The sequence below is a fragment of the Hymenobacter pini genome (assembly GCF_020421205.1).
GTDB classification, from domain to species: domain Bacteria; phylum Bacteroidota; class Bacteroidia; order Cytophagales; family Hymenobacteraceae; genus Hymenobacter; species Hymenobacter pini.
In genome coordinates, this window is record NZ_JAIZZH010000008.1 from 1 (window position 1) to 57,671 (window position 57,671).

Sequence of the window (57,671 nt, forward strand, 5' to 3'; positions counted from 1 at the left end):
GCCGGCCGGTGATAAAGCCCCTACGACCTTGTTACCCGATGAGCAGCCAAGCAAGGCCCCGGAGGCGCAGGCCACACCGGTAGGGGTGGGGCAGGAAACTCCCACCGCCGACCTTGCTACCGATGCAGTGGCTGCGGCGCCCGTGGGCGAATTGCGCATCACCTGGCAGCAGAAGGGCGACGAGGTGGCCCCGCTGTTGGAAATGCGCGCTTACCTCGACCAGTTGCGGGAGGCCGGCGTGGCCGTGGGCGCGCTGCAGTTCGAGCGTAACCCGGCGGGCAAGCTCATGGGGAGCTTTGCGGTCAGTTATGACCCCGAATCCAATAAGCTGGGCCAGCTGGAGGCTACGTTACAGGGCTTCCGGCAGGTGGGCCACGGCGTGGCCGTGGTAGAAAAGCCGGAGCAGGCGGCCGCCCGCCGGCAGGAAGCGGGCTACGATGACGGTTACGAGCCCCCGCGCAGCAAGCAAGTGCGGCAGGCATTCGGCACCGGGCAGTGGGACGCGCTGAGCGCTCAGCTCGCGGCCGTACCCCGGCACGCGCTGACCGTGCCGGAGCAGGGGCAGCAGGCTGCGGCCGAGCAGCGCGTGCAGCAGCTGGCCCAGCGGCAGGGAAAGACCACCGAGCAGGTGCTGCGCGACGGGAAAAGCATTTTCGACATCGACACCAGCGGCAACCCGGCGTCGGCTTTTCTCAAGAACTTCTACGCCCACCTGAACGGCGGCCCGAAAACTAGGCAGCACCTGGAAGTGGACTACGAGCAAACCCGCCAGGATTTGCAGGCGCGCCTGCTTCGCAAGGCGGGTACTGCCCAGGCGGAAGCGGTGCCCGACCAGGCGCCAGCTACCCCAACGGCCCGCACGGTAGCCGTCGCCGACCCCATTAAGCCGGCCCCGGCCGAGGTAGTAGCCCCGCCGGCCCCCGTCGCCCCGCCGTTTCAGGCCAGCGAAGTGCCGCAGCAGGTGCTGGCTTCGCTGGGCCTGACCCTGCAGACGCTGGAGCAGAGCGGACAGTTGGAAAAGCTGCTGAGCGGGCGGCAAACCGACCTGCTGGCCATGCAGGTAACGGGCCGGCCGGATCAGGACCCCGTTCAGTTTGCGGGCAAGATGGTACTGCGCCGCGAAGCCGACGGCACGACCACCCTGAAAATAGAGTTGCCCCAGGCCCGGCTGGTGATTCCCAACGAGATTGGCGGGCTGCCATTCACGCCCGAGCAGCGGCAGCGACTGGAAGCCGAGGGCAATGCCGGCCTGCTGCGCGGCCTCAAGGACGAGCAGGGCCGCGCCTACAACGGCTACGTGGCCGTGGACAAGGCCATGAACAAGGTGGTGATTCTGCCTGAGGATAAGGTGACGCTGCACGACACCATTGCCGGCGTCAAGCTCACGCCCGAGCAGAGCCACGACCTGCGCGAGGGCAAAGTCGTGGCCCTGGCCGGGATGGCCAGCGGCGACGGCGGCCGGCAGTTCGACGGCACCGTGCAGGTAAACGCCGCCAAGGCCTGCATCGAGGTGCGCCCCGCCGCACACGAGCTAACCCAGCGCCTAGCGCCGCAGGTGCAGCAAACGGCACCGGCCGTTACCAGGACGGTGGTAGCCGCGCCGGCCAAGGAGCAAACGACGCCGGTGAAAACCCGGGTTCCGCGCCACTAAGCGGGCCAACTGCTTCCACGCCATTACCTACCTAACCCAAGCCCGGAAGCTCTTTTCCGGGCTTCTTTTTTCTGGGCTTTTCCCGGTCTAACCCATACCCAAGTCATGGAACACGAGCTGACTTTTCAGAAAATCAAGGAGCAGGTGGAGTTGCCCGAGCTGCTGAGCCATTTCGGCTACACTCTCAAAAAAGGCGAGCACCTGGGCCGGGGCAAGTGGCATGTATTCGAGGGCGATGATACCCTGGTCGTGTTCAAGGGCCGGGGTGGCGACTGGATGTACTTCAACGCCCAGGATGACCGAGACAAGGGTAGCGTCATCGACTGGATGAAGAACCGGGTAAGCTCGGGCCGTATTGCCGGCATTGCCCAGGCGCCGGGCCGCAATCTGTGGCAGGCCGTCAACGACCACTTCCGCGTCTACCTGAACCTGCCCGAGGCGCAGCGGCCCCGGCTCGATTTGCCGCCCATTGCCGAAACCGCGCCCGGCGAGAAGTTCCACAGCATCTTCACCAAGGACTGCCGGCCGCTGGAAGACACCTCGTACCTCGAAGGGCGGGGCATCAGCCCGGCTACGCTGCGTCACCCGCAGTTCGTCGGGCGCATTCTCACCCATCGACACACCGTGCAGCGGGCCGGCCTGCCGCCCAAAACTTTCGTCAACACGGCCTTCCCGGCCTACCACGAGGGGCGGGTGGTAGGGCTGGAGCTGAAAGGCGAAGGCTTCAAAGGGCAGGCGCCGGAAAGCCAGTTTTCCCGCTCCTTGTGGCTGAGCCGGCTGCCCGAGGGGCGGCCCGCAACGGTGCTCGTGGTCAGCGAGTCAGCCCTCGATACGCTGTCCTACGCGCAGCTGCATTCCCAGGAAAGCGCCCTCTACGCTTCCACCGCCGGCACGCTCACCCAGAACAAGATTTTCGAGCTGAAGCGGTTGCTGCGCGAGGAGCAGATTCCGACCATCCGGGCCGCCTTCGACAATGACACCCAGGGCCACCACTTCGATACGCGGCTGCTGGCGGGCCTGGCCAGTGACCAAAACCCGATGAAAGTGGTGCGGGAGCATGAGCACCAGCTGACCGTCGAAATCGTAGCGCCCCAGCCGGCCGGGGTGCAGGCGTTGAGCCGGCAGCTGCAGGCCTACAATGAGCAAACCAGTCAGCAATTCAGCCAGGCCAACGGAGCCCCCGGTACGCCGGCCATGAGCCCGACCCTACGCGATGCGCTGATACACTCCCAGAAGCTGGGCGCCCACACCTACCAGTTCCATCTGCCCATGACGCCGGAGGCGCTGCGCGCTTTCAACCAGGCGGCCAGTCAGACGCTGGCTTTTGAGCACCGGATGGAGATGGTGAAAAGCCAGGGCAAGGACTGGAACCAGGACCTAAAGCAGGACCAGCTGCAGCAGGTGGTGCGGCGCGAGTTGGGCGACGTGGACGAGGACCAGTACGGCTTCGGCCAGCAACACTGGGACAACCCGGAAATAAGCGGCAGCGGAAAGATTGCCCAGCTGCACCAAGCCCAGGCCGAGGCCCGGACCCAGGGAGAGCGGCTGCTGGTGGTAGAGTTGCGCGAAAACCGGGACGAAGCGGCGCTGCTGCCCGCCCTGCGCGAAAATCTGGAGCGCATCGGCCTGCACATCGACCACGCCATCCGGGAGCCATCCGGCGCAGCCCGCGAAATCCTGACGGAGTTGACCTTGCGCTACCCCATTCAGTCGCCCCAGTTGCCGACCATCAGCGACGCACTGGATGCGTTGCTGCAGAATCCCCAGATAACGGTGGTGGAATCCGGACCGGATGCGGTGGAGCGCCGGCAGCTGGCGGCCGTCCGGGAGCAGGAGCGCCAGGCCCGCCCGCCGTTGCGGCCAAGTGACTCACCCACCCGCGACCAGGCACGCCACGCTTTTATTGAGGCGTCGCGGCAGGTGGTTCGCGAGTTGCGCGCGTGCGCCGCCGGCTTGGAGGCGGCCCGGTTGCAGGAGGTCAGCAAGCAGCTGCTGACCAAGCCGGCCCTGAATGGCATCAACCAAGAGAATGTGGGGAAGGTCTTAGCAGTGGTGGATACGTTGGATGCTTTAAAGACCAGCCCCGCGGTAACGCAACTGCGCCAAGCGGTGCAGTTGCTACAAACGCCCGCGCCTCCGGCCCAGGAAAACCGCCCCCGCGCCAGCCCACGGTTGTAGGTGCTGCGGGTTGGGGCTCATTTCCCCTTGGCTATTTTCGTTTGCGGCGATTCGCTTCTACCGTAAAAAGGACAACAAATGCCTTGCAAAAACTCAGGAGTAGTCTGAGTTGGTTCGCACCGCTCGGCAGTAATATCCTTCTTATTTATTCATCATGGCCATCCTGAACAGCGTTGCCGAATGCTTGGCGTACATCGAGAAATCCAAGATAGAGTTTCCCGTGCTGCACGAATTAATCAGTGCCCACGACCTGCTTGCGTGGGAGAGAAAGCTCGCGGATGTACCCAGCTTGGATGATTTTCTGCTGGGCCCGGTGGGCGAAGAAGAAAACGCGGAAGATGACCCCAACTTGGATGACGGTTGGGAAGGTGCAGCCCCGGTAGAACAAGCCGAGGTAACCAAGTGGAATCTGCTGAGCGTGACCTTCACGGCCGGATTCTGCGGGGCTAACGGCCACGAGACAGACATTTGCCGGCATGCTCAGCGGCTGCTAACGAAGCTGAGCTTATACCTGGAGACGTTTCCCGAATTGAAATTGGATAAGCGGTTTTTGGGGAAGATTAGGAACCTGGTAGGGGTGAACTTTCTGGCAACCCTCAGTGAGCTTTCCCTGGCTTATCAGCTGCACATGAGCAAGCTGAATGTCACGTTTGAAACGCCCTTCAAGCTGCCTGGGGCCACCGGCAACAAAGACGTGGACCTGACCGCTACCCACCCCGACGGGTACACCTTTCACCTGGAAGTGTACACGCCCAGTAACTCAATAACTGGTCGCGGATTCTTCAACCTAAAAGAAGACGACCAGCTTTTCAAGAGCAAAATTCGACAGAAGCTGTTTGCTAAATTCGGTCGCGAGGAGATTCAAGAGTTAAACGGCCGGGTATTCTTAGCGGTGAACATAGCCTTGATGGACATGCTGCGCATCAAGCGTGGTCTGTTTGGTTTAAACAGCAACTACCAGGAGCTGGCGCGTGTAATTCCACGCCATATCGATGGGCTGCTTCTATTCGATGATGACTTCGGAACTGACAACTCTTTTCACTTCCAAAGACTGCTGTTAAAAGAGTAACCCCTTTCAAGGCAGCGTGGTGCTCACGATATGGCTACGAGCTTCTGGCTCGCCCCGCTGGGTTTCGTGCTGCACATAATACTCCAACTGAGTACCCGGTGCAAATACATCGGTATCCAGGTAAGGCGAGCGGGTGTTGACCGCCACGCGCTGCCACGGACCGGCCGCGCCGCCCACCCGGCGGAACACGTGAGCGACTTCCAGCACTTCTTTCGAGAAAGCCAGGTGGCGGCCTTCCTCGGTCAAGGTTAACTCTACTTTGGCGGTATGCATGCGAATAACGGAGAGGGAAGTTGTTAGGCGACCATGCCCAGCAGCAGAAAGAGCAGGAAGCCGACGAAAAAAGACAGGGTAAGCAGCGGGGTTTCGGTTTCCTCGTGCGCTTCAGTGAGCAGTTCCTCTGTGACCAGGAACAGCAATGCGGCCAGACCAAAGGAAAGCACGATTTCCAGCAGGTTGCCGGTGGCTCCGCGTAGCACCGTGGTGCCGATGCCGGCCCCCACCAGCAGCATGAGCGAGGTGCCGGCCACGATGGCCACGGCGCGGGCCCGCCCGTGCCCGTCCTGGCGCAGCTCCACGGCCGTGGCCAGGCCCAGCGAGAGCAGTTCGATGGTTAAAGCAATGGCCAGCAGGGTGCCTTCCTTGGCGCCGGCCGCAAAGCCGATGCCCAGCAGCAGGCCATCAATGAGAATGTCGATGCCGATGGCCACCAGCAGGCCCCAGGGCAAGGGACGCACCGTGGCCTCAGCCGCCGGGTTGTTGGGCTCAGCCAGCGGGTCTGCGGGCTCTGGCAGGGCAGGGGCTTGCTTTTCCAAGCGTTGCGTGAGGTAGCGCAGCCCGAGCATGGCGGCCACGCCCAGGCCGAAGCCTAGGGCTACCTCGTAGGGGGCATGATGCGCCACGATGTCGGGCAACAACTCCACGGCCACTACCGAAAAGATGACGCCGGCGGCGAAGTGCAGGATGGCACTGCGCAGCTTTGCCCCTGGCGTACGCCACACGGCCAGGGCTGCACCGGCAACCATGATGGCCGCCGGCAGCAGCGAAAAGCCCAGCATGGTGGTCCAGGGCGGGGCAACGGCGGTAGGAACGACGAGCAGCATCACAGCAGCGGATTAGGTGGAAGGGAAGTGGGATAGGCCTGCAGCCAGCGCTGGTATTGCCGGACGTGCGCCGCTCAGCCTGGTAGGGCGGCCGTAGGCGGACGGGCAGCAGCGTGCGCATGGCTTAGAATTTCATGCGCTGGATGCGTACCGCGTTGAGAATGGCCAGCAGGGCCACGCCCACATCGGCAAATACCGCCTCCCACATGGTGGCCAGCCCGCCGGCGCCCAGCGCCAGCACGATGCCCTTCACGATAAATGCCAGCCAGATGTTCTGCCATACCACGGTGTGCGTGGCGCGGGCAATGCGGCGGGCGGTGGCAATCTTGCTGGGGTGGTCCGTTTGGATGACCACATCGGCGGTTTCAATGGTGGCGTCCGAACCCAGGCCGCCCATGGCAATGCCCACGTCGGCCAGGGCCACCACCGGCGCGTCGTTCACTCCGTCGCCCACAAACGCCAGCTTGCGGCCCGCGTCGAGGTACTGCTGCACGTAGCGGGCCTTGTCTTCGGGCAGCAGCCCGCCGTGGGCCTCGTCGATGCCGAGCTCAGCGGCCACGCGCTGGGTGATGCTGTCTTTGTCACCGGAGAGCATGACCAGTTTGGTGATGCCGTCGGCTCGCAGCTCCTGCACCGTCTGCTTAGCGTCGGCCTTGGGGGCATCGGCCACGGTCAGGAAGCCGGCGTACTGGCCGTCCACCGCGGCCACCACGATGCTGTCCACCACTTGGTCCACTTCGGCCGGGTAGGCCACGCCGAACTTGCTGAGTAGCTTGGTGTTGCCCGCCAGCACGTCCTGGCCGTCCACCCGACCGCGCAAGCCATGGCCGGAAATCTCCTCTACGTTTTCTACGGCCACGCCCGCGGCGGCCACGCCCGCGGCGGCCGCGCCTACGTGCTGCACAACGGCCTTGGCAATGGGGTGGGTGGACTTGGTTTCCAGCGCGCCCACCAGCCGCAGCAGCTGGGCCTGGTCGAGGCCCGGAGCCGCCTGCACCTGCTGCACGGCAAACACGCCCTGGGTGAGCGTGCCGGTTTTGTCCATCACCACGGTATCAATCTCGCGCATCACGTCCAGGAAGTTGGAGCCCTTGAACAGGATGCCCGCTTTGGAGGCCGCGCCGATGCCGCCGAAGTAGCCCAGCGGGATGCTGATGACCAGCGCGCAGGGACAAGAAATGACCAGAAACACCAACGCCCGGTAGAGCCAGTCGCGAAACACGTAGTCGTCGACCACAAAGTAGGGCACCAGCACCAGCAGCGCGGCCAGCCCCACCACGATGGGCGTGTAGATTTTGGCGAACCTGGTGATGAACTGCTGGGTTTTGGCCTTGCGGCCCACCGCGTCCTGCACCATGGTCAGAATCTTGGCCAGCTTGGTGTCCTGGTAGGTGGCCGTCACCTGCACCTGGGCCAGCGAGGCCTCGTTAATCATGCCGGCCAGCACCGGCTCGCCGGTTTGCTTGGTCTGCGGGGCCGATTCGCCGGTCAGCGCGGCCGTATTAAAGGCCGCCGGGCCCTGCACCAGCGTGCCGTCCAGGGCCACTTTCTCGCCGGGCTTCACCTCGATGGTATCGCCCAGCTGCACCTGCTTGGGGTCCAGCACCAGCGACTGCCCGGCGCGCAATACCGTGACCTCGGTGGCCTGAATCTCCAGCAGGGCCCGGATGCTGCGCTTGGCCCGGTTGACGGCCGCGTCCTGAAACAGCTCGCCCACGGTGTAGAACAGCATCACGGCCACGCCTTCCGGATACTCACCAATGGCAAACGCCCCGAGGGTGGCAATGCTCATGAGCAGAAACTCGTTGAACACGTTGCCCGAGGGAATGCTTTGCACGGCCGCGCGAATGACCTTCCAACCCACCAGCAAAAAGGCCACCCCGTACCACGCCAGGCGCACATAGTCGGTGAAAAAGCCCACATGGTAGTAGTCCAGGGCAATGCCGGCGAGCAGCAGGACTAAGCTGACGCCGGGCCAGAGGTAAGGGTTGCTGCCGGCTGGGCCGTGGTCGTGGTCTTCCCCGTCGCCGTGGGAGTGGCCCGCGTGCTCATCGGCGGGCCGCCCGGCTAGGTCCACTACCTGCTTGCCGGCCGGGTGGTGGTGGCCGCGGTGGTCGTGGCCGGGCACGTCGTGGCCTTCGGGCGCGGCGGCGGCGTCGGGCGTGAGCTGCTCGCGGGTGAGGGCGCCCACGTTTTCGGGCTGCACCTGCTTGGCGGTGTTCAGCTCCTCGTTCAGGTTGTCAGATGTCGGTTCAGGCATGGAAGTCAGGAGGATAAGTCAAGAGAAAAGGAGAAAACGGGCCGGCTGCTTACCAGTCCACGAAAAAGCCGGCAAGGCCGACCAGCACCAGCACGGCGCCGGTAAGGCGCCGCTCGTGGTGGGCCAGCCCGTCCAGGGAGAGGCGGCCCAGGCCCCGGTGCGCCAGGGCCACCAGCGCGCACATGGCCCCTACACTGGCCAGCAGGTACAGGCCCATGAGCAAGGCCAGGGCGGCCGGCCCGTGGGTGCCCGCCGCCAGAAAGAACGTCTGGATTTCCAGGCAGGGTGCCAGAAACATCGTGGCCGCCAACCCCAGCACCACCCGCCGGCGCGGCCCGCGCGGACGACCGGGCTGCGGGTCAGGGTGGGTGTGGCCCGGTCCCGAGCAGGCGTAGAGCAGGCCGATGCCGATGAGCAGGGCCGGCGCCAGCCACGCGGCCAGTTGCGCGAACCGCTCGGACAGGTGCCAGCCCAGCAGGCCCAGCCCTAGCCCGATGCCCACCGTGCTCAGCACGTGGGCCAGCCCGGCCACCGCCGTCACGCCCACGGTCCGCCGCAGCGGCCACCGCTCGGCGCGCGCCACGGCCAGCACCGGCGCCCAGTGGTTGGGAATCGCGGCGTGGAGCAGACTTAGCAACAAGGCACCGGTAAGCAGTTCCAGCATTGCAGATTGGGGGTTGAAGGAGAGGCTATCTATTCTTCCTCTTCCGCGTTCTTGAGTTTGGCCAGGAGCGAATACGCCCCGTCGGTGACGAAGGTGGTCGAGGCCGACACGGTTTCGGGCAGGGTGACTTCGGTGAAGTTGTCTTCGCTGCGGCCCGGCTTGACGGGCACCATGCGGTAGCGACCGGGCTGCTCCACGGCAAAGGCGTAGTACTGACCCTCGAAGCGCACCAGCGCCGTGTTGGGCAGGCTGGGCGCGTCGGTGCGGCCGGTTTCAATCAGGGCCCGCACGTAGAGGCCCGGCAGTAGTGCCGGGTCGTTTTCTTTATCCAGGTGGCCGTGTACGCGCACGGTGCGGTCCGTGCCGATGGCCTTACCAACCAGGTACACGTGCGCCGTGCGGGTGTGGGGCTTGCCGGTGGAGTCGCTGGCCAGGGTGAAGCGAATCAGCTGCCCTTTCTGCACCCGCGCCACGTCCTTTTCAAATACGACCAACTCGACGTGCAGGTGTTCCGGGTCCACAATTTCAAACAGGGGTTCCGTGGCCGTTACGCTCTGGCCTACCGTTACGTTGACGGCCCGCACGAACCCGGCACGCGGGGCGCGCAGGGCGGCCGTGGTGACGATGCCGCCGCCCACGGGCAGGCCGGCAATGCGCAGGCGGGCGGCCTGGGCATTGGTCTGTACCTGCAGCGCTTCGACTTCGGCCTGGGCGCGCTGGTAATTCTTCAGGGGGGCCACTTCCTGCTGGTAGAGTTCTTTTTGCCGGGCCAGCTCGGCCTGGGCGAACTTCAGGCGGCTGCGCGTTTCCAAGTAATCCTGCTGCAGCGTCACAAACTCGGGGTTGCGGATGACGGCCAGCACCTCGCCCTTGCGCACGCGGGTGCCCTGCAGCAACTCGGTGCTTTGCACGTAGCCGCCGAGCGGGGCCGTGATGGACAAGGCGCTTTCCGGGGGCACGTCCAGCGTGCCGTTCACGGCCAGGCCCGCGCCCATGGGGCGGTCGGCCACCCGGCCGGTTTTGATTCCGCCGGCCTGTTGCTCGGCCGGGGACAGCGTGACGACGTCGGACGTTGCTTCGGCTTGCTCGGTTTCGCCTGCTTTACCGGCGGCAGATGCTTCCGTTGGGTTGTGTTCGGTTTCGGCAGGCTGGTCTTTGCCACAGCTGGCCAACAAGGTCAGGCTCAGCAGCGCCAGGGAAATAAGCTTATTCATGGGATGATGACAAAGGAAGGAGGCTACTGCGCGGCCGTGCCGAGCAGGTAGTCCAGGTCGATGACGGTGTAGTTGTGCTGCAGCAGAGCGTCGAGGTAGGCGGTGCGCACGGCCAGGGCCCGCTCCAGGTTGAGCAGCAGTTCAGCGTAGTTGGTTTCGCCGGCTTTGTAGGCCCGCTGGCTCAGCTGCACGATGACGGCCGCTTGGGGCAGCGCCGTTTGCTCGTAGAACTGCACCCGGCGCTGCAGTTCCTGCAGGCGCGTGCGCAGCTCGTCCAGTTGCGCCGCGGCCTCCACCCGGTAGCGCTGGTAGGTGGCCGAGGCGGCCTGCTCCTGCAGCTTGGCGGCCTGGACCCGGGCCTTGTGCGGCCCGCGCAGCAGGGGCAAGGCCACGCCGGCCTGCACGCTCTGGAACCGGTCACCGGTGCCGTACGTCTGCGGGCGCCCGTCGACCTCGTAGGTGCCGCGCAACGACTGGTTGGTGTAGCCCACCGTCACCTGGGGCAAGCCCTGCGCCTGCTCCAGGCGGGCTTCGGCTTGCCGCTCGGCAATCTGCTGGCGCAGCACCCGCGCCTGGGGCGTAGCGGCCAGCAGCGCGGTATCGCTGCCCGCCGGCGCCGGCAGCCGCTGCAGGGCGCTGTCGGCCACGGCTACCGGCTGCGCAGCTTGCAGCAGGGCTTGCAGCTGCCTCTGGGCAATTACGTAGTCGGCCCGGGCCTGGGCCAGCAGGTTTTGGGTTTCGCCCTGCTGGATGATGGCGTTGGCCGGCTCTAGGCGGGCGACTTCGCCGGTTTTGAAGCGCAGCTGGGCCGAGCGTAAAAACTCAGAGTAGATGCTGTCCTGGCCACGCAGGGTGCGCAGCCGGTGCCGGGCAAACACGGCCTGCTCGTAGCTGCGGCGCACCTGCCGACGCAACTCGGCCTGCACCTGGGCCAGCTGCTGCTCGCGGCCGGCGATGAGCGCTTGGCTCAGGCCCGCTTGGGCTTTGTAGTAGCCCGGCAGGGCCAGCGACTGACCGATGCTCACCACGTTGTCGGAGAGGGGCGAGTTGACCTGCCCGTAGGTGCCCAGAATCGTGGTGCGACCCACGTCGTAGGCCGTGCGGCGCAGCGCCTGCTGGGCTTCCAGGGCCCGCTGGGCGGCCTGCACCGTGCCGTTGGCCTGCAGGGCCTGGCTAACCGCCTGCGTGGCAGTCAACGACCCTTGCGCCCGGGCAGTGCTTGGGCGAAGCAGACTGCCCACCGCCAGGGCCACGAGCAGCAACAAAGCTGCCGGAACGGGCGTCGTGGGTTTCGGCGCCGCCGCTTGCTGGCGCTCGGAAAGCGCGTAGAGCACCGGCAGCACCAGCAGCGTCAGCAGCGTGGCCGTGACGAGGCCGCCGATGACCACCGTGGCCAGCGGGCGCTGCACTTCGGCACCCGCCGAGTTGCTCAGCGCCATGGGCAGGAAGCCCAGCGAGGCCACGGTGGCCGTCATCAGCACCGGGCGCAGGCGTACTTGCGTGCCGGTGAGGATGCGGTGGTAGAGGTTGCTCATGCCTTCGGCTTTGAGCTGGTTGAAATAGCCGATGAGCACGATGCCGTTGAGCACGGCCACCCCGAACAGGGCAATGAAGCCCACGCCGGCCGAGATGCTGAACGGCATGCCCCGCAGCCACAGGGCCACCACCCCGCCGATGGCCGAGAGCGGAATGGCCGTGAAAATCATCACCGACTGCTTCAGGGAGCGGAAGGTGAAGAACAGCAGCACAAAAATCAGCAGCAGGGCCACGGGCACGGCCACGCTCAGGCGCTCGGTGGCCTGCCGCAGGTTTTCGAACTGCCCGCCGTAGGTGGTGTAGTAGCCGGGGGCCAACTTCAGCTGCCGGTCCACCTTGCCCTGCAGCTCCTCGACGATGCTTTCCACGTCGCGCCCGCGCACGTTGAAGGCTACCGAAATGCGGCGCTTGGCGTCGTCGCGCTGAATCTGGTTGGGGCCCTCTACCAGGTCCACAGTAGCCACTTGCTCCAAGGGCACCTGCTCCCCGGTGGGCGTGGCGATGAGCAGCTGGCGCACGTTCTCGATGTTCTGGCGCAGCTCGGGGGCCAGGCGCAGCACCACGTCGAAGCGGCGCTCCTGCTCGAAGAGCTGCCCGGCGCTCTGCCCGGCAAAGGCCGTTTGCACGGTGCGGTTCACGTCGTCGGCGTTCAGCCCGAAGCGGGCCAAGCGGTTGCGGTCCAGCTTGACCACAATTTGCGGCAGGCCGGTGACCTGCTCCACGTACACGTCCTCCGCCCCTTCCACCTGGCGCACCAGGGCCGCCGCCTGGCTGGCGTAGCGGCCCAGCAGCTGCAAGTCTTCGCCGTAAATCTTGAGCACCACGTCCTGCTTGGCGCCCGAAATCAGCTCGTTAAAGCGCATCTGAATGGGCTGTTGAAAGCCGAAGGTGACGCCGGGAATTACGCGCAGCGCTTCGGCCATTTTCTCGGCCAACTCCTGCTGGCTGCCGGCTGAGGTCCACTTGCGTTGGTCTTTTTCCAGCACCACCATCACGTCGGCCGCCTCCACCGGCATGGGGTCGGTGGGGATTTCCGCCGCGCCGATGCGGGCCACCACCTCTTTGACTTCGGGAAACTGCTTTTTCAGAATACCGCCAGCTTGCAGCCCTTTGTCGACGGTGTAGCTCAGCGAGGAGCCCGTGAGCGTGCGCATTTCGATGGCGAAGTCCCCTTCCGCGAGCTGGGGAATAAACTCCCCACCCAGGGTGCGAAACAGCAGCAGCGAACCCGCAAACAGGGCCAGGGCCGAACCCAGCACGAGCGCCCGGCGGCGCAGCGCCCAGTCCAGCACCGGCCGGTAGCGGGCTTCGAGCCAACTCATCATGCGGTCAGAGAAGTTGCGCTTATGCTCCGTGTCGCGGCTCAGGGCCAGCGCCGACATCATCGGCACGTAGGTCAGCGACAGAATGAAGGCGCCGATGATGGCAAACGCCACCGTTTCGGCCATGGGCCGGAACATCTTGCCCTCGATGCCGGCCAGGGCCAGCAGCGGCAGGTACACAATCAGGATGATGATTTCGCCGAAGGCCGCCGAGGCGCGTATTTTGGAAGCGGCCTCGTAGGTGGCTTCGTTCATCTGGTCAGTGGTTAGGCGGCCCTGCGCTCCGTTGGGGTGGGCCGCGACACCCTCGTGGTGGTGCAGGCGGTGCACGATGGCCTCGACGATGATGACTGCTCCGTCCACCACCAGGCCAAAGTCGATGGCACCCAGGGAAAGGAGGTTGCCCGACACGCCGAACAGGCGCATCAGGCTGATGGCAAACAGCATAGCCAGCGGAATGACGGAAGCCACCACCAAGCCGGCGCGCAGGTTGCCCAGAAACAGCACCAGTACAAAAATTACGATGAGCGCGCCCTCAATCAAGTTTTTGCTCACGGTGTGAATGGCCCGGCCCACTAAGTCGGAGCGGTCCAGGTACACGTCGATGGTCACGCCCTCGGGCAGGGACTTGCGCACGGTTTCCATGCGCTCTTTCACGGCCTGGATAACCTCGTTGGCGTTGGCCCCCTTAAGCATGAGCACGATGCCGCCGGTGACTTCGCCCTCGTTGTTGCGCGTCATGGCCCCGTAGCGCACGGCCGAGCCCAGGCGCACCGTGGCCACGTCGCGCACCAGCACGGGCAGCCCGCCCTGGGTGTTGCGCACCACGATGTTGCCCAAGTCGGCGGCGTTTTCCGCCAAGCCTTCGGTGCGGATGTAGTAGGCCGTGGGCTTCTGGTCGATATAGGCGCCGCCGGCGTTCTGGTTGTTGCGCGCCACGGCCTGGTACACCTGGTCCACGGTCACGTTCAGGGAGCGGAGCCGGGCCGGGTCGAGGGCAATTTCGTACTGCTTCAGCAGCCCACCGAAGGAGCTCACGTCGGCCACCCCGGGCGTGCCCAGCAGTTGCCGCCGCACTATCCAGTCCTGAATGGTGCGCAGCTCGCGGGCGTTGTACTTTTTCTCGTAGCCGGGCTTGGCGCGCACCAGGTACTGGTACACTTCGCCCAGGCCGGTGCTGACGGGCGCCAGCTCGGGGCGGCCCACGCCCTGCGGTATTTGGCTTTCCGCCTCCCGCAGGCGCTCGGCTACCTGCTGGCGGGCCCAGTAGATGTCAACCTTGTCCTGAAAGACGATGGTCACCACCGAGAGGCCGAAGCGCGAGAAGGAGCGCACTTCTTCGCGGCCGGGGATGGTGGCCACGCTCTGCTCGACGGGGAAGGACACCAGCCGCTCGATGTCGCCGGCGGCCAGCGACGGAGCTACCGTGTAGACGACAACCTGATTGGTGGTGATGTCGGGCACCGCGTCGATGGGCAGCCGACTCAGCGAGTAGCCGCCCCAGGCCACCAGCGCCAGGGTCAGCAGCCCGATGATGAGCTTGTTGTGAATGGAAAAATGAATCAGCCGGTCAAACATCCGGGAGTGGGGATTAGGTCTAACGCTTCGGTTACGACCTGCTGGCCCGCGGCCCCGGGCCCGGATGGGGCGGCAGCAGCGGCACTACTCGCTGGGATGCTGCTACCAACAGCATAGGCCAGCAGCCCGGACGCACAGCGACGCCGTGGGCTACCCAAAGGGGAGTCAGCAGGAGAAAGGAAGGGTTAGGCCTGGGGCGGCTGCCATACGGCCCCGGAGCCGCGCGTGGGGGCGGCCACCACCAGGTAGGCGTGGCGCTGGGTAGTGGCCCATTCCGGCAGTGGGGCAGTGGCCAGGGCAGGCGTGGGCACCAACGGCATCACGGCGCCGCCACAGCAGTGGCATTGGCAGAAGGGGGAACACCAGTCGCCCAGCGCGTCGGCGCCGCAATCCGAGTGCGAGGCTGCGGCGACGGTGGTTTGCGTCGGGTCTTTGCACACCGAAGCCTCATCCGAGCAGCTCATGCCGGAGAGGAGGGCAAAGTAGAAGGCAAAAAACAGAGCCAGCAGACGCATCGAGGGCAAAGGTAGCCGAAAACCGATAGGGAGGCGCTGCTTGTACTGGTAATGCGGAAGAATGGTTCCTTTCGCTGAGTTGCCAGCGGCCCGCTCATGGGTTGGCCCAAGGCATTCGTGAACCATCTACAGAAGGCCACTCAATACTACTCACCTGAAGGTGAACAAAAGGGGAAAACAATTGTCGTGTCAATAAATAAGCTAAAAAAGCAATAATAAATAAGCTAAAAAAGCAACTATACGAGAGGGTTTTGCGTTTAATAAGTATAAGCAACGCACCTAAAAACAGCTTGGTAATCATGGTGTTAACGCCCATTTCTCCTGCTTGTGCGCTCCTGATCTCGTCGGCCCGCCGGAACCTGCGCGAAGTGCTCAACCATCCCGCTTTCAGTGCCGAGCGCCGCCAAAAGGCCGAGCCGCTGCTCAGCGCCTGCACCGATGCAGCCCAGCTGCTACGCTGGAAGTTGCTGGCCCTGCAAGAAAGCGAGGCTTGGGAAGATGCCCAGCTAGCCCACGAGGCCCAGGAGCTAGGCCCGGCCGCCCATCCCGATTACCTGTACTAACGCTTTTCTCACCACTTACCCGCCTTTGGTTTATGAAAAATGCCCCCGCTGCCGCCCCCCGCGCCGATGTGTATGACATCATCACCAACCGGATTATTCTGGCCCTGGAAAGCGGCGTAGCCCCGTGGAAACTGTCGTGGGACGCGGCCCACGGCGCGCCCCGCAACTACCGTAGCAAGCACGTGTATCAGGGCATCAATGCCTTGCTGCTGGCCATGCTCCAGCACGAGCAGCCTTATTACCTGACCTACAACCAGGCCCGCGAGTTGGGTGGCCAGGTGCGCAAGGGCGAGAAGGGCATGCCTGTGGTGTTCTTCAAGGTGTCGAAGAAAGAGGATACCCAGGGCAAGGAAAAGAAGGTGGCCATTTTGCAGTATTCCACCGTCTTCAATATCGCCCAGATTGACGGCGTAGCGTGGAAGCTACCCGAGCCGGTGCAGCGCGAGCACACGCCCCAGCAGGCGGCCGAGCAGATTGTGGCCGGCTACGCCGGTGGCCCCCGCATCCGCTACGCCGGCAGCGAGCCCCACTACCGCACCAGCACCGACACCGTGACCGTGCCCGAGCCGGCGAATTTTCACACGCCCGAGGATTTTTATACCACCCTGTTTCACGAGTTGGCCCATTCCACCGGCCACACCAAGCGCCTTGACCGGGCCACGCTCACGGAAAAGGCCGCCTTTGGCAGCGAAACCTACGCCAAGGAAGAGCTGGTGGCCGAGTTGGGCGCTGCTTTCCTGAGCAACGCCGCCGGCCTGAATATGGCCGTGACCGAGCCCAGCACCGCCGCCTACCTGGCCAACTGGCTGCAGGCCCTGCGCAACGATAAGCGCCTGATTATTTCCGCCGCTAGTCAGGCACAGAAGGCGGCCAATCATATCCTGGGCATCGTGCCCAGCTACGAGGCCGACAGCGCCGAAGCCCTGCCCGAAGCGGCCTAGCAGGGGAGAGGGTACCAGCTGGCAACCGTCAGCCGGTACCCCGGCGCGCCAACAAAAGGAAAATTTCCGACCCCAAAGCCAGCCGCGACGGGCTCTGCCGTTTCATTAGTCACCACTTACTGCCCCATTATGTCAAATTCTTCCGCTTCCGCCGCCTGTCAGCCTACCCTTAGCCCCACTGCCTGGGCAGGGGAGCCGCAAGCCTGCCCGGCATGGGTGGGGTTTCCCAGCCTAACGGAATTCCCAGCTGGGCTGCTATGGTCTGGCCGCGGCGAGGTGCCGGCCATCGGTGACCGTGTGCACATCTACCTGAACGGCTTCGGGGCGGCCGAGGTGAAAGCATACTTTCATGCCGAGGGCTTTCTGGGCGTGGTGTGCGCCCCCGAGGTACTGCCCGCGTGGTTTCAACGACAGTGCCCCGGCGTCACGCTGGGCCACTGCTTCGGCCGGGAGTTGGAGCCCTACCAGCCCGCGCCGGCGCTGGTCGTTGGTAGCCCGGATGACTGGATACCAGACTATCCGCCGCAGGATGAGTAAGCTGAGATTAGGCGCCGCCCCCGGGCGGCGCTGACCAGACGTTTCGCTCCCTATGTATAGCTTTTTCCCTTTTGTAGCTATTGCGGCGAAACTAAGCCCCGTCCTGGCTTAGCGCAGGCCCACCATCTTGAGAAATAGTCCGCCCGGGTTCTTGTCGGCCTTCACTTTACCGGTTTTGTGCTTGTAGCAGAAGGAGAAGAGGGCATTGAGCTTCTTGGCATCCCCCAGAATCTGGCTTACCAGCTTGGGGTCCCGGATTTCCAGCTCCTCCAGATTCTGCAGGGCCCGGCGCTGCTTTTCTTCCTCGGCCCCGTCCTCGAAGGGAATCGGCAGCTGCTGGGGCACCTGGCCGTTGACGAAGAAGCGGATGCTATGGAAGGAGCGGCCCTTTTTAATCAGCTCGTAGTTGATGCGCAGGTCGGTGTGCTCGTTGATTTGGGTGGTGGCCACGTCGAGCACATACTTCTGCAGGGCTGAAATCTTCTCGTACTGCTCCGGCTCGTGGCCCTTGGGGTCCTTGAGCGAGAGCATGATTTTGAACTCGTCCAGCGTGAAGGTTTTCGTTTCCCCGATGTCCTTCCACTGCGAGGCAATCTGGTAGATGCGCTTGGCGTACTTGCTCGACAAGCTGAACACCGACTGCAGGCGGTAGGACGTGAAGTTGTTTTTCAGGTCAATCAGGTAGCGCCGCATGCGCTCGGAGATTTCCAGCTCGATGATGCCTTCCCCTTTCACGTACAGCGCCGAGGCCAGCAAACCCACCTGCAGCACGTGCTTGTTGTCCTCAATCACGTACTCGCGGCTGCGCAGATTGGAGGTAGCTTCCAGCAGCCGCTGGTAGTTCCAGGAGCGTCCGGTCATCTGCTCCAACTCCTTCACCCGGATGCGGTAGATGGTGCCCGGCTTGTCCTCCTTGCGCAGCACCGAGAGCAGGGAAAAGACAATGTCCATCTCGACGGCGCTCATCTCGTAGCGCGCGGTGGTAATGGCATTGTGCTGCCGGATTTCCACCCCCGTGGTGGGGGCGCTGGCGGTAACGGGGGTACTCATGCTAGTGGAAATAGGTAGGGCGTATAGCCAAAGATAAGGGAGTTCCAGACATTAAGGTAAGCCTTCCCTAAATCTCTATCCTTTGGCTTACAGAATCTATCCTTGCGGCTTACCATTCCTATCCTTTCGCTTACCGTCCCTATCCTTTGGCTTACAGAATCTATCCTTGCGGCTTACCATTCCTATCCTTTCGCTTACCATTCCTATCCTTGTGGTGGTATAAAAATCGGTAAGTCAATGACTTATGGCGCCTGCAAATAGAGTAAATACTTGACAAATAAAAAAAACTCACAAATTTGTTGATGACGTCCGAGGAAAAGGCTTTTAAGAGGTACAAAACGCTGAAACGGGGCAAAAAAGCAACAAAAAAGGAAGTCCAAATTGGCATATAATGCGTTGCACTATTTTAAGAAATTTTATACTTTTATTTACTTTATAGGTCTTCCCAGGATAACGCTCCAATTTACAAGACTACAACTCTGTTTTCTTTTAAACTGCACTTATTCCTAAAACCCTGCTGCACTGAGTGGGGCATTGCCAAGTTCGCAAGCTATTGCTCTCGCTACTGATAAATCACCAAAGGCCGCTCCGGACCCGAAAGGATAGAAATGATAAGCGGGCATGACCGATGCGGCCGAAAGGATAGAAATGGTAAGTCAGCGGGTGCTGACCGATAGCTAAAGGATAGAAATGGTAAGCATTTCCAGCGCCTGAAGGCTGATTTCATCTTTTAGGGCTGCAACCTACGACGCCTGCTCCTTCAGAGTTGACTTACAAAACCTATCCTTTCCCCTGTTGGCCATATCAGCTTGGTCTGAGTTCCTGATCCGTAGCTCGTAAGCAGGACAACGCCAAGCGATTATCCTTTACATCTTGCCCAGCGGGTAACAGCTAAAAAGATTTTGCCCCTGCTCAGCAGCCTGCGGAGAGAGCTACTCAGTGACTTACCATTTCTATCCTTTTCACTAACCGACAACTAATCAGCCGCTACTTCCATTAGTGCCAGCCGTGCCCGTAAAGCCAGTTCACCCGGTGCTAAGCGACTGCCTGCGGTGGCCACTGTAGTAAGCCTGGCTGAGCCATACTCAAGGATGAAGCCACTGGAAAAACCACTTTTGATAAGCGAATGACGAAGGGGAAAAATCGGGAGTCAACCACTTTTAAGATGCTGAAAAAGCGCTTGTAAATAGGCTAAAAAAGCAACTTTATTGGTTGTGCTACTGTTTATTAATCATACGCCACCCCGTTCATAAATACCTGTCAGCCATGGATAAATCCGCTCCCAATAGCTCCGTAATCGTGGAGGAAGCCTACATCATCCTGTTGCAGCTAGGAGGGCGACGGTTCCTGGGCATATCCGGGGCCGACCAACTGCTGGCTGCCGGCCGCACGCCCACCAATCCCAACCCCTGGCTGCGCATGAACCTGCGCCGCAACGAGGCCGGCGTGAATCGGCTAAAGATTACCCTTATGCCCACTGACACTTACACGGTCGAGTTCTACCACCAGCAGCTCGTCGACTGCGAGGCCGTTATCACCCGCAAGCAAACCTTCGACCTCGTGTACGGCGAAGACCTGCCGGGCCTGTTCACGTCGGTGACCGGCTATGCTACCCACCTGTAACGGCCGACATTATGAGAGCCTCTGAAGCCCCTACCATCTGCCACCCGGACTGGAACCGGTTTCGCAGCCGGGTAATTGCCGCCGTGACCGACGTGGAAGCGCAGATGCAACAGCTGGGCAAGAGCCTGAACTGCGAGGGCTTGGCCTGCGAAGTCGCCCCGCGACTTGGGCTTGAGATTGACACGCCGGACGATTTTGCCGTGCTCGAAAAGCTGGTGCGGGCCATCCGTCCCATTGTTCTGGAAGCCCTGCGCTACACCCGCGAGGACCAGGGCGGGCAGTTTGCCTTGCTATTGTTGTAGAGGGGCCAGCCGAAGTTGGCGGGTGAAATAATATGCCGCTGCCGAATTGGTCATCAATTGCGTTGGGCCGTAATAATGCCAATTTAGCAACGTTTTTTTACGGCATGAAAACTCCGAAGTCATCCCCGCCCAGCGTGCACGTGCAGCCGTTGGAGCGCGAGCCGCTGCCCGTCGCCCCCGTTGCCTGTAGCTCACTGGCCGAGCTGATTCACTCGCTGGGTACCCGCAAAGAGGTAGCCGAAGCCTGGAAAGTGGTGCCGCGCACCCTGGCCCTGCGGATGCAAAAGCCCGAAACCGCCACTCTGGAGGAGTTGCAGCGTCTGGCCGTGCTCGCCCGCCTCGACCTGCCCACGGTATTCGAGCTGGCCTACTACCAGATGCAGCACCCCGTGGCCGTGCCGGCGCCCCAGCTGGGGCGCCCTAAGCAGCAGCACTAGGGCGCGGCCTGGCCTATGACGGCATGTGCGGCGGGTGCGCGCGGAACCGTTCGCGTAGTCGTGGTGCATTTCGCGGCTAACTTTTTACCATTCGTCCTTTTTTCGCCCCGGGCCTGCCCGCAGCTGGTAGCTTCGCAGTGTCCACCTGGTTGCCAAAGCATCAGAAATTGTCGACCGTCGGTTGGGTTTGGGTGCTGGGCGAACCGCCGTGGCGCCTACCTTGACCCGCTTAATCCTGAACCCGCATGGAAGCAGAATGCCCGGTAGTAGCCCCGCTGCCCTTTCCCGACTTACAGCTGACCGTGTCCTACGCCGAGGCACTTAGCTACGCGCAGGGGCGGCTGAAAATGCTGGGCAACGGGGGCTTGAAACCCTTTTGCGCGGCGCATCAACTCACGTACCCCAACATCATCAATCTAAAAAACGGCAAGCTTAAACGCGAGGAGCCGCGCCTGCTCCAGCGGCTGCTGGGTTGCTTGGCAGTGCCCACCGAACTGCTGCACTATCCGCTGGCCAGCAAGACGCCGTGCTTTCTGCTGCCGGATGCTGGGGCCCTGGCCACGTTCCGCGACCAGCTCCATTTTATGACCGCTCAGCAGTAGAGCTAGCGGCTGGTTTCTTTCCCTTTTGTGGTTAATCACTCAATTCAAAAAGTGCTTCCTGCCAATCCCAGGAGCCTTTTTGTGGGTAATTACGTTGTCTTACTGAACCATTAGCCTGAACCGATGAATCATCCCATCACCTTTTCCGAGCGGGAGGCTACCCCCGCCCAGCGGCAGGAACTCATCGACAAAGCCCGCGCTTGGAGCGTTGCGCAGGGAGCCGTACCCGGCCCGACCGCCGAGGCGGTGTACGCGCGGTACGTGGCCGGCGAGCTGACGCTGCAGGGCGTCACCGACGAGTTGAAAAGCTTCTACGCCAGCCAGGCGGAAGTACCGAAAGATGCACCCGCCGCCCAGTCGCCTGCGGCCATGCGCCCGGAGCAGCCGCTGCTGGACTAACGCTCCCGCCCTTTACAGCCCGTTTGGCCATCGGCCGGACGGGTTTTTTATCACGCAACCTTCTTGCCGTGGCTATTCAGGATGGATTTTACGACCCCACCCACCAGGTCATCTACAACCGGTTGGGAATAACCAATCAGGACCAGTTGCGCGAAGCGGAAGGGGCCTTGTCTATTCCGGCGCTGCTGCGCATCGTGGTAGGCGCCGTTGACCTGCCGGGCCAGTTCGACGCCGCGCACCTTAAGCGCATCCACCGGGAGCTATTCCAGGACGTGTACCAGTGGGCGGGCCAGACCCGGGCCCAGGGTCCAGACGGCCCGTTCCAGGGCCAGAAGCCGGCCTACGTGCTCAACCCCCGGGGGGACACGATGCGCTATGCCCCATACCAGCAGCTCGACCAGCGCCTGGATGCCATCGGCGCCCAGCTGCAGCTGGAAAACAACCTGCGAGGCCTGGCCCCGGAGCAATTTGCCCGGCGGGCGGCCTACTATTTCGACCAGTACAACTATGCGCACGCTTTTCGGGAAGGCAACGGGCGCACTATCCAGAGCGTGATGACCTTGCTGGGCCGGCAGGCAGGCTATCAGGTCGAATTGAGTCCGGCTGCTGCTGCCCAACTCAATAATGCCCGCGACCTGGCCATCATCCGACCCTATGGCCCAGCCCAGCCGGATAAAAATCTGGAGCCGTTGGGGCTACTGCTGCGTGCGGCCATCACGCCCCTCACTGGCGCCGAGGCTGCCCAGCTGCGCGATGTTAGCCAGGCCCGAGCCTTAGCTGGCCCTACGCCCGACATGCAGCGCATGGAAGCACAGCGGGTGATGCAGAACAGCGCCTATGTCATCGGCGAGGCCTTGCGGGATATTGACCGGGGCGATACAACCAGGGGGAACCAGTTGTTGCAGCATATGACGCTGGTGTTGCATGAGCCGACTACGGCCAGTCAGCACAGTCACGGTATTCAGCAAGCTGCGCTGGAGGTGTCCAGTCACCCGGTACTGCAGCATGAAGCACCGCTAATGCAACAGGCCATAGCCCTGGCGCAAAGCGTGCAGCAGTTGGTGCAGCTCGAACAGCTCACGCAAGCAAAATCCCACAAACAGACTATTCAGGTAATAGCTAAACGTCGGGCGCCGAAGCTGTAGAGGGGCGCTAACTATTTGACAAGCATACTCCGTTCGTGGCGGAACAGTTTGCTGAGTACAGGGCTGTGCGCTACTCCCAGTCCCAGCGTTTACGGTTGATAACGGGCAAATCTTCTTTGAAAGCGCAGCGCTTGCAGTAAGTGGCCGTATGCTTCAGGGAGCGGTAGGCAATGCTCTGACGCAGACTTCTGAGCGTTGCTTCGTGCTGAATTGCATCGTCGTGCAGGCGCAGCTCGGCCAGCATGGCCACGCTGGTCAGATATTCCCGGGCCGTAGCCAAGGCTTCTGTCCGGTCGGTGGTTTTCTGCTTTGGATAGTAGCGCACCTGAACCGGCGTTTCAAACCATGGAGTTGGGTGGCGGTACTTTTCGCACTTCTGGCAGATGTAGGGCGGATACATTGTCTTCCGCTCCCGGATGGTGAGCGAACCGCAAGTAGGGCATGCTTGGCGCTTGTCGCCGGGCCCGAGGTGGGCGGCTACCTGCTCGTCGGTTACCCGTTGCGCCACTGCTGGCCACAGTCGGTTCCGGAATTCGGCCTTGACTTGCTGGCACAGTTCCTTGTACGTGTCGCAATGGGTCAGGTGCTGCAGCACGAACGGCCCGTCGGTGGAAGCACACACGGCGCAGGTATCCCCGATGAGGGCCTCGCGCTGCTGCTTCCACTCGGCCGTGGTCCAAGCGGTGGGCAGGGCGGTTACCTGGGTCAGTGCCTGTTCCCAGGTTATACTACCAGCTTCCAGTTGGGCTAATAGAGAAGTAATTATGTCAACGTGCATAGTGGCTAGTATAGAGGATAGATAAATCAGATGCCCTTCACCAGGTTCAGGAAGTCATCCAGCTTGTAGGCCCCGTCCACCACGCGGCGCTCGTACACCATGAAATAACGGAATTCGTTGCCGGCTTTCTGCACCCAGTACTCGCCCAGCTTGATTTTCTGCTCGGCGTCGAGGTGGTCGCCTTTGGTTTCCACCAGTAGGGTCTTGCCGCTCTTGGTTTGGATGATGAAATCGGGGTAGTGGTTGAGGAAACCGTTAATCCGGAAGCCTTTGCGTTCCAGGTTGCGCGTCCAGAAGGCAATGTTGGGCAGGTTGGCCAATTCGTTAATGACCCGCTCCTCAAAGCCGTTGATCTTGCCTTCCTTTTCGTAGAGCGACTTAGTAATGTCCTTGCCCGTGTCGCCAGGCGTAATCTGGGCCGGCAGCGCATAGGCCGGCTGCATCGAGACTTTGTCCTGGTCGAGGAAGTTGCGGAACTGCTTCAGCGCGTAGGCTTCCGAAAGCTGCCGGATTTTGTCCTTGATCTTCTGGGTGTAGGTGTGCTCGTGGTTAGCGAAATCCGTGAACTGCTCGTCGGTGAAGTCTTCGAGGATGCGGCGCACGTAGCGCTCAATTTCCTTATCGGCAATGGGGTAGAGGTTGCCGATCAGACCCATGATGCGGCTGGTGAAGTTCTTGACGCGACTGTCCTTGCGGGTCGGGTCGAGGATGAACGTCATGATGCGCTCCTTCGCGTCGCCGTCGATGCGGGTGAAGGTGGGCGTGGCTTCCTTCTTGGTGTCGTCGAGGTCTACGCGGTAGAGCTCCGACGACACGCCGTCGAACTTGATGTCGGTGTTTTCCTTGCCGAGCTGAAAGCCTTCGAGCAGGTAATCCTTCTCCAGCAGCACGCTGGTACTGCCGGCGTCGCCGTCGAAGAGCGTGGCGGCGGGTTTCTTCCAGAAGAACTGGGGCAGCCGCAGGGCCGTGGCCTGGTCCCGGAAAATCTCTTTAATTGGATAGGTTTTCACGAGGGATTGGAGGGCGCTAGGAGGGGGCGTGGTGCCGCTGGCCGTGCTGGCGGCCACGGCTTGCTCGAACTCGGCCTGCTGGGCCAGGGCGGCCTGGGCAATGGCCTGCACGGAGCCCGCTGCCGGGGCCGTGGGGGCCACCTGTGGTTGCGTTACCGACACGGCCGCCGCGGCCTCGTCGGTGACGGGCTCCACTGGGGCAATGCGGCCGAAGTCAATGTCGGCCAGGTCATCGGTGGCCGGCGTCGGGGCCGGGGCGTCGAAATTAAGCGGAGCCTGCACGAAGCTGGCCAGCGGGTCGGGCTTGGGCGCGAGGGTCGTGGCGTCGGCCACTTTGTAGTCGCGGGCGCTGAAGCCGGCTTTGTTCAGGCCGGCCACAATCTTGTCCAGTGTTTCCAGAAACTTGCTGGAGGCCGTCAGCACGTAGCTCATGTTGAGCATGGGTGCCTGGTGCGGGGCCACATAGGGCTGGCGCAGCACGCGGCCCAGAATCTGCTCCACGTCCACGGCCGACGACTTATCCGCCAGCGAAGCCAAGATGTAGGCAAAAGGCGCATCCCAGCCTTCTTTCAGGGCGTTTACGGTGATGATGTAGCGCACTGGGCACTTCGGCGACGACAGGTCCTCGTTCTTCAACTCGTTCAGGCCCGCCGTCTTGATGCGGATATGCTCGGCCGGAATCTTGCGGTCAATGAGCTTCTGCTTGAGCAGCTCGAAGGTGGTGTTGTCGTCGGCGGTTTTGGGCTGGGCCTGAAACAGCACGATGGGGCGGATGTAGCGGCCGCCTTCCTTCTGCTCTTTCTTGGCCTGCAGCTCCAGGTTGCGCTGCAGCTGCAGGGCCGAGTTGATGACTTCCGTCCGGTCGTTGTGGTTGTAGACGATGACGGGCAGCTTCACCATGTGCTCCTTTTTCAGGGCCAGGGCATCCACGAAGCTGATGATGTTGCTGTTTTTGCGCGGGGTAGCTGTCAGGTCGAGGATGAACGAGGGGCTCAGGTTTTTGAGCATGTCCACGCTCAGTTCGCTCTCCGCGTTGTGACTTTCGTCGACGACCACCACCGGGTTGAGAGCCTGAATCACCCGCATGAGGGTAATGTCTTCGTCATCGCCCAGTAGGCTGCCGAAGGACTGCAGGTTGCCGTTTTCCTGGTACACCTTGCGGTCCTCCTTGTTGCGAGCGCGCAGTGAGTCGAAGCTGAGCACCACCAGGCTCAGCTGCTCCTGCACGGAGCTGGCCGAAAAGCTGCTGCCCTGCAGCAGAGCGGCTTTGTCGTACACTTCCACGCGGCCGGCGAAGTGGGTGTTGATTTTCTGCCGGTAGGGGTGGCCGGGGTCTTTCAGGTTGCGCAGCGTCTGCTCCAGAATGGTGACGGAGGGCACCAGCCACACCACGGCCTTGGGGCGGTCGGGCGGAAACGCGGCGAAGATGGTGCGCAGTGCGTTGGCAGCCAGAAAGGTTTTGCCGCCGGCGGTGGGCACCTTCACGCAGACGTGCGGCACGCCGGGTACGGTGTTTTTGTAGGGCTCCACGGCCGCGCCGGGAAAGGGCTGCAGGGGCGTGCGCGGGTGCGTGGCCCAGAAGTCGTGGAATGCGTCGGGCAGGTTCTTGGTGGCCTGCACGCAGTCGAGGAAGCGGGTCAGGTCCGTAATGACTTCCTGCTGGTAGGGTTTCAGCTCCATATCGGCCGGGGGTTAGAAGCGCGAAATGTCGCGGGGAATTTTCTTGAAAATAATGCCGTGCCGGGTCATGAACTCGGCCGGGAGCAGGCAGTTATCGGCGTAGATGATGTACTGGCCGGCGCGGGTGCGCATGGTAGCTAGAAATTCGTGCCCCAGCGTGGTTACGGCGTCGGGCTGGTAATGGAAATAGTAGGCCGTATCGTCGTGCAGGCCCAGAAAGGCTGCGTTGTCATCGGCCGAGGGAGCGGGCAGAGGCTGCTTGGTTTCGGCGTAGTAGATGTACTGGCGCAGGCCCACCAAGCCGGCCTGCTCGTTCAGTTCGCCGGCCTCGGTGAAGATGGGCGCGCCCAGGGTGTAGTAGTCAAAGCTGCCGCCGGTGCCGGGCTGGCTGGCGTAGCCCTGCATCACGCGCTTTACCCGCTCCGCAGTGATACGCTCGGCGTAGTCTTCCATTTCCGTGAGGATGAAGCGGCGGTTGCCACCGTCCTGCTGGTTTAGTTTTAGTACTGCGTGGGCCGTGGTACCGCTGCCGGCGAAGCTGTCAAGGACGATGGAATCTTTGTTGGTGGCGAGTTGAATAACTCGCTCCACTAACCTAGTCGGTTTAGGAGTTGAAAAGAAGCTATCTGCTTCGGGCAGAATGGTTAAGACCTCCTTCTTTGCATCTTGAGTGTGCCCAACCTCCTCATATGACCAGAAGGTTTGGGGTACTACCCCCTGTTTTACTTCGCTGAGAAAAATCTTTGGAGCCGGAACATTGCTCCCATCTTTTCCCCACCAGATTCGACCTTCTCGGTCCATCTCCCAGAATTTTTCCTCTGAGACTCGCCAATAAGAGCCTGATGGTGGTCCTTCGATTATTCGACCACTCGGGGTTTTGATGGCGTAGGTACCCTTGCTGTAATAATTGCGGGCAGCCAGGTTATTTGGTCGCCAAGCGCCACGCGGATCATTATCAGGATTCTTATACGCTTTATCCTGCTTTTCTGTCCGTGGCATGAGGTTTACACGCCATTTGACAGGATTCTTGGCGTAGACTAATAAGTACTCATGGTCACCCGAGAAGTGCATAGCACTTGATTTCGGGGCATAATTTTTACGCCAAACGATGGTGGTTATAAAATTACCCCCCCCCCATTATTTCGTCACATATTTGCTTTGTATTATACAATTCATTGTCGTCGATAGAAATGAATATAGCACCATCCTCAGACAGCAACTTGTGCAACAACTTGAGGCGCGGGTACATCATGCACAGCCACTTATCGTGGCGGGAAAGGTCTTCGCCTTCCTTGCCCACAACCTGGCTGAGCCACTTCTTGATTTTAGGGTCGTTGACGTTGTCATTATACACCCACCCCTCGTTGCCTGTGTTATAGGGCGGGTCGATGTAGATGCATTTCACTCGGCCCTCGTACTCGGGCAGCAGGGCTTTCAGGGCTTCGAGGTTGTCGCCGTGGATGATGCGGTTGCCGCTACCGGTGGGCTCGGTGGTTTGGGTACCGTCGGCGAGGGTGCCGTACTGGTGGTCGAGAAGTCGGAACGGAACGTCCTGGTGGTGGTTGATGACTTTGTCTTTACCAATCCAGTGGAGCGTGGGCATGCGGACGTAGCAATAGGTGTAAAGACGAAGATACGGGAAGGGCAGGAGGGCTCCGAATCTGCGGGCAGCAAGTTTGCAGTGGTCTGGCCTGCGACGTTCAGGCTAAACTAGTTAGCACGGCGCCTTGTGCCCTGCCCCCGGTGGCGTATCTTCGTTTCTACCCGGCCGGCGGCTCTTGCTGGTCATCAAATTCCCCTCTACCAGCAGAGCGCAGGCGGGGAGCACTGCTCATCCGAGCCAACTCTGTAACCGTGTCGCTGTATGTCCATCCACGATTCCATTCCTGACTACGGTAAGCTGTTCGGGAGTTACAACAATCTTAGCAATCTGGTGAAAGCAGCCCAGCCGCTGCATGACCTGATAACCGCCAACAGCATGAGCGGAATTTTGGACAATGCCCGGCTGGCTTCGTTGGTTGCGTCGCCTTGGGCTGATGTGCTCGGTTCGGCTAAGTGGCAACAGACGATCAAAGCGGCGGGGCTGCTGAATGTGCCGCTGGTGCCGGGGCTACAGTCGCTGGGGGCACTGGCGCAGCCGTTGGCCGATTTTCAACTGAAGTTTCCGGCTCATACACTGGCCAATTTGAGCAGCATCGGCAGCGTATCACGGATGCTGGCTGATGCGTTCCAGACATCCGATCTACTAAAGCAGGCGGCATCTGTGCAAGGCGTGCAGCAGCAACTCCTGACCGATTGGGCGGTGGCCAGTAAGCTGGCAAATCCCATGGCGGCGTGGACTACTCAGTTTCAAAGTCTGGGCGCTTTAGTAGCGCAGACGCAGGACTTCATCCAACGCCTGCACGAAGAAGTCGATGCGGAAGACGCAGCGAATACCGACGCCGACTTCGATGAAACATTTGAAGACTTTAGGGCCCAGTTTGTTAACTTCCGGGTAGAGTCGGCCGCCGATGTAGCCTTGCTGCGCAGCGAGATGAATGGCTTCTTCGCATCCATTTCCGCTCAGGTAGCCACGGGGGTGCAGCAACTGGAGCAGGCGGGCAACAGCCCGCTGGCCCGGTTCAACCTGAAGCTGGGTATCATCAGCGGACTGCTGGGCATCATCAGCTTTATCACGTTTATCGATTGGTGCTACAGTAAGGTAGAGGCGCAGGTACATCCGCTGGAGCAGCCAGCCACGAAAGCTGATTTGCGGCAACTTAAAGCCGAACTCATCGACTCGGTAAAGCAAATTGCCGCCGGACAGGGCAAGTTGCGAGCCGTCAGGCGGGTGTTGCGCCTGCGTATCAAACCCAACCCGAAAAGCCTCCGGGTAGGTGTGGTTGGGGTAGGCCAACAGGTGATGGTGCTGGATAGCCTGGGCAAATACGCCTACATCTCTTTCCAGGACGCCGACCGACTACCCATGAATGGGTGGGTGCTGAAGAAGTACCTCAAGCGCACGAAGAGCCGGTAGCGAGGCTACAAAGGTTCTATTGGCTTTCGTGTTCAGCGCAATTACAAAGGCAAACGGGTATGGTTACTCTTAACGAACGGCAGCGACACTACCTGCTGGCGGCCTATGCTCTTGACCAGGAAACCGAGCATGACCGCAAGCGGCTGTTTGCGCGCGGGCAGCTGGATGCGGCGCGAGTGCCAGCTTCGGTATGGCGCTGGATGCCCTACGGTCGGTGGCAGCACCTGCCCGGCCGCCCGGCCACGCCCCTGCGCCAGGCGTTGGATGCGGCCTTGGTAAGTGCCGGTACCGGCAGCACATGGAAGGCACTAGCTAGCCGCGGACTGGTGGAAGTAGAAGACAGGGTGATTGAGCTGCCGGGCTCCCCCGACCTATATCCGTTACCGCACGTGCGTATGACCCCAGCGGGCCGCAAGCTGGCGCGGCAGCTCACCGGCGAAGCGCGCCCCATTGTCAAGCCGGCACTGGTGCTGAGCGAAGCCACCTGGCGGGCCCTAGTGACGCTGTGGCAACTGGACCAGCGTCAGAAGCAATGGGTGGGCTTCAATACCGCAACGGCCAGGGCGGTAGGTATCAGCTGGGAAGTATGGGACCGGCTGGAACGCCAGCGGCCCAAAATGGTGCTCGGACGCGTGAACCATGAACGCCTGGTTGACACGAGTTACTACCGGCTCACGGCCGTAGGTCGGATCTACTATCTGGAGCGGTGGACTGCTAACCAGCAGGCCTATCCTCACCTGGCCGCCCCCGACCCTAACCCCACGCCCGAGTTGGCCCAGCAGGTGCGCCAACTGGCTGCCGAAGCCGATACGCAGCTGACCACGCCGCCCGCCGGCGTATACGCCGAGTGGCAAGCCAACCTGCAGGTGCCCTACTACCCGGCCAAGCTGAGCCAACAGCAGCGGCAGCAGGAACTAACCCGTGGTATTCCAACTACTCCAGCTGCGCTGTACGACCGGCCCCATTTACTGGCCAGCTGGCGCTACTATCTGCAAGGTCACTGGCTGCGCCAGCACCTGACGCCGGCCGAGTGGAACTGCTGCCAGCTGTGGATGGATGTGAAGCGAGAAAATGGCCAACTGGCGTGGCGTACGGCCGCATCTGCCGTGCAAGTGCGCTACGAGCCCGCCACGGAGCTGGTACACCTGCTGTTGGGGGAGGCGCCAAAGGCATCCGATATCAGCGCGGGACTGTCGCAGCTGCGAGACCAAGCTGTAGAGCACGGTTGTCGGCGGTTGCTGCTGAATCTGCGCACGTTCAGCCAGCCGCTGTCGGAGTTTACTCAGCGTAGCTTGCTCGCGGCATTCCGGTACGTGGGCGAGCAGCTGTCGGCTACTTCTGCACTTCGCGTAGCCCTGGTGGGCGTGCAGCCAACTCTTACGGAGTGGCCCAATCCAGAGCCGGTAGCGCCCGGCTTCGAGTGGGCAGCCTTCACGGGTGAGCTGGATGCCCGAAAGTGGTTGGCACAGGTCGGGCCGGCTGCCTGATTCATTTTCCCTTTGGTTGTAACGTTGCGTTCTGGGCGGCTGCTTTTTCGGCTTGCCAGGCCTGCCAGTCTTCAGCCGACAGCACCGACTGAATATAGGCTTCATAGCCCACGTCCCGCCGTTCCAGCGCGTGCCGGCGCAGGGCCAGCGTCGACTTACACTTCGCGAAACCATCTCGCTCCATTGCCTGGCGAAAACCAGCGGGCAGGCCCTCCAGCCAATCCTGGTAGTCGGCCTCAGTGACTTCCCCGGCGGCTTGCATTTGGTAGCGGTAGGCTGCATTGCCGAAGCGAAACAACTGGGCCATTTCGTGGCGTTGCTCGTCGGCGAGTTGGGCCAGGGCCTGCAGCTGCGCCTGGTGCTGGGCATCAACCGGATGACGAGGGTGTAGCAACTCTTCCATCAGGATTCGGGTTGTGGGCGGTTGCGCTTCAGCTCGTCCGTAAATGCCTGCAGCGTGCGGTGCAGCACTTCAGGAGCATCGTAGAGCATACCACGGGTAGTCGTGAAGTTCGGACTGTTGCCGTGCTGCACACCGTAGATGTGGTCGTAAGGAATGCTGATGCGGAACCGGTGCTCCGGTGCTGAGCGGTCCAGTAACACGTCACACTGCACGTTCTCGTCACCCAGCTCAATGTCCCACACCGCATCCTGTTGCCAAAACAGCAGGTTGGTCATGTACGTCTGGCCGTCGTAGTCGTAGCGGGTGGTGTAGATGCTGTAATAGTTGTCCGGGTCCCGCAGCCCGTCGATGGCCTGGGCCAGCACCTGACGAAGCTCAGGATAAGCATTGTCCATGGATGGAAGGTAGGATTTATAGTTTGAGAAGGAAACCGGCGCGGGCCAGTGCCATAGAAGTCATCAACTAATAGGGCAGCTTAACTCAGCAGCATTGCGTCGGGCATGAAATGTTGCCGCCACTGCTGCCATAGTTCTGCATCTGCTTCGCTACGGTGCATGTTGTCGGTTGTGGCGTGTTGCATGAGCTGGTCGATGGTGCGTTCGGTCCAGGCCCCAGATTCCAGATTAGATTTGTAGTAAGCGCGCACTTTGGACCTGCTACGCTCCACGATGCACAGCCAGTCATCGGCGCGAAAATACCCCACTCGAATGCTGAAACGGTAGCTGGCCAGTACATCCGACTTATCCAGGAACGGGCGCTCATTGTCCCGGAAGGGATTTTCCAGCACTCCTTCAGTTGGGCCGCCCACGAGTTGCTGCGCATGGTCGTATTCGCGGGCCCATACCTCAATCAGCTCGTCGGCCTGGCGTGCTACATATGGGCTGTAATGCTCTGCTGCCCATTGCTTGATTTCAGGCAGGAGCTTGCGCCACATCTGAAACCGCAGGCAATGGGCGGCGTGAAGCGCCCCCAGCCAGTTCACCAGCTGCGCCCTGATGGCGTCCCAGGAGTGGTTTGCCAACCATTGCTGCAAAGCTGGCGGTATCTCCACAACGAACGGAACCCAGCTCGGGCTTAACTGGAAAGCATCAAAGCTGTGCGGCCATTGGTTTTCTCGAACGATAGTGTGCAGCGCTTGCAGCCGGGCAAATTGGTCTTTGTCGCCAATAAGCAGACTGACGTTGAGCGGGCCTGTGGTACGAATGGCCTCCACCTGAGCGACGCGCTGCCACAGCTCGGCGTTGCTCAGCTTGGCCAACTGAGGCAATTGTCGGTTAATCAGTATCCCAGTAGCATTCATAGCGTATTCGATTAGATGGGGAGCCTTAAGTTATACTACTGCTGCCTGTATTACCCGGCTTTCCATTTCCTGTACCAGCTCACCGATATAATCAGCCCAGCTGGGGCCGCGGAAAAACCAGGAAACCTCATGCCGGGCCAGCGTTTCATTGCGTGAGGCCGATAGCCAGTTGAAGGAGCCTTCGAGCAGCACTTGGTCATCCACACAGATGGTTTTGTTGTGAATCTGAGCGGCAATCCTGACGTCAGCGCCAGCCTGCGCCAGCGCAGCGCGGCCGGCCTGGGTATAGGTATGCAGGCGACCATCGGGGGCGTCGAGGTAGGCATCGGTATACACGGTTACGCGCAAACTGGGGCGCTGCAGCTTCGCGGCCTTGATGAGGTCGGGCAGCTTATCGGCTTGCAGGGCGCGCACCGAGATAAAGGGCGACACAATCACCAAATGACGCTCAGCCGTATTGATGGCCCAAATCAGCGCGTCGCAGTGCTGGCGTAGCGTGCTGAGGCGGTTCACTTTGCCGGCGGCCACGGCGGCCAGCTGCTCGCGCGGCACGGGCAAGTGTCGTCGATTCTCATCACCGTAGAAAAAGCTATTATCCAGCTCGGGGCTGGGCTGTTTAGTGTCGGCGGGCTCTGCCAGCAACAGCTTAGCCAGGTTGCCCGAAGGCGTGTTGAGCGACGGATTAAACAAACACCGGTTGCCTATGACAATAAAGGCTTCTTTGGCCCGCGATACAGCCACATTTAGCAGATTGTAGCCCCGGTCGAAGAAATAGCTTCCCTGATGACGGGCATCGTACACGGGCGAGAACAGTATAATGGGCCGCTCAGCGCCTTGTAGGGCGTGTACAGTGCCAACCGTAATATTTTCATTACCAAGGCCCACGGTTTGCAGCGCCCGTGAGATGGTGCTGCGCTGGGCACTAAATGGAGTAACAACAGCCACAATGTCCTGCAGCCGCGCCGCCGGGGACCCGGTCGCCACCTGACGTTGCGCTGCAGCTAGTAGCTCAGGCTTTTTCAAGGCCAGCCAGCGGGCAATGGCCTCGGCTTCCTCCGGGTTGGAGCGGCTGCCCGCGCCAATGCATTCACCGGCAATGTGCACATAGCCCAAGGGCGGCAACCCCAGGCTGGCAAAAGCAGTGGGGTTGCCCAGACGTTCAAGCTGCCCGCCGTACACAAACTCGTCGCAGTAGCGAATGATTTCGGGCTTGCAGCGGCGGTGCTGGCGCAACAAGAGCCCACGGGCCTGTGGGTAGTGCCGCAACTGAATCGACGTGGCCGCCTGGGCCAGCCGCATCAGGCTGCCCGCTGAAACTCGGTATGCTTCCGGGCAGTTATCCAGTGCAATGCCCATCCGCCGCTGGTTCTGAGCGTCCAATGCCGGGCTGATGCCCCACACCGGCTCAATCTGGTGAATATCACCCACGACCACGGCCCGGCGGGCCAGCGAAAAAACGGCCGCCCCTACTTCAGGCGACACCTGACCCGCTTCGTCCACCAGCAGCAAGTCGAAATACTCTAGGGCGTAGCCGTCTTCACCCGTCCGCTCTTTCACACGCAGGAAGCGAGGCACCGAGTGACAGGTAGAAATAAAGCACGGCGTGAGCATGGCCCAGCGGGCATATTGCAGCGTGCGCCGCTCGTGCGGCGAGCGAGGTGGCTGCGCGGGGAATATCTTGTCGCGCAGGGCCACTACGTAGCGGGATTCCCAGTAGTGCAGGGCCAGCAAGAAGGCTTGGTGCCGCAAGGTCACATCCAGCGCATTGTGCACGCTGCTGGTGTCGGCTGCGGAAAGTTCTGCCAGAAATTTGGATGCGCTAGGCTGCTGGTTGAACTCCTGCCGGAGCCGGGCCGCCAGCTGGTCGAAAGTAGCCAGGCTGGTAAGGGCCGTTTGCAGGCGCCGTAAAGCGGCTTGGGCCGCCGCTAACCGCTGCGCGGCCACCAGCTGCAGCTGTCCAGGGTCATATTCTGTTACCGTGTCGCGGTACGGGCAATGTTCGCGCACCAGCAGTAAGTAGCGGGCCTGCCGGCGTTGACGAACCGCGGTAATGAAACGTGATAGGAATACGGTCAGGCCGGACTCCGAGGCCTGCAGGCGCGCCAACTCCACTTGGTAGGCTTCAAGCTCCGCTATGTGCGTCCGCGTGGCTGCCGCCTCATGGTGCAGCTGCGCGGCTTGCCAGGGCTGGCCACGCTCGTCGCGCAGCTTCGGCAGCAAATCAAGCCAGCTATCAATCCGCGCAACCTGCTGCTTCAGGGCCTGGTGCAACTCGTCGCGCAGGGCGGCAGGAGTAGTAAATGATTTTCCGAAAAAAGTGGACCCATGCCGTAATAGCTCCGCCTGAGCGGTTTGCAGATATTGCCCGTCTGCGGCTTCCTTGGTCTGGAAAAAGCTGCTTCTTCTGCCGTGCAGCTGGTAAGCTGCCGTAGAGGTATCGGCGGGACGATTCGTCAGGTATAACCCCAGCGACGTAACCGCCGGTACCCAGCGCACGACGCTGGCTTCGCGGCCAAAGCTGTCCAGGATGTTCGTAATTGCCTGATTGTTGGTGGAGCTGGCCAGAATGCGCGGTGCGTCTTCTCCCAGCAATGCTTTTTCCACAATCAAATTGGCCACGATGCTTTGTAGCAGCGTTGTTTTGCCAGTACCGGGAGGTCCGTTTACCGGTAGTACTTCTCCTTGCTTCGTAGCTAGCCAGGTTTGTAGCGTCCCTCGCTGCGAGGTGGACAACGGGAACAGGCTGCTCAACTGGCCGTAGTGTCCCTTCAGGTATAATTGCGCGGCGGACTCAGGGTCGAAAGGAGAGCTGATGGACTGCCCCCGCAGCAGGGCTGTGAGCAAGGGGGGCAGTGTGGCCCGCTTTTCCAGATACCCATACAGGTCAATAAGGCTGGCCGCTGTACCCTGGGTCGGAGGTAGGGCCAACGTAATGGCTTGCTGTACCCACCAGTCGCCGATAACCGTTTCATGTTTGGGCCAGCCCGGCGTGCCGGTGGCTTGCGCATAATAAGCCTGGGCGTTGGCCCAGTAGGCCGACCAACTGAGTGTAACGGGCTGGCGCCACTGTAACAGGGCTGCGTCGGTAGCTTCCAGCGTGCTTAGAACCGGAAATTGGTAAGCTGCCGGCTCCAGTACGTCACGCACCAACCACGGAACCAAGCCGTCATCGGCGGCCGGTGGTAGCAATTCACCCGCCGGCGTCAGGCGAGCGGGCACCCAGAACGGGTACACCCGCCGGCTGCGATTTGTGCGGTGATTCTCGCTTGCCAGCGCCAGGTGAAACGGCGCCAGCACGATATCGAGCGGCTCGTCATCCACAAGTGGTGTTGAGCAGTGCTGGGTGTAGAATTTCCGGAGAACTTCCGTCTCTATGGTAGGCTGATAAGCTGCGTGCGGGTCCGTCACTTCCGGCTGCCGCCGGTCGATGTCCAGTAAAGAGTTGCGCCAGTAACGCAGCCAATTCGATAACTCCATGAATAGTGGTAATCAGACTTCGTAGGCCGTAAGCGGGATAACGTGACAATCCGTAAGCCCTTCAAAAGATTGGCCAGCTACAATCACCTGCAACGGAACTGGTGAGGCGTTGCACAGATCGATGAATGGTTGAACCAGGTAGTTTTCTGCTCCTTTGAGCTGTTCGCCGTCCGGCAAGGTAGCCGGAAAATCCATGATGAGCAGGCCCGGGTAATGGTAGTCTTTTTTGCCCGTGAGGCTCAGCAACCCGTAGTGGTAAGCAAAGAGAAAATAGAGCTTAGTGGTACCGCCGATGGAAGACCATTTGGTACGGCCAATATTAAAATCAAACCCCTTCTCGCTGATGTTGAGGTTGATGCGTCCCGTTAGGTTCCAGCGGTTACGGTTGTCCTTGGCAATGGCATTGATGTAATCGGCCATGCCGGCTTCCAGGTCGTCGGCAGCTTGCTCGAAATTGGCCTTTCCACGCCGGGCCACGTCTTTCTCTAAATCGGCAATTTGGCTGGTGAGCGTGGTTATTACCTTATCCAGACGCTCCTTGAACTTCATGCTCTCGGCAATTCGACGGAACGTTTCAATCTGCTCCAGTAAGCGCCCACGTTGCTGATCGAGCACGCTCAGGCGAGCATCTACGAGGCCCGCGAGCTTCTGCTTGATGGGGGCAAGCTCCCGATCCAACCGGTCAATCTGCGTGCGTAGCGCGTGGTAGCGTTGAGTCAGCTCGGCTTTGCCCGCTTGCATCTTGGTCAGTACGCCCGTCAGCTCTTCCTGCTCGCTGCGCAGCTGCTGCAATTCAAAATCCAGGCGGCTGTCTTCTCCGTTGGCCGTGGTATCAGGCAGTGTCTGATGGCACAGAAAGCACGTATCGGGGTCCGGTGCCACGTCCGAAACCGGCTGGTCGCAGGCCGGACAATGCGTCACTTGCAGATCTGCAAAAACTCCTCCCACAGACTTTACCCGGTTCAGGCGCTCCAGCTCGGCCGTTGCCGACTTCAACATGTTTTCGTAGCGGCGCAGGCGTAGCTCGTGCTTTTCCCGGTCTACCTCCAGCTGTTCCAGCTGCGTAACGGCTACGGCCCGTTGCTGGGAAAGCTGCACTTCTACCGAGCGGGTCACCTCTTGGCCGGGCAACAGACCCGCGGCGGCAGCCTGAATAATGCCAGCACGTTGCTGCAGCAACTCGGACACCTTCTTCTCTAAGCCCTTGATGCGCTCGGCGGCGGCGTTGTCAGTTGCAAACACCAGGTTTTGCCCGCCGTCGTAATTTAGGCTACGCACAATCTGGTCCAACGTAGCCAGAAACTGATTGCGCTTTATCTCGGCCGAGGATAACTCTCGTCTTTTCTCCAGAAGTTTCTCATCCACCGACGAGAGCATCTTATCAGCTAGTCCCAGGAATTGCGTTAGCACCGCGTGCTGCTCGTAGGGAAACTGGCTATCGGCCAGGTCGCTCCAGAAACGCTCCTGCCGGAAGATATGCCGCAACATCATCCGAAAGCTAATGTCCAGCACCGAGCCCTCTGTGTACGGGTTGCCCTTTACGAATCGACTGGTAGGAATGTGCAACTTTTCGAGGATGAACGCCGAAAATTCCGCGGTGCTCATTGGCACACCGTCGACCACGGTTTTACGCACCAGATTAGGCTCTTTCCACTTGCGCTCCAGCACATAGGCCTGTTCGTCTATTTCAATAACCGCCCGTAGTTCAGAATACAGGGTTGCTAGCTTACGGCCGACTGCATCCTCTTTGCGCAGGAAGCCGTCGTCGGCGGTGCCTGGGTCACCCAACACGAAATCAAGCATGGCTAGCCATGCCGTTTTGCCGCTATTGGAAGGGCCTACCATTACGTTCACGCCCTCGGTAAAGTGCAGCGTCTCCTCAGCGCCATCAGCATCCACGCGGGATAATTGTCGGATAAGTAGCGTCTTGCTCATGATTGCTGAATCGTAGAATTGAGCTGTTGCGCTCCTACTTCTTGGTCGAATAGATAATACACTAGGTCCTTGAGGCTGCTGCCCGAACGGTTGCCCAATACGCGTTTCACATCGCGCATCCGGGCCGCTAGCCCTGAAAATGAAGGGTCAGCGCTGAGCTGCTTCCCGATAGCGGTACCTTTGGGCGTGAGTGAGAAGGTGTAAGCGTTTCCCGTTTTAGCTACTTTAAGCAAACCGCGGGCCTCCAGATAGGGTAGCACTTGATAGTACCGTTTGTCCCACGGCCCATAGTGGAAGCGGATCATCTTGGATTCAGGCGCCGCCTCATCAGCTGATACCTGAGTGTTGAAATGAGCAGCCGCCCGCTGGAAAAATTCAGGGTAGCGCACGAAGAAATCCAGTTTTGCCAGCTTAGTTAGGCCGTCGATGCGGTACGTGCCTTCAGGTCGGCTTTGAATTCCGCACAGCAACACCAGCAGCAACAGTCGCGACGCATGAAATTCAATCAGGTCGTCAGCCGTCAGGGTACGGCCAGGTGAGAGCGAGTCGATGCTCTTCAATGATTCCATGGCCGCAACGCGCCGGCCCTTGCTCAGCCCTGGTGATGGAAACTGTGGTTCCATAGGGCGGCTAGGATTGGTTGCGGAAGCGGAGACGACAACGGTCAATCACCTCATAGAAATAGCCTTGTGCTACCCAATCAGGGATAATAACCTCGCCATCGTCATTTACGAAGCGCCGCTGATTAAGCTGTGAGACGGCAGCGGTCAGACACGTATCAAAAAAGGTTAGTGGCGGTTCTTCTGTAGCGGGATTGTACTGCCGGAGTTGCAGCATATTGACTTTGCCAAGGATATTCGCTTCCATCGCCTTCAGATCGTCCGGCTCACAGAAGTCGTTATCGCGGCGGGCATCATTATAGAGCAGCTTCAGTTCCCGAGCTGCTTCGATGTGCGCAGTAGAAATACCTGCTTCCTGCAGCTTAGAGCCTAACCGGTCAGCTGGATCAGGGCCGTTAGTCAGGCTTTGAACGGTGTCGCGCAGCCACTGCTGCAAACTGGCAGATGTTATTTTAAAGACGGATCGAGTGGCGAGGGGCCGCTTATGGGATGCTTTGCTGATCTGGCGCATCAACAAGTCATACAGCCGACGCCGGTTTTCCAAATCTAATCGGATACCCATCTGCACAAGTATTGTCTCCAAGTCGATGAGATTTTCCGCCTCCAGACCTCCCAAACTGCTTTCCCGCTCATCCCAGACACAATTGGCTAACCAAAAGGCAATGGCTTCTGCGGTTGGTGGTTGGGGTTTGCGCGCATACGCAGCGTGCATAGTAGTTTGCGCATCTGCCAGTTCAGGTTGGGCAGCACGTCGTTCTGGTGATCCGATGGGGTAACACAATGATTTTAACTCGCTGCAGGCTCCACGAGAGGTTACGAGTCGAAAAGTGCATGGCTCCCCGTATTTATTGAGAGCCAGAGATTTTTCCAGGAGAGAAGTTTCAGGACGTTTGTCGGTACGACCAGTTAAACTGCCCAGCGTCCAAACCTTGTCAACAAATTTTACCTGAACGAATTCGTAGCACAAACCGAAGCCCTCATGATGCCACATCAGAGTGATGTCGTCGTGGCTTTCAAACCACACTTCTTCCAGTGCTGCATTGCTGAGCATCTGCAGGCAGTAGCCTGCTCCGATATGGTCTTGGTATTCAAACCCGCTGCGAGCGTGGCGGCCACTAAGGTCTCCTAACGGTAAATCGTGTATAGAATCGGGCATATGAATAAGTGTGTAATAATAGTTGTAAGCCGCAAAGAGTATTCTGTTAATCCACTTTTTGAGTCAGGAGTTTGTAGCTAAAGTAAAGGTTTATTGTTGTCACTGCTGCTATTCGAAAACCATCTTACAGACCTAGCTTCTGGGCTGCATTATGCTGCCGCACATTGTCAAGGCGGGTATAACGCCGAATCATTGAACTCGTTTTGTGCTTCGTCTGGTTCATGACCTCGCTGTCGTCGGCGCCGTTGAGCTTAGCCACCGTCACAAACGAAGCCCGCAGGGAGTGCGCGGTGAACTTCGGGCCAAGGTGCCGCTGCACAATCTTATTCAGGTGCACATCCGTCAGCCGGCGCTCCGTCAGCCGGCCACCCTTGCGTAGGGATACCAGCACCGGGCCGGCGGTGCGGCCGAGCATGCGCATCCAACCCTGCAGCGTACGGATGGGGCAGAGTACTGGGTCCGGCGAGTAGAAAATGGCTTTTTCTTCGGCTTCCCCCAATTGATTGGTCTTGCTGCGCTTCAGGTCAATGGTGAGCCCTTCGTCCGAAAACGTAAGGTCTTCCAAATCGAGCGCGGACAACTCCGAGCGCCGAAACGCGCCGGTGAATCCGAGCAGCAAAATCACCCGGTCCCGCAGACCCGCCGGGGTCGAGGCGTCGATGTGCTTAACAGTGCGCTTGAAGCTGGCTAGCGAAAAGGCTGGGGCCTGCTTCTGGCGGGTACCCTTCACGCGGCTGATGCCTTCGAGCAGCACCTTGAATTTCTTGTCGTCCGTGGGCGAGGCCAGATCCTGCAGGGCGTGAGCCTTACTGATAGCCGCGCAGTGGCGCTGGATCGTGGCCACCTTCTTGCCTGCTTCGGCCAGGTGCGTCACGAACCCGGCGAGCGTATCCATTGACGCCGGCAAGGTGACTTGACCGTGTTCGGTGCACCAAGCCGTGAAGCGGCGCCAGTCGCCAGCGTAGGCCCGGGCCGTGTTGGGCGCGCCCTGCAGGCCGGCTTCCACATAGCGGGCGGTCTGCTCGGCCAGGTGTGCTAGGCCGGTGGATGCGGGCGAAGGCGGGGCAACGGGGACAGTGCTCACGGCAGCTTATTATATAAGGAGTAAATGCCCGGAAAATGGGTGCTTGCCAAAGGTAGTGGATAAGGTATGATAAGTAAACCTTATCATACCTTATCCAAGTTTTAATAGTGCCGAGAAGAATGGCAATCCGAGCCCCGTAGTGAACTACTATGGAGCCTACGTTTCGGCGAAATAGGATAGTCATCATTGCAAGCACTTTGACACTGATGAATGCTGCGCTTGGCAAAACTTCGCGTTATTTTTACCTGCTGCATTCCTACTCGTCAATTTGCTTCTATTCTATGAGCAAAAACTACTCGCTCCTTTTTTTACTCCTTATCATAAGTGTATCGGTATTGGCTCAGCGCCCCAAGCCGGCCGCCGTTACTTTGCCGCCTGCCGATACGGTGTACTTTGACCGCGACTGGGAGCGGACTGAAACGTTGGAGGAAGTAGTTTATGCCCGTATTGCCCGGCACGACGCCGCGGGGAAAACCATCGGCACCGTGCGCGACTACTTCTACCCGTCGTGGAAGAAGCAGTGGGAAGGCAAGCTGGCCAGCGAAGCGCCCGATAAGCCCACGGGCCTGTGCTGCGGCTGGCACGAGAACGGCCAAGTCAGCTTCCGCGGCACGTACTTAAACGGTGTGCAGCAGGCCGACTTCCGCAGCTGGCGCGAGGATGGTCGGGAAATCAAGTGCCAGGCCGTGGCGCATGACGCGCTACCCTTGAGCAACGTAACCTTGCACTGCAGCAACTGCATGCACAGCAGCCGCAACGTCTTTCAAGTAGATATACCCGACGGGACCGTAGGCATTGTCTACAAGCTAGATGTACGGGACGAAGGCCAGCCGCCCATTTCCTGGTCGACGGCCCTGGCGGTAGCCGCCGTAGCCAGCAGCGGCGGCACGGCAGCCCCGGCTCTGCTAGGCACGGCGGCCTCGGCCCTGACCAAGCAGGGCAACAATGCCCCGCCCACGGTCAGCACCAAATGCCACTGGTACATTACGGCTGACCCGGCCGCGGCCCAGCAGTTTCTGGCAACGAAGGGGACCATCACCAATAGTAACGCCTGCCTTCGGGCAGCTATCAATACTCCCCAGGAAACCCGCCCTATTACCCTGCCGCCCGGTACGCGCCGGCTGTTCGTGTGCGTGAACAACGATAACTACACGACCGATGCCACGGCCACGCTCAGCGTGACGGCCCTGGTCCAGACGTGCAAGTAGGCTAAACCAGGGCTGCACTTCTTCCTTCTTTGGTCCTCATTTACTTGACCGTCTCACGGCCCCGCAGCTTCCGCCACCAGTTGCGCAAGGCATAGAGGCGGGAGTTGACGTAGCACTCCTGGCAGTGGCGGAAGGACCAGAAGCAATCCACCGTATCCGTGAACACGTGGAACAGCATGCCCATGGCCACTATTTGCGTCGGCGGGGGCAGTAGGAGCAGCAGCGCATACACGGGGATGGCATAAAAAGAGTGCAGCGGGTGATACCCCACGCTGCAGCGCCGCGGTTCAAAAATGGGTTTGGCCAGCAGGTGGTCAACGTCCATGAGCATCGTGGCCAGCATGATCAGGTACGCGCCTGGCCACATTGAGGGAAAGAACACCAGCGCCAATACGGCCGGGAAGAGAAAGTGCAGGCTATAATGCACCAGCGTTTGGGCGCTTACTAATTTTGGCGCGGGTTGCTTGCTTGGCTCGTGCTGCGCTATGGGCCGGACGGGGCGTCTGATGGTATCCGCGGCCGTAGGCGTTGCCTGACTGCTGCTCGATGCAACCGCCCGCTCCTGCTTCTTTCCGGGTCGCACTCCCCGCGTACCCGCGACCTTGGGCCAAACTTCCGCCTCTACCTGCCGCTGCGGGGTGGCCGGATGCTGCTGGGTAGAGACGGCCGTTACCGTATCAAAGCGCTGTGCCGGCAGCGCGGGACGGTACCCGGCGGCAGCTGAAAACCGAGGCACTACGGCCCCTGAACGGCACCCGGCCAATACCAGGAGCAGGCTGGCGGCGAGGTAGGAGATAAGGCGGAAAACAGACAACGAGAGGTTGGGTGAGACGAGGGAAAGCAGGGCTGACGGCTGACGGCTGAAAGTGATTCAAGATGACGGGCCCGGTGCAAATCCGTCGGTAGCGCAGCTTTAGCTTAGGTAGCGGAGGGATTCAGCGCCCGGGTACGGCGTCCGGAATAGCCGCATCCTGAGTCGACAGACAGCCGTGCGGGCCGGGCTGGTCCACACACTGTTGGGGGAGGTAGGCGGCACTCTTTCTGTCTGGCAACAACTGATCGAGGCGGCGGGCCAGCAGTTGCCAGCCCGTTGCTGTTTCCGAATCCGTTGGCTGGGTCGCTTGCTCCGCCATGCGGCGGCACAGTTCCTCAAATTCCTTGATGTGCATGTAACGGGGTAAGTGCTTGACTGAAAGAGGGATTGAAGCCAAACAGCTACTAGTTACCGCCTAAATCGCCTGAATACGGGTAAAAGGTTGCCCGTCAGGAAACTATGTAAGCAAAGCCCGGGATGGTGTACGCCTTCGACCTAGTAAAGCCCGCCCAAGCCCCAAAACCCTACGCGCCGGCTTCACTCGCGTTAGTAGTGAAAGGTGAGGCCGGCCCCCCACCCGTATTGGTTGTCGTAATTGGTGCTCAGGGAAGCGTACTTGCTGACCAAGTAGCGAAAACCGAGGGTGAATTCGCGGTCCGTGTTGGCGCTGATGTCCATGAATACGTTGTTGCTCAGCGGCAGGTCGCGGCGCTCCAGGCGCAGACGCACCTGCCCGGTCAGGTCGGTGCGCAGCTCGGCCCGCACCAGCATGGGCAGTAGGTAGTAGACGCCGACTTCGGCCTGGCGCCGGAAGTTGCGGTTGTTTTCCGGGGTGCGCCGGTTGCCGCCTTCCGCATCCCTGGCCGAGCGCAGGGTTTTGTTGTCGCGGAAATCGTAGCCGACGAAGCCGGCCAGAAACTGCTTCTTGTCGAGGTAGCGCAGCAGGTGGGTTTCCGTTTCGTAGTTGCCCTGGTAGTTCACCCGGCCCTCGAATTCGAGCGCATTGCGGTTGTTGGAGAGGTTGCCTTCCAGAAAAGCGCCCTGCGAGTGCACCGAGAGGTCAAACCACGGGTACACGGCGTTGTCTTCGCGCTTGAGCATACTGTAGTTGCCCCGGGCAAACTCGTTTTGCGGGCTGGCGTCGTAGCTGATGATGCGGGCCATGCCGGCCATCATGTGGTAGAGGATGTGGCAGTGAAAAAACCAATCCTGGTACTCGTTGGCGTCGAACTCGATGGTCACGGTGCCCATGGCCGGGATGTCGAAGGTGTGCTTCATGGGCGAGTAGGCGCCCTGGGCGTTGACCAGGCGGAAGAAGTGCCCGTGCAGGTGCAGCGGGTGGCGCATCATGGTCAGGTTGGTGAAGGTCATGCGCACGTTCTCGCCGCGGCGAATCGGAATTTTATCGGCTTCGGAGAGGGTCTGGTTGTCAAACGACCAGACGTAGCGCAGCATGTTGCCGGTGAGCGTGAGCTTGATGTCGCGCCACTGCCGGGTCGAGTCCAGCGTGGTCGGGTTAAGGGCCCGCAGCTGGTTGTAGGTGAATTCACCGCCGCCGCCCATGCTCATCCCAGCCATGCCGCTCATATTCATGCCCGCCATGCCGCTCATGTCCTGCATCGTACCCATGCTCTTGCCGCTCTTCTCCTGCATGTTCATCGGCCGGTCCTGGGGCGAGGGGGCGGTGGCGGCGGGCATGGTGCCACGCTGCATGTTCATGCCTTTCATGGATTGGTCCGCGGGCGGTTGCGGCGGCTGGCCTCCAGGCATGTTCATGCCCTGCATGTCTCTACTGCCCCCTTGCATATTCATGCCCTTCATACCGGCCCCGTTGGGGTCCATCTGGCCGTTGCCGCCCATATCCATGCCGGTCATATTGCCCATACTGTTCATTTCCCGCATCATCTGGAAGTAGTTGATGCGCGGCAAATCAGGCGCTTTCATCGGCTCGCCGGCGCCAAAAAAGCTGGACGAATAGCCGGTGATGTCGTTGGCGGTGGCCCGCAGCTCGGCCGCGCCCATGGCCGGCACTTGCACCAGCAGGTCGTAGGTTTCCGCCGTGGCGATTTCGAGCTTGGATACCGGGAAAGGCTCGACGTTGATACCGTCGGCGGCAATGACCTGCATGGGTCCGCCGGCGTACTGCAGGTAGAAGTACGAAGAGGCGCTGCCGTTGATGACGCGCAGGCGCACTACTTCGCCCGGCTTGGCGTCGGGGTAGTAACTTTTCTCGCGGCCGTTGGTGAGAAACTTGTTGTAGTAGATGTCGGTCAGGTCCATGGCCGGCATGCGGCCCCATTCCTGCTTGAGCTTGTCCTTGAAGTAGCCGGCGGCCAGGGCCTCGCCGTAACTCTGCGTGGCCCCCTTCTGCACGGCAAACCACTCCCCGGCCCGCTTGAGGTAGCGCAGCACTTCCTTGGGCGGGTGGTCGGTCCAGTCGGAAAGCAGCAGCACGTATTCCTTGAGCTCGTACTTGACTTCCCGGGGCTGGATGACGATGGAACCGTAGAGCCCGTTCTGCTCCTGCAGCATGGTGTGGGAGTGGTACCAGTACGTGCCGCTCTGGATAAGCGGAAACGTAAAGGTGTGGGTGCCGCCGGGCTGGATGGGGGCCGTGTTGAGGTAGGGCACCCCGTCCTGGTCGTTGGGCAGCAGCAGCCCGTGCCAGTGGATGCTGGTTTCCACATTCATCTGGTTGTGCACCCGGATGATGGCCGTGTCGCCTTCGGTGAAGCGCAGCGTGGGGGCCGGAATCTGCCCGTTGATGGCAATGGCCAGGCGGGTTTTGCCGGTGTAGTTGACCTTGCGCTCGTCCACGTACAGGTCGTACTCCACCCGGTGGCCGACGTGCGTGGCCCGGGGCGCCACCACGTGGCCGCGCAAGTCCTGGTCCGGCGGGGGCGTGGCGATGCCGTTGGCCGCCTGGCCTTTGGGCATGGCCTGGTGCTGGGGCATCTGGGCGGCCAGCGGCAGCGAGCAAAGCCACAACAGGACGAGGGTAACGAATTTCATAACTACACTACGGTTTGTCATGCTTGGGTTTGTTCCGGGCGGGGTTGTTGTCTTCAAAGCGGAACTTGTCAAGGGGGCTGCTGGGCATGCGCATGCCGGGCATCGCGCCCGCGTTGGGCATGGCCTGACCGGTTTCCATCCCGGGCATGTTGCCCATAGCTGGCATGGCTTGTGAGGGCTGCTGGGGTGCGGGAGCCTTCATACCGGGCATATCCGCCATGTTGCCCATACCTTCCATTCCTTCCATGCCGCCTTTCGCTTTGGCTGGCTTTTTCGCGCCGGCCGGCGGCATGCGCATGCCCGCCATGTTGTCCATCCCCGGCATCCCGCTCATGGCCGGTTGCTTGGCCGGGCGGCCCATGTTCATGCCCTGGGGCATGGGCTGGGGGCTTTTCGACGCAGGCATGCGCATACCGGGCATGTTCGGCATCTCGCCTTGCGGGGCAGTAGGCCGCGCCTGACCAGCCGGCCTGGCCCCGGACATATCCATGCCTTCCATCCCCTTGGAAGCTGTGCCGCTGCCCCTACGGGGGGCTGGCTGGCCGCTCATGTCCATGCCGGGCATGTTGGTTGCGTTTGGGGCCGCCGACGCGGCGCCCTGTTCTGGCGCGGGCGCCGCGCTGTGGGCAGCCGCTTCTTCCGGTTCGCTGTGGCTGTCGGCCTCCATCTCCATGCCGGGCATTGCTTCCCCACCGCCGTGGCCGTGGTTCTTATCGAGTAGGCGGCCCTGGGGCCCTACTCCTTCGACGTAGACGAGCTGCGCCCCGCGGTGCCCGGCCACCGACAACACGCCGGCCGTGGCCACGGCCGATACCAGCACCAGCGCTTCGTAGGCCCGCCGCTCAATCTTGAAAAAAGTGCCGATACCGGCCAGCAGCAGCGTGATGCCGGAAAGCCACAGGGTGTAGCCTGCAAACTTTTCGTGCGCCTCAAACACGGCGGCGGCCCGGGGCGCCAGTCCCTGGGGCATGGCGTGAAACACGGTGCTGGCCGCCAAGGCCCCCAGAAACCCGCCGGCCATTACTCCTATAGTAATCCAGCGGACCGGGGGCCAGTCCTTGTACACGCGCAGCGCCTGCAGGGCGGCGCTGAGCAGGAGCAGCACGATGGGCAAATGCACCACCAGCGGGTGCAGGTTGGGGAAATCTGAAAACATAGACGCCAGGCAGAGGGTCGAAAAGCGGGAATCCACCAAAAGCGCCAAGCCCCAAAAAGGTGCTGGCGCCGCGGCAGTTCTCAAGCGTGAAGTGTCGCCCGTTCCTGCTGGCCGACCAAAGCGGCAGGGTGGCAGGGTGAGGCGCATAGTTCGCTGTACGCAGCCCGCCCCGGGTAATGTTTGTTGCTATTGAGCGCCCGGCCTACATAATTTCCATACCCTTGAACGCCGGGAAGCCCTTGAAAGCAAAAACGCCCGGCGGGGCCGGGCGTTTTGAGGACAATCAGTAAACAGGCTTAGGCGGCCTCAATCTTGAAGCCGGCATTCTCCACGGCCTGCACCACTTGCTCAGCGGTGAGCTTGTCAGAAGTGACGGTGAGGATTTTGTCGGGGTTGGCCGTGTCGACCTGCCAGTTGCCGGCACCGGCTTCTTGGTTCAGGGTAGGCGTAACCGCTTTGATGCAGCCACCGCAGTTGATATTGGTCTTGAACTGAAGGGTTTTCATGAGAAGTAAGGTTAGATCCGCCGAGCGAGCCGGTTTCGGATATATAACGCGCAAAACTAGGTCCGGGTGCGCCGCCAAGGGTACAGAATTGCGCCTGGCGCTTACATGATTTGCACACCAGCCCGCACCCCGATGACGAAACCTTCAGCCGACCATCTACACGATTGGGCGCGAAGCTTACACAATTCTGTGCATCAACAGCCCAAAAAAAGCCAGCCTGTACACTACAAGCTGGCTCGTTTCGGGTAGATGCTCCCTACGCCGTTACGCTCATGGCCTGGCGGCAGGCTTCTTCGCAGCGGCGGCAGGCCTCGGCGCACTCGCGGCAGTGCTCCATGTGGGCCGCGTGCTTTTCGCACTCGTCGCCGCAGGCCTTGCAGATTTCCGCGCACTCGCGCAGCAGGTGTTGGGCATGCTCGGAGCCGCGGGCCAGCAGGCGGGCCGTCAGGGCGCAGATGTCGGCGCAGTCGCGGTCCAGGCTAATACAGCGAGCCATCATTTGCACGTTCTGCTCATTGAGGCAGGCCGTGGCGCAGTGTTCGCAGGAGGCGATGCAGGCGTTGAGGGCATCGAGCAGGCTTTGGTGTTGGGTATGCATGGGACAGGAGGTGTAGTGAAGAATGAGTTTCCCGTATGTACTGGCTGGGAGCCGGGTGGTTGTGCACGATTAGCACACATGGCCTGCATAATTTGCTCGACCATACCCGTGCTTCTGCCGCGTTATCACTCGCTCGCTTCTTGGATGGAAGAACCGGTGGCGGCAACCTGCAAGACGCACTGGCGGCGGTACTCGCTGGGCGAAATCCCCGTTTCCCGCTGAAACTGCCGGGACAGGTGCCCCAGGTTGCTGTAGCCCAGTAGGTTGGCAATCCGCCCGACGGGCAGGCAATCATCACGCAGCAAACGCCGCGCGGCTTCCACCCGCTCGCGCACCACGTACTGCTCCAGGCTCAGCCCTTCGGTGGCCGAAAACACGTCGCTCACGTACGCAAAGCGCCGCTGCAAGCGCTTGCTCAGCAGCCGTGAGAAGTGCCCGCTGCGCAGCAAGGCCGGCTCGTCGCGGAGCAACTCGGCAATCACTTCCTTGACCTGCGCGACCAGGCGCTGCTGCTGGGAGAGTCGGTCGAGCAAGGCAAAGCCTTCCGCCTCCAGGCGCTGCTGCAGGCGGGGCCAATCCAGAGCTTCGGCGGCGCCCAGCAGCTCCACTTCCCCCAACTCCACGCGCAGCGGCACCAAACCCAACTCCACGAGCAGCTCGCGCATCACCAGGATGCACTTCGAGCAGACCATGTGCCGGACATACAGGAGCGTGGTAGCCATGGGTGGGAACTACAGGGCCGGGGATAAATCGTTCTGGTCGGCCGGCGGCGTGAGCGGCTGCGCGTCCAGCTCCTGCGGGTGCTCGTCAAGGCCCGTTTCCCGGTGGGAAGCGAAGTACTGCGCCAGGGCCTTCTCCCCGACCAGCCAGAACACTACCGGGGTAACGATGATGTCGAGGAAGGTGGAAGACAGCAGCCCGCCCAGAATGACGGTGGCCACCGGATACAGAATCTCCTTGCCCGGCGCGTCCTTGGCCAGCGTGAGCGGCACCAGGGCCAGGGCTGCCACCAGCGCCGTCATCAGCACCGGCACTAGGCGCTCCAGGGAGCCGCGGATAATCATCTTTTTGCTGAACGTCTCGCCCTCGTGCTCCACCAGGTGGATGTAGTGCGAAATCATCATGATGCCGTTGCGCGAGGCAATGCCGGTGAGCGTGATGAAGCCCACCAGCGAGGCGATGCTGAAGGTGCCGCCGGTGAGCAGCACCGCCACCACCGAGCCGATCAGCGCCAAGGGGATGTTGAGCATGATCTGGCCCACCATGTAAGTGGACTTGAAGTGCGAGTAGAGCACCAGGAAGATGCCGGCCAGCGAAAACAAGCTCAGCCAGAGAATCTTCTGCGAGGCCGACTGCTGACTCTCGAACTGCCCGCCGTAGGTCAGGTAGTAGCCCGCCGGCAGCTTCACCTGCTGGTTCACCTTGGCCTGAATCTCCTTCACCGTGGAGCCCAGGTCGCGCTCGGCCACGTTGAGCGAGATGGTGATGCGGCGCTGAGTGTTTTCGTGGTTGACGGTGTTGGGGCCGGGTTCGTAGACCACTTCGGCCACCTGGCTGACGGGAATCATGGCGCCGCTGGGCGTTTCGATGCGCGTCTGCTGAATGGCGGCGATGTCGTTGCGCTGGCTTTCGGGCAGCTTCACCACCAGGTCGAAGCGCTTCTGCCCGTCGAGCATCTGCGAGACCACCGCGCCCTGAAACAGGGTTTCCAGGTCGCGCACCACCTCGCCGCGCTCCATGCCGTAGGCGCGCAGGGCCTCGTCGCGGGGGCGGATGAGCAGCTGCGGAATCTGCACCTGCTTTTCTACCTGCAAATCCACCACGCCCGGCACGGCGGCGGCCACCGCGCGGATTTCATTGGCGTAGCGGCGCAGCTCCAGCAAATCGTTGCCGAACACCTTGATGGCCACCTGGGCGCGCACGCCCGAGAGTAGGTGATCGAGCCGGTGCGAGATGGGCTGGCCGATATTCACGTTCACGCCGGTAATGAGGCTGAGCTTCTGGCGCATGTCGGCCAGAATCTCGTCGCGGCTGCGCATCGTTTTTCCCTCTCGTTCTAATTCCTCTTCGGTTTTGAAGGCCACCTCGATTTCCGAGTTGTTGACCGATTCAGCGTGCTCATCCAGCTCGGCGCGGCCCGTGCGGCGGGCCGTGTAGGCCACTTCCGGAATCTTGAGCATCTGCTCCTCGCCCAGGGTACCCAGCTTGTTGGACTCCGCAAGCGAAGTGCCGGCCGGGGCCGAGAAGTTCACCGTCAGGGAGCCTTCGTTGAAGGGCGGCAGAAACTCGGTGCCGAAGAAGGGCACCATGGCCGCGGCCATCACGAACAGCAGTCCGGTAGACGCTAAGACCAGCTTGGGATGGGTCAAGCCCCAGTTGAGCAGCCGGGTATCCTTCCTTTTCAGCCAGCGCACCAGCCCGCCGTCGGTTTCGGCGTGGTCCATCTGCTTCATCTTGGGCAATAGGTAGTAGCAGAGCACCGGCGTCACGGTGAGCGACACGAACAGCGAGGCCACGATGCTGGTGATGTAGGCAATGCCCAAGGGCGCGAAAATGCGGCCTTCCATGCCTTCGAGCGCGAACAGCGGCAAGAACACCAGCACCACGATGATGGTGGCGTACACGATGGAGTTGCGCACTTCCGACGAGGCCGCGTAAATGACCTGAAGCACCGGCCGGGGCCGGGGCAGCTGCCTGTTTTCGCGCAGGCGCCGGTACACGTTCTCCACGTCCACGATGGCGTCGTCAACCAGCTCGCCGATGGCAATGGCCAGCCCGCCCAGGGTCATGGTGTTGATGGAAATGCCGGCAAAGCGGAATACCAGCGCCGTCACCAGCAAGGACAACGGGATGGCTACCAGAGAGATGAACGTGGTGCGCACGTTCAGCAGGAAGGCAAACAGCACGATGACCACCAGAATGGCCCCGTCGCGCAGGGCTTCTTCCACGTTGGTGATGCTCGACTCAATAAACTCGGACTGCTTGAACAGGCGGGTGTTGACCTGCACGTCCTTGGGCAGCGAGGGCTTGAGTTCCACCAGGGCTTTCTCCACGGCCTCGGTCAGGCCCACGGTGGCCGCGCCGGGCTGCTTTTCAATGCTCAGAATCACGGCGGGCTTGCCGTTCACGCTGCCGTCGCCGCGCTTGAAGCGGGCGCCAAACTCCACCTTCGCAATGTCGGCCACCCGAATGGGGGACTGCTCGCGGTAGCCCACGATGATGTTCTCAATGTCCTGCACCGAGCGCAGGCGGCCCAGGTTGCGGATGAGCACCTCGGAGCCGTTGCGGTCAAAGAAGTTGCCGGTGGTGTTCAGGTTCGACTGGCGCAGGGCGTCCTCTACCTGGTTGACGGTGATGCCCGTGGCGTTGAGCCGGGGCATGTCGAGCAGCACTTGGTACTGCAGGTTATCGCCGCCGATGGGAATCACCTGGGCCACGCCGGGAATGCTCAGCAGGCGCTGGCGCACGGTGTAGTTGGCCAGGGTGCGCAAATCGGCCGCGTTGGTTTGCTGGCCGCCCGTCAGGCCCACGAGCATGATCTGACCCATGACCGAGGAAATCGGCCCCAGCACGGGCGTGATGCCGGTGGGCAGCTGCTCACCGGTGGTTTGCAGCTTTTCGCTCACAATCTGGCGGGCGGTGAAGATGTCGGTGCCGTAGTCAAACTCCACGAACACCATGCCCAGGCCGATGGCCGAGTTGGAGCGCACGGCCGACACGCCGGTGGCCCCGTTCAGGGCCGTTTCGACCGGCAAAGTCACCAGGGCTTCCACTTCTTCCGGCGCCATGCCCGGCGCCTCCAGGAACACCGTGACGCGGGGCCGGTCCAGGTCGGGCAGTACGTCCACCGGTAGCTGGCGCGTGGTGTAGGTGCCGGCAATGAGCAGGCCCACGGCAAAAGCCAGCATGAGCAGCCGGTTCTGCAGGGCAAAGCGAATGATTTTATCTAGCATGAGGTAGGAGCGCAAAAAGGAAGTAGAGCCCGCGGGCCAGTCGGCGCGCCGCTGGCCCAGGCGGGTTCCGCCTTATTTCTTGGGGCGGGGCGTGCGGGCCGAGGTGTGCGTGCTGAGAATCTGCCACTGGCCGGCGGCGTTTTTGCGCAGCACCGACGTGGCTACCCCCCGGCGCACAATCGGCGGCTTGGCCTGCTTGTCCTGGGGGCCTTTTTTCAGCACGATGGTGTAGGTGTAGGTTTCCGTGGCGAAGGCGTAGCGGCCGTCTACCTGCACTGCGGGTTGGTAGTCGCTGAAGGTGAAGGCGCTGAACTCGTCCAGCTCGGGAGCAAGGTGGTGCGCCGCGTAGTGGCGGTAGCTGCCCTCCACCCCGCCGGACTCAAACACCTGCGAGTCGGTGGTGAACAGCCGGTGGGTACCGGTCGTGTCCAGCCGCTGAATGGCCTGTTGGTACCGGGCCAGCACCGCTTTTACCGCCGTCTCGTCGGCCGCGGCGCCGGATGCCAGCGACGTCTGGGCCCGGGCTGCGGCGGCGCTGAGAAGAAGGAGGGCGGGCAGGGCCGCGAGGGCAGCTATATTGTTCATCGGAGGCAGGGAAAATGCCGTAGCGGGCAGTTGGTGTTACTGGTTGAGGTAGATGGACTTGAGCTGGTAGGTACCTTGGGTCACTACCCGGTCGTTTTCGTTGACCTGGCCCTGCACCAGCACGGTTTGCTCGCCGTTGGCGGCGCCGGGCTGCACGTAGCGAATCTTGAAGTGCTCGGGCTCGGTGTGCACGAACACCACCGGCTTGCCGTTCAGGTCGGTAATGGCCGAGGTGGGCACCACCAGCTGCGGCTTGCCCCCGCCCGTCTGGCCCACCACCTGCACGTTCACGGCCTGGCCGGGGCGGTAGGCGCTGCCTTCGGCCACGTCGAGCTCCAGAATAAGCTGGCGGGCCTGGTTCACGGGGTTGACCACGTTGCTGAACACCACCAGGCGGGCGGGTACGCCCGCCTGGCCCTGCAGGCCCTCTACCCGGAACTGGGCCCCGGGCGTGATTTTGGCCAGGTCCTGGGCAAACACCTGGGCTTCCACCCGCAGCTTGCCCGGGTTCAGCACCCGCAGCAGCTCGTCGCCCTGATTGACCTGCTGGCCCACGGCCAGGTTGAACACGTCGACCGTGCCGCTTACCGGCGAGGTGATGGGCACGCGCCGCTGCCGGGCCTGCCCGTTGTAGATAGCCGCGTTCTGGCGGGCCTGGCGCAGGCGCAGCTCGGCGGCCACCACGTCCTTGCGGGCGGCGATGTCGGCAATGCTCTGCAGACGGGCATAGTCCTGCTGGGCGGCGCGCAGCTCGGCCTGGGCGTTGGACCGCTCGGTGCTGAGGCCTATTTGCTGGGTGGCATCGAGGGTTTGCTCGATAACGGCCAGCGTCTGTCCGGCCCGTACCGGCTGGCCCACCTGCGCCGACAGGCTCACGATGCGTCCGCCCTGGGGCACGACGATGCGGCCTTCCCCGCCGGCCGCGGCCGATACCGTGCCGTAGAGCGTGGCGCGGCTGTACGTGCTGGAATACGCCGCCAGGCTGGTCTGCACCTGAAACAGGAACTGGCTTTCCTTGGGCAGCAGCACCTCGTCGGTCAGGGCCACGCCCGTGCTGGCTTTGGCCTCGCCCCCGTGGTCTTCGCCGCCGTGCGCCTGCAGCGGGGCCGGGGGCGGCAGCAACACCGTCAGAACCAATCCGGCTGCGGCCGTGGCTGCCAAAAGCTTGTGCTTAGGTTTCATATACTTGAGGGCGTTAGGAGATGGGGGTGTGGCGGGGGGCGGTCAGCGCCGGTTCCGCGGTGGAGGCAACCGGCTCCGGCCGGCGTCGGCGCAGCAGCAGGGCCGTCAGGCCAATGCCGAGCACGAAAGCCCCGACCAGGGCCAGGATGGTTTTCCAGGAGGCGAACAGCGAGGGCGCCGCGACCGAGGCGGTGGCGGCTACCGGCAGCTTCTCCCCGACTTTGATGCCGTCGAGCAGCAGCAGATCGGCTTTGTCGCCGGCCACGATGTTGGCCGCGAAGCTGTAGGCCTTGTTGGCCGGGAACTCGCCTTCGACCAGGTAAATGCCCGGCTCCTGCTCCGTCACCGCCCACTTCAGGTTGGCGTCTTCCGGGTTGGTGAGCGTGAGCTTGGCCCCCTTGATGGGGGCGTTGGTGGCGTAGTCGGAGAGGAACAGGCGCAGGTCGGCGGGCTTGCCCCCTTCCAGCGGCTCGTAGCGCAGCAGCACCTCGAACTGCTCCGACAGCGCCGCCACTGAGAAGGACGTGGCGCCGGCCGGGGTCGAGGCCTTGGCCCCGTCGCCGTGGTCTTCGCCCCCGTGGGCGTAGGCCGCGCCCGAGAGCAGCAGGCCCAGCAGCAAAATCAGGAGTTGTTTCATGTTATTCACCCCGCAGGTAGTTAAGTTCGATGAGCGCCTGACGGTAGTCGCGGATGGTGGTCAGGTAAGTGTTCTGGATGGTAAAGGCCTGATTGAGGCTTTGAATCAGCACCAGATAGCTGATTTCGCCCGCCTTGAAAAGTCGTTGGGATTGGCTGATGATGGCCCGCGACTGGGGCACCCCGGTCTGCTCGTAGTAGCCCAGCGAGGCCGAGAACTTGCGCGAGTCGGCCAAGGCCTGCTGGTACTGCGTGCCCAACTCCAGACGCTGGGTTTGCAGCTGGTAGCCGGCAGCTTGGCTGCGGGCGGTGGCCGCCTGCAGTTGCGAGCGATAGGTCCAGAACCAGATGGGCACGGACACGCCGAATTGAAAGCGGTACTTGATTTGGGAGTTCTCAAACGCCTGGTTCTGATAGCCCAGCGTTACGGCGGGCGTGCGCCGGGCCCGCACCAGGCTGATGCCCGACTGGCTCAGGGTTACGTTCTGCTGGGCGGCGGCCAGCGTGGGGCTGCGCACCAGGGCGGCGCTGTCTTCCACGGGCAGGCCACTGAGCAGGGCCCCGCCGGTCTGCGCCAGCTCGGGCCCGCTGCGGCGCAGGTCGGTGCTGGTGGTGAAGGCCGTCGTGGGCTGGCCCAGCAGCAAGCCCAGGCGGCGCTGCGCGGCGCGTTGGTCCTCCGTGGCCTGCTGCAGCTGCACGGTTACCTGCCGCGCCTCGGCGTCGGTGCTGATGCGCTGCAGGGAGGTCACTTCGCCGGCGGCAAACAGGCGCTCGGTGGCCAGGCGCAGGGCGCGAAACAAGCTGTCCTGGTAGGTCAGCTGCCGCACCTGGGCATCGGCGTACTGCAGGTTCAGGTAGGCCAGCCGGGTGTCGCGCAGCACCGTGGCCCGGCTCACGTCGCGGTTGCGCTCGGCCAGCACCACGCCGGCCTCGGCCGCCTGGCGCTGGCGCCGGTACACGTTGGGCAGGTCGATGGTTTGCACCACGCCCGGGGCCCACATTTCCCCCGTGGGGGCCGAAAACAGAAAGTCCGGATTGGCGGGCGCGAACGAGCCGCGCTTCAGGGCGCGCTGCTCCTCAATCTCGCGCTCCGACTGCCGCAGCCGCGGGTGGCGGCGCAGGCTTTGGGCTTCGGCGCTGTCGAGGCGGATGGGGGTTTGCGCGCGCGCCGCGTCCCGGCCCGGCCCGAGCAGCAGCAGCAAGCCTAGCAGGAGCACACTGCTCACCCCGCTTTTTATTTTCAGGTACTTCATATAGTCAGGTTAGTGCCCGTCAGGGGGCCGCCCGCCGTTGCAGCGGCAGACGGCCCGCGACGGAGAGGGCCCGGACGCGCTGGGCGTCCGAAAAACAGGCTCCGCCTAGGCTTTTTTTACCAGCGCCATGCCGCACTTGGGGCAGGAGCCGGGCTTGTCGCTGGCGCTGCCCGCGCACTTCATGGGGCACTCGTAGGCCGCGCCCACCGCTTTGCCGCCCTGGGCCGCGGCATCCAGCTTGTCGAAGCGGGTGTTGATGGCCTTGCCATCGGCTTTCAGGCTCACGATGGCCGTGCGCACTTTCGCGCCGGCGGGCAGCTTGGCCACCAAGTGGTCATCGCCGCCGGGCACCAGCGTTACCGTCGTGGTTTTGTTGTCGGCGGTTTGCAGCATCACGGTACCGGAAAGCGACTTGTTGGGTACCGGCGCCATCTTGGCGGCCAGCAGGTAGATGTGCAGCTCACCGGCTTTCTGCACCAGTTCCATATGGTAGGGGTTGGCCGAGCGCACCACGCCGCCGTGGGGCGCCACGTGGGCGTGGGTTTCGCCGGGGGCCGTGTGGGCATCCTGCTTGCCGCCGGCGTGGGCGTGCTGGGCCTGCGAGGCCAGCGGGGCCAGGGCAAAGAGGGCAACGGCAGCCAGGGTAATTCCAAAAAGCTTCATGGGAGTAAGTGAAAAAGGGTATTGGGGGTGGAAAAAAGGGGGCAGGCAGCGGCCCGTTCGGGGGCTGCCTGCGGGCCCGGATTACATCTTGTCGGCGTTCTTGTCGTGCCAGGCCTTGAAGTCGGCGATTTCCTTCTGCTGGGCGTCAATCATCTTCTGGGCCATCTTCTTGAGCTTCGTATCCTTGCCGTGGGCCAGCTCGGCCTGGGCCATGTCCACGGCGCTCTGGTGGTGCACCGTCATCATCATGTTGAAGTTCATGTCCGGGTCAGCAACGGGCTTGGGCATGTTCTGCATCATGGCGTCCATGGACGCCTTCATTTTGCTGGTGAAGGGGTCCGAAGAGTCCTGGGGTTTGTAGTTGGTAGGGGCGTTGTCCAGGCGGGTAGCCGCGGCTTCCAGCTCCGCTATTTCCTTTTGCTGGTCGGCCTTGATCTTCTCGGCCATCTGGCGCATGGTGGCATCCTTGCCGTCGCGCAGCTCGATGTCGGCCATGACCACGGCGCCTTTGTGGTGCTCCAGCATGTGGTGAGCAAAGTCGTGGTCGGTGTTGCCCTTCATCTTCATGGCGTGCATCTTGGCCATCATCTCATTCATGGCCGTCATCTGGGGCGACTCCCCACCGGTGGCTGCGGCACCTTCCGCGGCGGGCGCGTCATGGTTCATGCCGGCCATGTCGCCCGAAGCCGAGGCGTCGGTAGAAGTGGTTTCGGTGGTGGTAGCCGTCGAGTCAGCGGATTTGTCGCTGTTACAGCTGCCCAGCAGCAGGGTGCCCGAACACAGGGCGGCGAGGAAAAAAGCAGACTTTTTCATGGGTGTTGAATTGGTTGAGGGTTGGAAAAAGGAAATGAGAAACGAAGGCCTAACTGGCCGCCGGGCCCTTCACGTTGATGGTGAAGTCGCCCGTGTGGATCTTGCCCGCGTGATTGAACTGCAGGAAGACGCGGTAGAGGCCGGGGGCTTCGAAGTTGGTGTTGAAGCCGATGGCCGGGCCCTTGTCGGCCTGGTCGTTGGGGTGCACGTGCAGGTAGCGCTCGGTATCCTTGCTGATGACCACCACGTGGCCCAGCGCGCCGAGGTAGTTGTCGAGGTCAGTGACGGGCTGGCCGTCCTTGGTGATGGTGATTTTCATGCCCAGCAGCTGTCCGGTGTTCAGCGGCTTGTCAAAGGAGAGGGTGGCCTGGTAGCCGTCTTTCTCCCACTGCATGTCGTCGTTTTTGAACGTTACCGGGGCGTACTTCGGCCCCTGTACCGTGATGGGCTGGCGGCCGAGCTGGTGACCGGCGCCGGTGGGCGTGTAGTCCTGAAACAGCACGTAGTCGCCACCCTTGGGGAAGGTGTAGTTGACCTGGTAATTGCCCTGGGCCGTGTACTCCGGGTGTTCGTGGTAGAACTGGCCCAGGTCCTTGCTGACGATGATGAGGTGGATTTTCTTCTCGTGCACCACGGCCAGCGGCACGGGGGCCGCCT

Annotated in this window: 50 protein-coding genes (1 of these 50 running past the window's edge); 15 read left to right on the forward strand and 35 right to left on the reverse strand. The window is 61.6% G+C overall.

The features are described from left to right. From LF252_RS21895 to LF252_RS21905, 3 genes are all read left to right on the forward strand, one after another. Positions 1-1,651: DUF3945 domain-containing protein (locus LF252_RS21895; protein ID WP_226271734.1), on the forward strand; the 1,651-nt coding region annotated here is incomplete at its 5' end. Positions 1,652-1,756: 105 nt separating this feature from the next. Beyond that, positions 1,757-3,829 (forward strand): toprim domain-containing protein, encoded by a 2,073-nt coding sequence (locus LF252_RS21900; RefSeq protein ID WP_226271735.1) that lies wholly within the window; start codon positions 1,757-1,759, stop codon positions 3,827-3,829. A gap of 154 nt (positions 3,830-3,983) precedes the next feature. Then, positions 3,984-4,898: a hypothetical protein gene (locus tag LF252_RS21905; RefSeq protein ID WP_226271736.1), complete on the forward strand. Its 915-nt coding sequence runs from the start codon at positions 3,984-3,986 to the stop codon at positions 4,896-4,898. A 6-nt stretch (positions 4,899-4,904) separates the two neighbouring features. Here the strand turns inward: LF252_RS21905 and LF252_RS21910 are convergent, their stop codons facing one another. The 7 genes from LF252_RS21910 to LF252_RS21940 all read right to left on the reverse strand — a co-directional run bounded on the left by LF252_RS21910 (position 4,905) and on the right by LF252_RS21940 (position 15,090). After that, positions 4,905-5,171 (reverse strand): hypothetical protein, encoded by a 267-nt coding sequence (locus tag LF252_RS21910; RefSeq protein ID WP_226271737.1) that lies wholly within the window; start codon positions 5,169-5,171, stop codon positions 4,905-4,907. A gap of 23 nt (positions 5,172-5,194) precedes the next feature. Continuing rightward, positions 5,195-6,001 carry a ZIP family metal transporter gene (locus LF252_RS21915; RefSeq protein WP_226271738.1) on the reverse strand — a complete coding sequence of 269 codons (807 nt, stop codon included), beginning with the start codon at positions 5,999-6,001 and terminating at the stop codon, positions 5,195-5,197. Between the two features lie 124 nt (positions 6,002-6,125). Continuing rightward, positions 6,126-8,261: a heavy metal translocating P-type ATPase gene (locus tag LF252_RS21920; protein WP_226271739.1), complete on the reverse strand. Its 2,136-nt coding sequence runs from the start codon at positions 8,259-8,261 to the stop codon at positions 6,126-6,128. A 49-nt stretch (positions 8,262-8,310) separates the two neighbouring features. After that, on the reverse strand, positions 8,311-8,808 hold the full coding sequence (locus LF252_RS21925; RefSeq protein WP_226271740.1) for a hypothetical protein: 498 nt from the start codon (positions 8,806-8,808) through the stop codon (positions 8,311-8,313). A gap of 146 nt (positions 8,809-8,954) precedes the next feature. Next, positions 8,955-10,139: an efflux RND transporter periplasmic adaptor subunit gene (locus tag LF252_RS21930; protein ID WP_226271741.1), complete on the reverse strand. Its 1,185-nt coding sequence runs from the start codon at positions 10,137-10,139 to the stop codon at positions 8,955-8,957. A gap of 23 nt (positions 10,140-10,162) precedes the next feature. Then, positions 10,163-14,575, reverse strand: a complete 4,413-nt coding sequence (locus LF252_RS21935) for a CusA/CzcA family heavy metal efflux RND transporter (RefSeq protein ID WP_226271742.1) — start codon at positions 14,573-14,575, stop codon at positions 10,163-10,165. A gap of 185 nt (positions 14,576-14,760) precedes the next feature. Beyond that, positions 14,761-15,090 carry a DUF6660 family protein gene (locus LF252_RS21940; protein WP_226271743.1) on the reverse strand — a complete coding sequence of 110 codons (330 nt, stop codon included), beginning with the start codon at positions 15,088-15,090 and terminating at the stop codon, positions 14,761-14,763. A 299-nt stretch (positions 15,091-15,389) separates the two neighbouring features. Between LF252_RS21940 and LF252_RS21945 the strand changes: the two genes are divergently transcribed. From LF252_RS21945 to LF252_RS21955, 3 genes are all read left to right on the forward strand, one after another. After that, positions 15,390-15,653 (forward strand): hypothetical protein, encoded by a 264-nt coding sequence (locus LF252_RS21945; protein ID WP_226271744.1) that lies wholly within the window; start codon positions 15,390-15,392, stop codon positions 15,651-15,653. A gap of 32 nt (positions 15,654-15,685) precedes the next feature. Further along, on the forward strand, positions 15,686-16,594 hold the full coding sequence (locus LF252_RS21950; protein ID WP_226271745.1) for an ArdC family protein: 909 nt from the start codon (positions 15,686-15,688) through the stop codon (positions 16,592-16,594). Positions 16,595-16,723: 129 nt separating this feature from the next. Next, a complete protein-coding gene (locus tag LF252_RS21955) occupies positions 16,724-17,131 on the forward strand; it encodes a hypothetical protein (protein WP_226271746.1) in 408 nt (135 codons plus the stop codon). Between the two features lie 108 nt (positions 17,132-17,239). Here LF252_RS21955 and LF252_RS21960 read toward each other — a convergent pair whose 3' ends face one another. Continuing rightward, complete coding sequence (locus tag LF252_RS21960) at positions 17,240-18,181, reverse strand: replication initiation protein (RefSeq protein WP_226271747.1); 942 nt, start codon at positions 18,179-18,181, stop codon at positions 17,240-17,242. Positions 18,182-19,447: 1,266 nt separating this feature from the next. Here LF252_RS21960 and LF252_RS21965 point away from each other — a divergent pair. The 6 genes from LF252_RS21965 (at position 19,448) to LF252_RS21990 (ending at position 22,689) form a co-directional block, all read left to right on the forward strand. Beyond that, on the forward strand, positions 19,448-19,804 hold the full coding sequence (locus tag LF252_RS21965) for a hypothetical protein (protein ID WP_226271748.1): 357 nt from the start codon (positions 19,448-19,450) through the stop codon (positions 19,802-19,804). Positions 19,805-19,815: 11 nt separating this feature from the next. Further along, positions 19,816-20,106, forward strand: a complete 291-nt coding sequence (locus LF252_RS21970) for a hypothetical protein (RefSeq protein ID WP_226271749.1) — start codon at positions 19,816-19,818, stop codon at positions 20,104-20,106. A gap of 104 nt (positions 20,107-20,210) precedes the next feature. Next, complete coding sequence (locus LF252_RS21975) at positions 20,211-20,543, forward strand: hypothetical protein (RefSeq protein WP_226271750.1); 333 nt, start codon at positions 20,211-20,213, stop codon at positions 20,541-20,543. A 245-nt stretch (positions 20,544-20,788) separates the two neighbouring features. Then, entirely contained in the window at positions 20,789-21,145 is a 357-nt protein-coding gene (locus LF252_RS21980; RefSeq protein WP_226271751.1) for a hypothetical protein, read from the forward strand. A gap of 123 nt (positions 21,146-21,268) precedes the next feature. Then, the gene (locus tag LF252_RS21985) at positions 21,269-21,544 is read left to right on the forward strand and encodes an antitoxin VbhA family protein (protein WP_226271752.1); all 276 of its coding nucleotides are present in this window, start codon (positions 21,269-21,271) and stop codon (positions 21,542-21,544) included. Between the two features lie 68 nt (positions 21,545-21,612). Next, positions 21,613-22,689, forward strand: coding sequence for a Fic/DOC family protein (locus LF252_RS21990; protein WP_226271753.1), 1,077 nt, complete (start codon positions 21,613-21,615; stop codon positions 22,687-22,689). A gap of 70 nt (positions 22,690-22,759) precedes the next feature. On the opposite strand, the gene LF252_RS21995 is transcribed toward LF252_RS21990, so the two are convergent. From LF252_RS21995 to LF252_RS22925, 4 genes are read right to left on the reverse strand one after another with little or no spacing between them, the layout of a single operon-like run. After that, entirely contained in the window at positions 22,760-23,467 is a 708-nt protein-coding gene (locus LF252_RS21995) for a hypothetical protein (RefSeq protein ID WP_226271754.1), read from the reverse strand. Positions 23,468-23,493: 26 nt separating this feature from the next. Further along, positions 23,494-26,157: a DEAD/DEAH box helicase gene (locus tag LF252_RS22000; protein WP_226271755.1), complete on the reverse strand. Its 2,664-nt coding sequence runs from the start codon at positions 26,155-26,157 to the stop codon at positions 23,494-23,496. Positions 26,158-26,169: 12 nt separating this feature from the next. Beyond that, complete coding sequence (locus LF252_RS22005) at positions 26,170-27,228, reverse strand: site-specific DNA-methyltransferase (RefSeq protein ID WP_262905064.1); 1,059 nt, start codon at positions 27,226-27,228, stop codon at positions 26,170-26,172. Between the two features lie 52 nt (positions 27,229-27,280). Further along, positions 27,281-27,760 carry a DNA methyltransferase gene (locus LF252_RS22925; protein WP_262905065.1) on the reverse strand — a complete coding sequence of 160 codons (480 nt, stop codon included), beginning with the start codon at positions 27,758-27,760 and terminating at the stop codon, positions 27,281-27,283. Positions 27,761-28,021: 261 nt separating this feature from the next. On the opposite strand from LF252_RS22925, the gene LF252_RS22010 reads away from it, so the two are divergent. Then, positions 28,022-29,173: a hypothetical protein gene (locus LF252_RS22010; protein WP_226271756.1), complete on the forward strand. Its 1,152-nt coding sequence runs from the start codon at positions 28,022-28,024 to the stop codon at positions 29,171-29,173. A gap of 59 nt (positions 29,174-29,232) precedes the next feature. Further along, the gene (locus tag LF252_RS22015; protein ID WP_226271757.1) at positions 29,233-30,660 is read left to right on the forward strand and encodes a hypothetical protein; all 1,428 of its coding nucleotides are present in this window, start codon (positions 29,233-29,235) and stop codon (positions 30,658-30,660) included. Between the two features lies 1 nt (position 30,661). On the opposite strand, the gene LF252_RS22020 is transcribed toward LF252_RS22015, so the two are convergent. From LF252_RS22020 to LF252_RS22055, 8 genes are all read right to left on the reverse strand, one after another. After that, positions 30,662-31,063 (reverse strand): hypothetical protein, encoded by a 402-nt coding sequence (locus tag LF252_RS22020; protein ID WP_226271758.1) that lies wholly within the window; start codon positions 31,061-31,063, stop codon positions 30,662-30,664. After that, positions 31,063-31,458 carry a hypothetical protein gene (locus LF252_RS22025; RefSeq protein WP_226271759.1) on the reverse strand — a complete coding sequence of 132 codons (396 nt, stop codon included), beginning with the start codon at positions 31,456-31,458 and terminating at the stop codon, positions 31,063-31,065. Before LF252_RS22025 ends, LF252_RS22020 begins: the two co-directional genes overlap by 1 nt. A gap of 80 nt (positions 31,459-31,538) precedes the next feature. Continuing rightward, positions 31,539-32,363 carry a hypothetical protein gene (locus tag LF252_RS22030; RefSeq protein WP_226271760.1) on the reverse strand — a complete coding sequence of 275 codons (825 nt, stop codon included), beginning with the start codon at positions 32,361-32,363 and terminating at the stop codon, positions 31,539-31,541. Between the two features lie 30 nt (positions 32,364-32,393). Then, complete coding sequence (locus LF252_RS22035; protein WP_226271761.1) at positions 32,394-35,840, reverse strand: AAA domain-containing protein; 3,447 nt, start codon at positions 35,838-35,840, stop codon at positions 32,394-32,396. A 12-nt stretch (positions 35,841-35,852) separates the two neighbouring features. Next, positions 35,853-37,775 (reverse strand): coiled-coil domain-containing protein, encoded by a 1,923-nt coding sequence (locus LF252_RS22040; protein ID WP_226271762.1) that lies wholly within the window; start codon positions 37,773-37,775, stop codon positions 35,853-35,855. Next, positions 37,772-38,398, reverse strand: coding sequence for a hypothetical protein (locus LF252_RS22045; RefSeq protein ID WP_226271763.1), 627 nt, complete (start codon positions 38,396-38,398; stop codon positions 37,772-37,774). Before LF252_RS22045 ends, LF252_RS22040 begins: the two co-directional genes overlap by 4 nt. 7 nt (positions 38,399-38,405) lie before the next feature. After that, positions 38,406-39,551 (reverse strand): dsDNA nuclease domain-containing protein, encoded by a 1,146-nt coding sequence (locus tag LF252_RS22050; protein WP_226271764.1) that lies wholly within the window; start codon positions 39,549-39,551, stop codon positions 38,406-38,408. A 124-nt stretch (positions 39,552-39,675) separates the two neighbouring features. Continuing rightward, complete coding sequence (locus LF252_RS22055; RefSeq protein WP_226271765.1) at positions 39,676-40,635, reverse strand: tyrosine-type recombinase/integrase; 960 nt, start codon at positions 40,633-40,635, stop codon at positions 39,676-39,678. Between the two features lie 281 nt (positions 40,636-40,916). Here LF252_RS22055 and LF252_RS22060 point away from each other — a divergent pair, with 281 nt between their 5' ends. Then, positions 40,917-41,843, forward strand: a complete 927-nt coding sequence (locus tag LF252_RS22060; protein WP_226271766.1) for a toxin-antitoxin system YwqK family antitoxin — start codon at positions 40,917-40,919, stop codon at positions 41,841-41,843. A gap of 40 nt (positions 41,844-41,883) precedes the next feature. Here the strand turns inward: LF252_RS22060 and LF252_RS22065 are convergent, their stop codons facing one another. The 15 genes from LF252_RS22065 to LF252_RS22135 all read right to left on the reverse strand — a co-directional run. Beyond that, on the reverse strand, positions 41,884-42,579 hold the full coding sequence (locus tag LF252_RS22065) for a DUF6122 family protein (protein WP_317197880.1): 696 nt from the start codon (positions 42,577-42,579) through the stop codon (positions 41,884-41,886). Between the two features lie 199 nt (positions 42,580-42,778). Next, positions 42,779-43,012, reverse strand: a complete 234-nt coding sequence (locus tag LF252_RS22070; protein WP_226271767.1) for a hypothetical protein — start codon at positions 43,010-43,012, stop codon at positions 42,779-42,781. A gap of 191 nt (positions 43,013-43,203) precedes the next feature. Further along, positions 43,204-45,669 carry a multicopper oxidase domain-containing protein gene (locus tag LF252_RS22075; protein WP_226271768.1) on the reverse strand — a complete coding sequence of 822 codons (2,466 nt, stop codon included), beginning with the start codon at positions 45,667-45,669 and terminating at the stop codon, positions 43,204-43,206. A gap of 7 nt (positions 45,670-45,676) precedes the next feature. Then, entirely contained in the window at positions 45,677-46,825 is a 1,149-nt protein-coding gene (locus LF252_RS22080; protein WP_226271769.1) for a DUF2231 domain-containing protein, read from the reverse strand. Positions 46,826-47,121: 296 nt separating this feature from the next. Continuing rightward, complete coding sequence (locus tag LF252_RS22085) at positions 47,122-47,331, reverse strand: heavy-metal-associated domain-containing protein (RefSeq protein ID WP_226271770.1); 210 nt, start codon at positions 47,329-47,331, stop codon at positions 47,122-47,124. A 256-nt stretch (positions 47,332-47,587) separates the two neighbouring features. Next, positions 47,588-47,929 carry a four-helix bundle copper-binding protein gene (locus tag LF252_RS22090; RefSeq protein WP_226271771.1) on the reverse strand — a complete coding sequence of 114 codons (342 nt, stop codon included), beginning with the start codon at positions 47,927-47,929 and terminating at the stop codon, positions 47,588-47,590. 125 nt (positions 47,930-48,054) lie between these two features. Then, positions 48,055-48,651, reverse strand: a complete 597-nt coding sequence (locus LF252_RS22095) for a helix-turn-helix transcriptional regulator (RefSeq protein WP_226271772.1) — start codon at positions 48,649-48,651, stop codon at positions 48,055-48,057. A gap of 9 nt (positions 48,652-48,660) precedes the next feature. After that, positions 48,661-51,882 carry an efflux RND transporter permease subunit gene (locus tag LF252_RS22100; protein WP_226271773.1) on the reverse strand — a complete coding sequence of 1,074 codons (3,222 nt, stop codon included), beginning with the start codon at positions 51,880-51,882 and terminating at the stop codon, positions 48,661-48,663. Positions 51,883-51,954: 72 nt separating this feature from the next. Then, complete coding sequence (locus tag LF252_RS22105) at positions 51,955-52,467, reverse strand: YybH family protein (RefSeq protein WP_226271774.1); 513 nt, start codon at positions 52,465-52,467, stop codon at positions 51,955-51,957. Positions 52,468-52,503: 36 nt separating this feature from the next. Further along, entirely contained in the window at positions 52,504-53,649 is a 1,146-nt protein-coding gene (locus tag LF252_RS22110) for an efflux RND transporter periplasmic adaptor subunit (RefSeq protein ID WP_226271775.1), read from the reverse strand. Between the two features lie 13 nt (positions 53,650-53,662). Beyond that, positions 53,663-54,286 (reverse strand): hypothetical protein, encoded by a 624-nt coding sequence (locus LF252_RS22115; protein WP_226271776.1) that lies wholly within the window; start codon positions 54,284-54,286, stop codon positions 53,663-53,665. Between the two features lies 1 nt (position 54,287). Next, entirely contained in the window at positions 54,288-55,538 is a 1,251-nt protein-coding gene (locus LF252_RS22120) for a TolC family protein (protein ID WP_226271777.1), read from the reverse strand. Between the two features lie 105 nt (positions 55,539-55,643). Then, positions 55,644-56,201, reverse strand: coding sequence for a heavy metal-binding domain-containing protein (locus tag LF252_RS22125; RefSeq protein WP_226271778.1), 558 nt, complete (start codon positions 56,199-56,201; stop codon positions 55,644-55,646). 81 nt (positions 56,202-56,282) lie between these two features. Then, the gene (locus LF252_RS22130; protein ID WP_226271779.1) at positions 56,283-57,014 is read right to left on the reverse strand and encodes a DUF305 domain-containing protein; all 732 of its coding nucleotides are present in this window, start codon (positions 57,012-57,014) and stop codon (positions 56,283-56,285) included. 49 nt (positions 57,015-57,063) lie between these two features. After that, a protein-coding gene (locus LF252_RS22135) for a heavy metal-binding domain-containing protein (RefSeq protein WP_226271780.1) crosses the window boundary here: on the reverse strand, positions 57,064-57,671 show its 3' portion. It continues 355 nt past the right edge of the window; 608 of the gene's 963 nt are visible here — the last part of the coding sequence; the start codon falls outside the window, past its right edge; the stop codon is at positions 57,064-57,066.

Bases quoted from the DNA above. Each gene is read 5' to 3' on its own strand.
- LF252_RS21900 (WP_226271735.1), top strand. From the start codon at position 1,757: ATGGAACACGAGCTGACTTTTCAGAAAATCAAGGAGCAGGTGGAGTTG.
- LF252_RS21905 (WP_226271736.1), top strand. From the start codon at position 3,984: ATGGCCATCCTGAACAGCGTTGCCGAATGCTTGGCGTACATCGAGAAA.
- LF252_RS21910 (WP_226271737.1), bottom strand. From the start codon at position 5,171: ATGCATACCGCCAAAGTAGAGTTAACCTTGACCGAGGAAGGCCGCCAC.
- LF252_RS21915 (WP_226271738.1), bottom strand. From the start codon at position 6,001: ATGCTGCTCGTCGTTCCTACCGCCGTTGCCCCGCCCTGGACCACCATG.
- LF252_RS21920 (WP_226271739.1), bottom strand. From the start codon at position 8,261: ATGCCTGAACCGACATCTGACAACCTGAACGAGGAGCTGAACACCGCC.
- LF252_RS21930 (WP_226271741.1), bottom strand. From the start codon at position 10,139: ATGAATAAGCTTATTTCCCTGGCGCTGCTGAGCCTGACCTTGTTGGCC.
- LF252_RS21935 (WP_226271742.1), bottom strand. From the start codon at position 14,575: ATGTTTGACCGGCTGATTCATTTTTCCATTCACAACAAGCTCATCATC.
- LF252_RS21940 (WP_226271743.1), bottom strand. From the start codon at position 15,090: ATGCGTCTGCTGGCTCTGTTTTTTGCCTTCTACTTTGCCCTCCTCTCC.
- LF252_RS21945 (WP_226271744.1), top strand. From the start codon at position 15,390: ATGGTGTTAACGCCCATTTCTCCTGCTTGTGCGCTCCTGATCTCGTCG.
- LF252_RS21950 (WP_226271745.1), top strand. From the start codon at position 15,686: ATGAAAAATGCCCCCGCTGCCGCCCCCCGCGCCGATGTGTATGACATC.
- LF252_RS21955 (WP_226271746.1), top strand. From the start codon at position 16,724: ATGTCAAATTCTTCCGCTTCCGCCGCCTGTCAGCCTACCCTTAGCCCC.
- LF252_RS21960 (WP_226271747.1), bottom strand. From the start codon at position 18,181: ATGAGTACCCCCGTTACCGCCAGCGCCCCCACCACGGGGGTGGAAATC.
- LF252_RS21965 (WP_226271748.1), top strand. From the start codon at position 19,448: ATGGATAAATCCGCTCCCAATAGCTCCGTAATCGTGGAGGAAGCCTAC.
- LF252_RS21970 (WP_226271749.1), top strand. From the start codon at position 19,816: ATGAGAGCCTCTGAAGCCCCTACCATCTGCCACCCGGACTGGAACCGG.
- LF252_RS21975 (WP_226271750.1), top strand. From the start codon at position 20,211: ATGAAAACTCCGAAGTCATCCCCGCCCAGCGTGCACGTGCAGCCGTTG.
- LF252_RS21980 (WP_226271751.1), top strand. From the start codon at position 20,789: ATGGAAGCAGAATGCCCGGTAGTAGCCCCGCTGCCCTTTCCCGACTTA.
- LF252_RS21985 (WP_226271752.1), top strand. From the start codon at position 21,269: ATGAATCATCCCATCACCTTTTCCGAGCGGGAGGCTACCCCCGCCCAG.
- LF252_RS21995 (WP_226271754.1), bottom strand. From the start codon at position 23,467: ATGCACGTTGACATAATTACTTCTCTATTAGCCCAACTGGAAGCTGGT.
- LF252_RS22000 (WP_226271755.1), bottom strand. From the start codon at position 26,157: ATGGAGCTGAAACCCTACCAGCAGGAAGTCATTACGGACCTGACCCGC.
- LF252_RS22005 (WP_262905064.1), bottom strand. From the start codon at position 27,228: ATGCACTTCTCGGGTGACCATGAGTACTTATTAGTCTACGCCAAGAAT.
- LF252_RS22925 (WP_262905065.1), bottom strand. From the start codon at position 27,760: ATGCCCACGCTCCACTGGATTGGTAAAGACAAAGTCATCAACCACCAC.
- LF252_RS22010 (WP_226271756.1), top strand. From the start codon at position 28,022: ATGTCCATCCACGATTCCATTCCTGACTACGGTAAGCTGTTCGGGAGT.
- LF252_RS22015 (WP_226271757.1), top strand. From the start codon at position 29,233: ATGGTTACTCTTAACGAACGGCAGCGACACTACCTGCTGGCGGCCTAT.
- LF252_RS22020 (WP_226271758.1), bottom strand. From the start codon at position 31,063: ATGGAAGAGTTGCTACACCCTCGTCATCCGGTTGATGCCCAGCACCAG.
- LF252_RS22025 (WP_226271759.1), bottom strand. From the start codon at position 31,458: ATGGACAATGCTTATCCTGAGCTTCGTCAGGTGCTGGCCCAGGCCATC.
- LF252_RS22030 (WP_226271760.1), bottom strand. From the start codon at position 32,363: ATGAATGCTACTGGGATACTGATTAACCGACAATTGCCTCAGTTGGCC.
- LF252_RS22035 (WP_226271761.1), bottom strand. From the start codon at position 35,840: ATGGAGTTATCGAATTGGCTGCGTTACTGGCGCAACTCTTTACTGGAC.
- LF252_RS22040 (WP_226271762.1), bottom strand. From the start codon at position 37,775: ATGAGCAAGACGCTACTTATCCGACAATTATCCCGCGTGGATGCTGAT.
- LF252_RS22045 (WP_226271763.1), bottom strand. From the start codon at position 38,398: ATGGAACCACAGTTTCCATCACCAGGGCTGAGCAAGGGCCGGCGCGTT.
- LF252_RS22050 (WP_226271764.1), bottom strand. From the start codon at position 39,551: ATGCCCGATTCTATACACGATTTACCGTTAGGAGACCTTAGTGGCCGC.
- LF252_RS22060 (WP_226271766.1), top strand. From the start codon at position 40,917: ATGAGCAAAAACTACTCGCTCCTTTTTTTACTCCTTATCATAAGTGTA.
- LF252_RS22070 (WP_226271767.1), bottom strand. From the start codon at position 43,012: ATGCACATCAAGGAATTTGAGGAACTGTGCCGCCGCATGGCGGAGCAA.
- LF252_RS22075 (WP_226271768.1), bottom strand. From the start codon at position 45,669: ATGAAATTCGTTACCCTCGTCCTGTTGTGGCTTTGCTCGCTGCCGCTG.
- LF252_RS22080 (WP_226271769.1), bottom strand. From the start codon at position 46,825: ATGTTTTCAGATTTCCCCAACCTGCACCCGCTGGTGGTGCATTTGCCC.
- LF252_RS22085 (WP_226271770.1), bottom strand. From the start codon at position 47,331: ATGAAAACCCTTCAGTTCAAGACCAATATCAACTGCGGTGGCTGCATC.
- LF252_RS22090 (WP_226271771.1), bottom strand. From the start codon at position 47,929: ATGCATACCCAACACCAAAGCCTGCTCGATGCCCTCAACGCCTGCATC.
- LF252_RS22095 (WP_226271772.1), bottom strand. From the start codon at position 48,651: ATGGCTACCACGCTCCTGTATGTCCGGCACATGGTCTGCTCGAAGTGC.
- LF252_RS22100 (WP_226271773.1), bottom strand. From the start codon at position 51,882: ATGCTAGATAAAATCATTCGCTTTGCCCTGCAGAACCGGCTGCTCATG.
- LF252_RS22105 (WP_226271774.1), bottom strand. From the start codon at position 52,467: ATGAACAATATAGCTGCCCTCGCGGCCCTGCCCGCCCTCCTTCTTCTC.
- LF252_RS22110 (WP_226271775.1), bottom strand. From the start codon at position 53,649: ATGAAACCTAAGCACAAGCTTTTGGCAGCCACGGCCGCAGCCGGATTG.
- LF252_RS22115 (WP_226271776.1), bottom strand. From the start codon at position 54,286: ATGAAACAACTCCTGATTTTGCTGCTGGGCCTGCTGCTCTCGGGCGCG.
- LF252_RS22120 (WP_226271777.1), bottom strand. From the start codon at position 55,538: ATGAAGTACCTGAAAATAAAAAGCGGGGTGAGCAGTGTGCTCCTGCTA.
- LF252_RS22125 (WP_226271778.1), bottom strand. From the start codon at position 56,201: ATGAAGCTTTTTGGAATTACCCTGGCTGCCGTTGCCCTCTTTGCCCTG.
- LF252_RS22130 (WP_226271779.1), bottom strand. From the start codon at position 57,014: ATGAAAAAGTCTGCTTTTTTCCTCGCCGCCCTGTGTTCGGGCACCCTG.